42 protein-coding genes and 2 pseudogenes (1 of these 44 running past the window's edge) are annotated in these 57671 nt (G+C 71.0%); 31 read left to right on the top strand and 13 right to left on the bottom strand.

The features are described from left to right. Together FNH04_RS02300 and FNH04_RS02295 are read left to right on the top strand one after the other, a co-directional pair. Positions 1 to 328 carry the end of an FdhF/YdeP family oxidoreductase gene (locus FNH04_RS02300; RefSeq protein ID WP_152779766.1) on the top strand. The gene continues 1988 nt to the left of window position 1, outside the view, so the window shows 328 of its 2316 coding nt (coding positions 1989–2316); its start codon lies off the left edge, out of view; it ends in the stop codon at positions 326 to 328. Between the two features lie 27 nt (positions 329 to 355). Beyond that, the gene (locus tag FNH04_RS02295; RefSeq protein ID WP_322722459.1) at positions 356 to 1435 is read left to right on the top strand and encodes a chorismate-binding protein; all 1080 of its coding nucleotides are present in this window, start codon (positions 356 to 358) and stop codon (positions 1433 to 1435) included. Between the two features lie 84 nt (positions 1436 to 1519). Here the strand turns inward: FNH04_RS02295 and FNH04_RS02290 are convergent, their stop codons facing one another. Then, positions 1520 to 2341 carry an IclR family transcriptional regulator gene (locus tag FNH04_RS02290; protein ID WP_152779762.1) on the bottom strand — a complete coding sequence of 274 codons (822 nt, stop codon included), beginning with the start codon at positions 2339 to 2341 and terminating at the stop codon, positions 1520 to 1522. A gap of 812 nt (positions 2342 to 3153) precedes the next feature. Here FNH04_RS02290 and FNH04_RS02285 point away from each other — a divergent pair. From FNH04_RS02285 to FNH04_RS02265, 5 genes are all read left to right on the top strand, one after another. Beyond that, positions 3154 to 4239, top strand: coding sequence for an S-(hydroxymethyl)mycothiol dehydrogenase (locus tag FNH04_RS02285; protein WP_152779760.1), 1086 nt, complete (start codon positions 3154 to 3156; stop codon positions 4237 to 4239). Next, the gene (locus FNH04_RS02280; protein ID WP_322722457.1) at positions 4236 to 4865 is read left to right on the top strand and encodes an MBL fold metallo-hydrolase; all 630 of its coding nucleotides are present in this window, start codon (positions 4236 to 4238) and stop codon (positions 4863 to 4865) included. The genes FNH04_RS02285 and FNH04_RS02280 overlap by 4 nt, the downstream gene beginning before the upstream one ends. 225 nt (positions 4866 to 5090) lie before the next feature. Continuing rightward, entirely contained in the window at positions 5091 to 6239 is a 1149-nt protein-coding gene (gene solA / locus FNH04_RS02275) for an N-methyl-L-tryptophan oxidase (protein ID WP_152779802.1), read from the top strand. Positions 6240 to 6260: 21 nt separating this feature from the next. Continuing rightward, positions 6261 to 7382 (top strand): aromatic ring-hydroxylating oxygenase subunit alpha, encoded by a 1122-nt coding sequence (locus FNH04_RS02270; RefSeq protein ID WP_152779758.1) that lies wholly within the window; start codon positions 6261 to 6263, stop codon positions 7380 to 7382. A 160-nt stretch (positions 7383 to 7542) separates the two neighbouring features. Continuing rightward, entirely contained in the window at positions 7543 to 9279 is a 1737-nt protein-coding gene (locus FNH04_RS02265; protein WP_228030983.1) for a BCCT family transporter, read from the top strand. A gap of 91 nt (positions 9280 to 9370) precedes the next feature. On the opposite strand, the gene FNH04_RS02260 is transcribed toward FNH04_RS02265, so the two are convergent. Beyond that, positions 9371 to 10372 carry a glycoside hydrolase family 43 protein gene (locus FNH04_RS02260; RefSeq protein ID WP_152779798.1) on the bottom strand — a complete coding sequence of 334 codons (1002 nt, stop codon included), beginning with the start codon at positions 10370 to 10372 and terminating at the stop codon, positions 9371 to 9373. 207 nt (positions 10373 to 10579) lie between these two features. Continuing rightward, on the bottom strand, positions 10580 to 11605 hold the full coding sequence (locus FNH04_RS02255; RefSeq protein WP_152779756.1) for an Lrp/AsnC family transcriptional regulator: 1026 nt from the start codon (positions 11603 to 11605) through the stop codon (positions 10580 to 10582). A 115-nt stretch (positions 11606 to 11720) separates the two neighbouring features. Here FNH04_RS02255 and FNH04_RS02250 point away from each other — a divergent pair, with 115 nt between their 5' ends. The 4 genes from FNH04_RS02250 (at position 11721) to FNH04_RS02235 (ending at position 17762) form a co-directional block, all read left to right on the top strand. After that, on the top strand, positions 11721 to 13280 hold the full coding sequence (locus FNH04_RS02250; protein WP_152779754.1) for an AbgT family transporter: 1560 nt from the start codon (positions 11721 to 11723) through the stop codon (positions 13278 to 13280). 52 nt (positions 13281 to 13332) lie between these two features. Further along, entirely contained in the window at positions 13333 to 14514 is a 1182-nt protein-coding gene (locus tag FNH04_RS02245; protein WP_152779752.1) for a M20 family metallopeptidase, read from the top strand. A gap of 249 nt (positions 14515 to 14763) precedes the next feature. After that, on the top strand, positions 14764 to 17274 hold the full coding sequence (locus FNH04_RS02240) for a molybdopterin oxidoreductase family protein (protein ID WP_322722455.1): 2511 nt from the start codon (positions 14764 to 14766) through the stop codon (positions 17272 to 17274). Continuing rightward, a complete protein-coding gene (locus FNH04_RS02235; protein WP_152779750.1) occupies positions 17271 to 17762 on the top strand; it encodes a hypothetical protein in 492 nt (163 codons plus the stop codon). The genes FNH04_RS02240 and FNH04_RS02235 overlap by 4 nt, the downstream gene beginning before the upstream one ends. A gap of 82 nt (positions 17763 to 17844) precedes the next feature. On the opposite strand, the gene FNH04_RS02230 is transcribed toward FNH04_RS02235, so the two are convergent. After that, positions 17845 to 18534 (bottom strand): GAF and ANTAR domain-containing protein, encoded by a 690-nt coding sequence (locus FNH04_RS02230; protein WP_152779748.1) that lies wholly within the window; start codon positions 18532 to 18534, stop codon positions 17845 to 17847. A gap of 207 nt (positions 18535 to 18741) precedes the next feature. Here FNH04_RS02230 and FNH04_RS02225 point away from each other — a divergent pair, with 207 nt between their 5' ends. Further along, positions 18742 to 19230: a DUF5709 domain-containing protein gene (locus FNH04_RS02225; protein WP_152779746.1), complete on the top strand. Its 489-nt coding sequence runs from the start codon at positions 18742 to 18744 to the stop codon at positions 19228 to 19230. 381 nt (positions 19231 to 19611) lie between these two features. Here FNH04_RS02225 and FNH04_RS02215 read toward each other — a convergent pair whose 3' ends face one another. Together FNH04_RS02215 and FNH04_RS02205 are read right to left on the bottom strand one after the other, a co-directional pair. Next, entirely contained in the window at positions 19612 to 20292 is a 681-nt protein-coding gene (locus FNH04_RS02215; protein ID WP_152779744.1) for a GntR family transcriptional regulator, read from the bottom strand. Between the two features lie 132 nt (positions 20293 to 20424). Continuing rightward, positions 20425 to 20718: pseudogene (locus FNH04_RS02205) on the bottom strand (ester cyclase); the annotation flags it as partial. Between the two features lie 5 nt (positions 20719 to 20723). On the opposite strand from FNH04_RS02205, the gene FNH04_RS02200 reads away from it, so the two are divergent. Both FNH04_RS02200 and FNH04_RS02195 read left to right on the top strand, forming a co-directional pair. Next, positions 20724 to 21002 (top strand): RraA family protein, encoded by a 279-nt coding sequence (locus FNH04_RS02200; RefSeq protein ID WP_228030986.1) that lies wholly within the window; start codon positions 20724 to 20726, stop codon positions 21000 to 21002. Between the two features lie 6 nt (positions 21003 to 21008). After that, positions 21009 to 22325, top strand: coding sequence for an acyltransferase family protein (locus FNH04_RS02195; protein WP_152779742.1), 1317 nt, complete (start codon positions 21009 to 21011; stop codon positions 22323 to 22325). A 213-nt stretch (positions 22326 to 22538) separates the two neighbouring features. Here FNH04_RS02195 and FNH04_RS02190 read toward each other — a convergent pair whose 3' ends face one another. After that, on the bottom strand, positions 22539 to 23486 hold the full coding sequence (locus FNH04_RS02190; protein WP_152779740.1) for a methionyl-tRNA formyltransferase: 948 nt from the start codon (positions 23484 to 23486) through the stop codon (positions 22539 to 22541). A gap of 247 nt (positions 23487 to 23733) precedes the next feature. Between FNH04_RS02190 and FNH04_RS02185 the strand changes: the two genes are divergently transcribed. The 8 genes from FNH04_RS02185 to FNH04_RS02150 all read left to right on the top strand — a co-directional run bounded on the left by FNH04_RS02185 (position 23734) and on the right by FNH04_RS02150 (position 44086). After that, positions 23734 to 25089 carry a lysine N(6)-hydroxylase/L-ornithine N(5)-oxygenase family protein gene (locus FNH04_RS02185; protein WP_152779738.1) on the top strand — a complete coding sequence of 452 codons (1356 nt, stop codon included), beginning with the start codon at positions 23734 to 23736 and terminating at the stop codon, positions 25087 to 25089. Between the two features lie 204 nt (positions 25090 to 25293). Further along, positions 25294 to 26361 (top strand): FecCD family ABC transporter permease, encoded by a 1068-nt coding sequence (locus FNH04_RS02180; RefSeq protein ID WP_152779736.1) that lies wholly within the window; start codon positions 25294 to 25296, stop codon positions 26359 to 26361. Continuing rightward, the gene (locus FNH04_RS02175) at positions 26358 to 27440 is read left to right on the top strand and encodes a FecCD family ABC transporter permease (RefSeq protein ID WP_152779734.1); all 1083 of its coding nucleotides are present in this window, start codon (positions 26358 to 26360) and stop codon (positions 27438 to 27440) included. Before FNH04_RS02180 ends, FNH04_RS02175 begins: the two co-directional genes overlap by 4 nt. Before the next feature lie 40 nt (positions 27441 to 27480). Further along, on the top strand, positions 27481 to 28359 hold the full coding sequence (locus tag FNH04_RS02170) for an ABC transporter ATP-binding protein (RefSeq protein WP_322722447.1): 879 nt from the start codon (positions 27481 to 27483) through the stop codon (positions 28357 to 28359). A gap of 86 nt (positions 28360 to 28445) precedes the next feature. Next, positions 28446 to 29501, top strand: a complete 1056-nt coding sequence (locus FNH04_RS02165; RefSeq protein ID WP_152779732.1) for an ABC transporter substrate-binding protein — start codon at positions 28446 to 28448, stop codon at positions 29499 to 29501. A 3-nt stretch (positions 29502 to 29504) separates the two neighbouring features. Continuing rightward, positions 29505 to 31298 (top strand): ABC transporter ATP-binding protein, encoded by a 1794-nt coding sequence (locus tag FNH04_RS02160; RefSeq protein ID WP_322722445.1) that lies wholly within the window; start codon positions 29505 to 29507, stop codon positions 31296 to 31298. Positions 31299 to 31360: 62 nt separating this feature from the next. Beyond that, the gene (locus FNH04_RS02155; protein WP_152779730.1) at positions 31361 to 42379 is read left to right on the top strand and encodes a non-ribosomal peptide synthetase; all 11019 of its coding nucleotides are present in this window, start codon (positions 31361 to 31363) and stop codon (positions 42377 to 42379) included. A gap of 6 nt (positions 42380 to 42385) precedes the next feature. Next, on the top strand, positions 42386 to 44086 hold the full coding sequence (locus tag FNH04_RS02150; protein ID WP_152779728.1) for an ABC transporter ATP-binding protein: 1701 nt from the start codon (positions 42386 to 42388) through the stop codon (positions 44084 to 44086). A 66-nt stretch (positions 44087 to 44152) separates the two neighbouring features. Here the strand turns inward: FNH04_RS02150 and FNH04_RS02145 are convergent, their stop codons facing one another. Beyond that, complete coding sequence (locus FNH04_RS02145; protein WP_322722441.1) at positions 44153 to 45253, bottom strand: alpha/beta hydrolase-fold protein; 1101 nt, start codon at positions 45251 to 45253, stop codon at positions 44153 to 44155. A gap of 112 nt (positions 45254 to 45365) precedes the next feature. On the opposite strand from FNH04_RS02145, the gene FNH04_RS02140 reads away from it, so the two are divergent. The 4 genes from FNH04_RS02140 to FNH04_RS02125 all read left to right on the top strand — a co-directional run bounded on the left by FNH04_RS02140 (position 45366) and on the right by FNH04_RS02125 (position 48055). Then, the gene (locus FNH04_RS02140) at positions 45366 to 45578 is read left to right on the top strand and encodes an MbtH family protein (RefSeq protein ID WP_152779726.1); all 213 of its coding nucleotides are present in this window, start codon (positions 45366 to 45368) and stop codon (positions 45576 to 45578) included. A gap of 13 nt (positions 45579 to 45591) precedes the next feature. Continuing rightward, positions 45592 to 47169 carry an amidohydrolase gene (locus tag FNH04_RS02135; RefSeq protein WP_152779724.1) on the top strand — a complete coding sequence of 526 codons (1578 nt, stop codon included), beginning with the start codon at positions 45592 to 45594 and terminating at the stop codon, positions 47167 to 47169. Next, positions 47166 to 47396, top strand: a complete 231-nt coding sequence (locus FNH04_RS02130) for a hypothetical protein (RefSeq protein ID WP_152779722.1) — start codon at positions 47166 to 47168, stop codon at positions 47394 to 47396. Before FNH04_RS02135 ends, FNH04_RS02130 begins: the two co-directional genes overlap by 4 nt. Positions 47397 to 47533: 137 nt before the next feature. Next, positions 47534 to 48055, top strand: a complete 522-nt coding sequence (locus tag FNH04_RS02125) for a GNAT family N-acetyltransferase (RefSeq protein WP_152779720.1) — start codon at positions 47534 to 47536, stop codon at positions 48053 to 48055. 168 nt (positions 48056 to 48223) lie between these two features. On the opposite strand, the gene argB is transcribed toward FNH04_RS02125, so the two are convergent. The 5 genes and pseudogenes from argB to FNH04_RS02100 all read right to left on the bottom strand — a co-directional run bounded on the left by argB (position 48224) and on the right by FNH04_RS02100 (position 52046). Further along, positions 48224 to 49123: an acetylglutamate kinase gene (gene argB, locus FNH04_RS02120; protein WP_194236511.1), complete on the bottom strand. Its 900-nt coding sequence runs from the start codon at positions 49121 to 49123 to the stop codon at positions 48224 to 48226. A gap of 62 nt (positions 49124 to 49185) precedes the next feature. Further along, positions 49186 to 49299: pseudogene (locus FNH04_RS49265) on the bottom strand (N-acetyl-gamma-glutamyl-phosphate reductase); the annotation flags it as partial. A gap of 55 nt (positions 49300 to 49354) precedes the next feature. Next, positions 49355 to 50011: an isochorismatase family protein gene (locus FNH04_RS02110; RefSeq protein WP_194236510.1), complete on the bottom strand. Its 657-nt coding sequence runs from the start codon at positions 50009 to 50011 to the stop codon at positions 49355 to 49357. Positions 50012 to 50314: 303 nt separating this feature from the next. Next, positions 50315 to 50842: an NUDIX hydrolase family protein gene (locus FNH04_RS02105; protein WP_152779718.1), complete on the bottom strand. Its 528-nt coding sequence runs from the start codon at positions 50840 to 50842 to the stop codon at positions 50315 to 50317. A gap of 148 nt (positions 50843 to 50990) precedes the next feature. After that, on the bottom strand, positions 50991 to 52046 hold the full coding sequence (locus tag FNH04_RS02100; RefSeq protein WP_152779716.1) for a heme/hemin ABC transporter substrate-binding protein: 1056 nt from the start codon (positions 52044 to 52046) through the stop codon (positions 50991 to 50993). 92 nt (positions 52047 to 52138) lie between these two features. On the opposite strand from FNH04_RS02100, the gene FNH04_RS02095 reads away from it, so the two are divergent. The 5 genes from FNH04_RS02095 to FNH04_RS02075 all read left to right on the top strand — a co-directional run. After that, positions 52139 to 52882 carry a hypothetical protein gene (locus FNH04_RS02095; RefSeq protein WP_152779714.1) on the top strand — a complete coding sequence of 248 codons (744 nt, stop codon included), beginning with the start codon at positions 52139 to 52141 and terminating at the stop codon, positions 52880 to 52882. 51 nt (positions 52883 to 52933) lie between these two features. Next, positions 52934 to 53899: an HtaA domain-containing protein gene (locus FNH04_RS02090; RefSeq protein ID WP_152779712.1), complete on the top strand. Its 966-nt coding sequence runs from the start codon at positions 52934 to 52936 to the stop codon at positions 53897 to 53899. A 131-nt stretch (positions 53900 to 54030) separates the two neighbouring features. After that, complete coding sequence (locus FNH04_RS02085; protein WP_152779710.1) at positions 54031 to 54570, top strand: hypothetical protein; 540 nt, start codon at positions 54031 to 54033, stop codon at positions 54568 to 54570. A 94-nt stretch (positions 54571 to 54664) separates the two neighbouring features. Continuing rightward, the gene (locus tag FNH04_RS02080) at positions 54665 to 57259 is read left to right on the top strand and encodes an immunoglobulin I-set domain protein (protein WP_152779708.1); all 2595 of its coding nucleotides are present in this window, start codon (positions 54665 to 54667) and stop codon (positions 57257 to 57259) included. Positions 57260 to 57421: 162 nt separating this feature from the next. Beyond that, the coding region (locus FNH04_RS02075) for a helix-turn-helix domain-containing protein (RefSeq protein WP_322722435.1) at positions 57422 to 57671 on the top strand (250 nt) is incomplete at its 3' end.

The raw sequence follows: 57671 nt of genomic DNA, 5'->3' as shown, positions 1-57671 counted from the left end.
CATCTACGGCCTGGACGACCGCTACCGCGGCATCCACCAGGGGCGGCGGGTCCTCTTCCTGCACCCCGACGACCTCGCCGAACGAGGGCTGGCCGACGGGGACCTGGTCGACATCGTCAGCGAGTACGGGGACGGCGTGGAGCGCAGGGCACCGGCCTTCCGAACGGTCTCGTACCCGACGCCCCGAGGCTGCTGCGCCGCCTACTTTCCCGAGACCAACGTCCTGGTACCCGTGGACTCCACGGCAGCCATCAGCAACACCCCCACGTCGAAGTCCATCGTCGTCCGGTTGGAAGCGGCCTCCGTCGGCGCGTCCCCGAGTGCTTGACGCTCGGCGCGCCCGATGAGCGGAACCGTGCACGATCTCGCCCCTCTGGCCCGCTTCGGCGGACTCGTCGCCACCGACCTCCGGGACGTGACCAGCGATCCCGCGGCCCTCGACTCCGCCGGTTTCTGGGCCGTGGTCGCGGACTTCGAGGGGCGCCTGGTGTGCGCGCGTTTCGGTGACGTACGCCGTGCGCCCGTGCCCGCTCCGCAGCCCGGGGCGTGGCGCGGCCCGGCACCGGACACCTGGATGTCCTCTCTCGACCGGGCCGCCTACACAGCCGGGGTCCGGCGCATACGCGAGTACATCGCGGCCGGCGAGGTCTACCAGGCGAACCTGTGCCGGGTCCTGTCCGCGCCGCTGCCCGACCCGGAGCACGCGGACGTCGACGCCCTCGCCGCCCTGCTGGCGCGCGGCAATCCAGCCCCGTACGCAGGCACGGTCCGTCTCCCTGCGCACGGAATCGAGGTGGCCACGGCCTCGCCCGAGCTCTTCCTCCGCCGCGACGGCCGTACGGTGGAGTCCGGTCCCATCAAGGGCACGGGCCGGACCGCCGAGGACCTCCTCGACAAGGACCACGCCGAGAACGTGATGATCGTGGACCTGGTCCGCAACGACCTGGGACGCGTCTGCGCCACCGGCTCCGTGACCGTCCCCGCCCTGTGTGAGGTCGAGGAACACCCCGGCCTGGTGCACCTCGTGTCCACCGTCCGCGGCGAGCTCGCCGAACGCGCCGGATGGCCGGAGCTGTTCGCCGGAACGTTCCCGCCGGGGTCCGTCACGGGAGCCCCCAAGTCCAGCGCGCTGCGCGTCATCGCGGCGCTGGAGAGTGTGCCCCGCGGCCCGTACTGCGGTGGCATCGGCTGGGTCGACGCCGACCGCGGCACGGGCGGGCTCGCGGTGGGCATCCGGACCTTCTGGATCGACCGCGGCGCGCCGGGCGGGCCGGTACTGCGCTTCGGCACCGGTGCGGGGATCACCTGGGACTCCGACCCCGAGCGCGAGTGGGCCGAGACTCAGCTGAAGGCGTCCCGGCTGCTCGCGGTGGCGTCGGGGGCGTACCGGTTGAGCAGGCCGGTTGAGCAGGCGCGGTTGAGTAGGCGCGGTTGAGCGGATGCGGTTGAGTGGATGCGGTTGAGCTCCAACTCGCCGAGCCCGACCGGTGGGTGGCCCGCAGGCCCTGAGTTCCCGCACTCAGCCGGAGCGAAGATGGCCCAGCCGGGCGGAGATCTCCCCGGCCGCGGCCCGTACCACGGGGGAGATGTCGACCAGACGCTCCTCGGTCAGCCGGAACGAGGGCCCTGAGACGCTGAGGGCGGCCACCACCTGCCCATTGAAGGTGAAGATGGGTGCGGCCACGGCGTTGAGGCCTGTTTCGAGCTCCTCGAAGCTGTAGGCGCAGCCATCCCCGAGGGCGCGCCGCAACTGCGCCCGCAGGACGTCCGGCTGGGTGACGGTGCGCGGCGTGTGGCTCTCCAGAGGAGTGGCGAGCCTGCTTTCGAGCACGGACTCGGGGAGATGCGCCAGGAGTACCTTGCCGCTGGAGGTGGCGTGCAAGGGCGTACGCCGCCCCAACCAGTTGTGCGTGGTGATGGTGGAGGGGCCGAGCACCTGGTCGATGTTGACGGCGGCGTCCTCGTCCAGGACTGCGAGGTTGATGGTCTCCGCGACCTGCGAAGCCAACTGCTCGCAGACCGGGCGGCTCTGCTGGGACAGGTCCGGTCGGACTGCTGCGGCGCTCGCCAGGCGGACCAGACCGAGGCCCAGGCGGTACCTGCCTCGCTCGTCCGTTTGCTCGATGAGGCCACGCAGCTCCAGGGTGGCGGCGAGCCGGGACGCCGTCGACTTGTGCACTCCCAGTTCAGCGGCGATCTCGGTGACACCTGCCTGGCCCCGGCGCCCGAGGAGTTCGAGGATGCCCACAGCGCGGTCCACCGACTGCACCGGAGACTCTGCGTGGAAGGGAGCGTCCGACTTCTCCGGAAGCCCTTGCCGCCCCTGCGGATTGTTGCTCATGACGCAGCGCTATGCATGATGTGCCGTCCTTGGGTCTCTCTTCGGTCGGTTCCTGGTCGCGGACGGCCCGGGGAGCGCGGTCTCGGAGCGGCTCTCCACTGCCGGCGTTCCGCCGGCTCCCGGTGGTGGCCGACGGCGGCGCGGGAGGGTGGCCAACCTCGGCGGCACCTTCCGGCCGACTCGCGCTTGGGCGTGGTCCGTCTGCCGTTCACCGCGAACGGGCGGGACACGGTGACGTACCGCGAACGGGCGGGATGCGGCGATCTACTCGCGGCGTGGCCGTCGAGGAACGGATCCTTCCTGTCCTCGCACCCGTCGGCGCCCGGCGCGCGGCGATCCGGCGTTGAGGCTGATGGTCATGCTCATTTCCTTGTCTCCGTAAGGGGACGGGCCGCGGCAGCCGGAACCGCCGGGCGGCCGTCATGCGCCGCGCGTGTTGTGCAATGAGAAACAGGAATCGCTAGGCGCAACATGATGGGTGCGCGACGGGGGGCCGTCAAGGCTGTGGGCGGTGTCGCCGCGCTCTCGGCGGGGTGTCCCACCGGCCCGGCGGGCCTTGCCGCCGACTCGGATCGCGGTCGGGCAACTCCGCTCCTGCCGACCTCTTGACAGCCGTCCCTGCGGGGACAGAGATTGTTGTTGCTCATAGCGAGCGCCAGTGCATCATACGCAACATGCGAGGTCTCGGCGGCTATGCCGGGCTCACCCTCCCCTTCCCCCGCCGATCTCCCACCTGATCCGGCGCCCCGCCCGTCACAGAACGTCCGGCCGAATCACCTGCTCGGCCGCTTCCTCAGCGAGGAGCTCGACACATGACCCACGAGGTACGCGCCGTCGTCGCCCTGAAGAAAGGCGCTGCCGTCTCGGTGGAGAACATCCTGGTGCCGGACCCCGGCCCGGGTGAGGCGCTGGTGCAGGTCCGGGCGTGCGGTGTCTGCCACACCGACCTCCACTACCGGGAGGGCGGAATCAACGACGAGTTCCCCTTCCTGCTCGGTCACGAGGCCGCAGGGGTGGTCGAGGCGGTCGGCGAAGGCGTCACGGACGTCGCGCCCGGCGACTTCGTCGTCCTCAACTGGCGTGCGGTCTGCGGCCAGTGCCGCGCCTGCAGCAAGGGCAAGCCGTGGTACTGCTTCTCGACACACAACGCGACCCAGCCCATGACGCTGCTCGACGGTACGCCGCTCGCCCCCGCGCTCGGCATCGGCGCGTTCGCCGAGAAGACGCTCGTTGCCTCCGGACAGTGCACCAAGGTCGATAGGGCGGCATCAGCCGCCGCGGCGGGCCTGCTCGGCTGCGGCGTGATGGCCGGGTTCGGTGCCGCGGTCAACACCGGCGCTGTCGGCCGGGGCGACTCGATCGCCGTGATCGGCTGCGGAGGCGTGGGCATGGCCGCCATCGCCGGCGCCAAGGTGGCCGGCGCGAGCCGCATCATCGCCGTCGACGTCGACGAGCGGAAGCTGGAGCGGGCCGGGTCCTTCGGCGCCACCGACACCGTCAACTCCTCCCGGACCGACGCCGTCGAGGCCATCCGCGCCCTGACGGGCGGATTCGGCGCCGACGTCGTCGTGGACGCGGTGGGCCGTCCCGAGACCTACGAGCAGGCCTTCTACACCCGCGACCTGGCCGGCACGGTCGTCCTCGTGGGCGTACCCACGCCCGAGACGAAGCTGGAGCTGCCGCTGCTGGACGTCTTCGGCCGCGGCGGGGCACTGAAGTCCTCCTGGTACGGCGACTGCCTGCCCTCCCGGGACTTCCCCGCCCTGATCGACCTCTACCTGCAGGGACGCCTCGACCTGGACGCCTTCGTCAGCGAGGAGATCGCGCTGGACCAGGTGGAGACGGCGTTCGAGAAGATGCACCGCGGCGAGGTCCTGCGCTCGGTGGTGATCCTGTGACCGCGCGGATCGAGCACCTGGTCACCTCCGGCACCTTCCAACTGGACGGCGGCAGCTGGGAGGTGGAGAACAACGTCTGGCTGGTCGGCGACGACCGGGAGGTCATCGTCATCGACGCCGCGCACGACGCCGCGGCGATCGCCGCGGCGGTCGGCACCCGGCGCCTGGTCGCCATCGTGTGCACCCACGCCCACAACGACCACATCAACGCAGCCCCGGAGCTCGCCGCCCGCTTCGGCGCACCCGTCCTGCTCCATCCCGCCGACACGGTGCTGTGGAAGGCCGTCCACCCGGAGCGGGAACCCGACTGGGAGCTGGTCGACGGCGAGCTGCTGGCCGTCGCCGGCACGGAACTGTACGTGCTGCACACCCCCGGGCACTCTCCCGGAGCGGTCTGCCTCCACGCGCCGGAGCTGGAGGCCCTGTTCTCCGGCGACACCCTCTTCCAGGGCGGCCCGGGCGCCACCGGGCGCTCGTACTCCGACTTCGGCACCATCATCGCCTCGATCCGAGACCGGCTGCTCACCCTCCCCGCCGAGACCACCGTCCACACCGGACACGGCAGTACGACATCCATCGGAGCCGAAGCACCCGACCTCGACGCCTGGGTCGCCCGCGGACACTGATCCGCCCCTCACGCACACCATCTGGAGGAAGACCATGGCGGCACGGCCGGAGGTGGTCGTCATCGGTGCCGGCACCGTCGGCTGCGCGCCCAGCGACGAACCGACAGCGCGCGGCTGGACGGACGTCACCGCCCGGGGACCCCGGGATGTCCCGTATCCGGCGCCGAACCGCCCCGAGGCACCCCGCACCACCACCGCATCGTCAGCAAGATCCAGGAGATGGACATGCCCGCTTCGTACGACGTGATCGTCGTCGGTCTGGGCGGGATGGGCAGCGCGGCCGCCTACCACCTCGCCGCCCGCGGCCGGCGAGTGCTCGGCCTGGAGCGCTTCGGCCCGGCCCACAACCTCGGCTCCAGCCACGGTGGATCCCGCATCTACCGGCAGGCCTACTTCGAGGACTCCGCCTACGTTCCCCTGCTGCTCCGTGCCCACGAACTGTGGGAGAAGCTCGCGGTCGACTCGGGACGGGAGGTCTTCATCGAAACCGGCGGCCTGATGATCGGCCGCGAGAGCAGCGCGGCATTCGCCGGCACCCTGGACAGCGCCCGGCGATGGGACCTGGACCACGAGGTCCTCACCGCCGCCGACATCAGGCGGCGCTTCCCGACGTTCCGCCCCGCCGCCGAGGACGTCGGCTTCCACGAGCGCAGAGCGGGCGTGGCCCTGCCGGAGGCGACCGTCACCGCCCACCTGGAACTGGCCCAGGCCCATGGCGCCGAGCTTCACTTCGCGGAGGGCGTGCTCGGCTGGGAGGCCGACGGACCCGGCCGCAAGGCCTGGGTGGTCACCGACCGCGGCGCGTACACCGCCGACCGGCTGGTCATCGCCCCCGGGGCGTGGGCTTCCAAGCTCCTCCCCGACCTGGGCGTGAACGTGACAGTGGAACGGCAGGTCATGTACTGGTTCCAGCCCGAGAGCGGTGTCGGCCCGTTCTCCGCCGACCGGCACCCCGTCTACATCTGGGAGGACCCGGACGGCACCCGGATCTACGGCTTCCCCGCCCTCGACGGAGCCGAAGGCGGCGCCAAGGTCGCCTTCTTCCGCAAGGGCGTCCCCAGCGACCCGGACAGCCTCGACCGACGGATCCACCCGGACGAGATCACGGCCATGTCCGAGTACCTGCGCACGCGTATCCCCACCCTGCCCGGCAGCTTCCTCAAGGCCGCGGCCTGCATGTATGCCAACACCGCCGACGAGCACTTCGTCGTCTCCCAGCACCCCGACCACCCCCGGGTGACCGTGGCGTGCGGGTTCTCCGGCCATGGCTTCAAGTTCGTACCCGTGGTCGGCGAGATCCTCGCCGACCTGGCCACCGAAGGCACCACCAAGCACTCCATCGCCCTGTTCGACCCCCGCCGTGTGCGCGTCTGACGTCTTCCCGAAGGTGACACGATGACCCTGACGAACCTGCCCTCCAGCCTGATCTCCACGCTGTCCGGGGAGCACTACACCGACCCGGAGATCTTCGCCCTGGAGCAGGAGCGGATCTTCGAGGCCATGTGGTTCTGCGCGGCCCGCGCCTCCGACCTGGCCAAGCCCGGTCAGTTCCGCACCTACCAGGTCGGGCGGGAGAGCGTGCTGGTCTCCCGCTCCCGGGACGGCTCGATCAAGGCCTTTCTGAACGTTTGCCGGCACCGCGGTGCCAAGCTGTGCACGGAGGAGTCGGGCGAGGTCAAGCGCGCCTTCCAGTGCCCCTACCACGCCTGGACCTACGGTCTGGACGGCAAGCTGGTCGCCGCGCCCAACCTGACGTCGATGCCGGACATCGACAGGGTCGAGTACGGCCTGATCAACGTCCACGTCCGGGAATGGCTCGGTTTTGTTTGGGTGTGCCTCGCCGACACCCCGCCGTCCTTCGAGGACGACGTGCTCGGCGCGATCATCGAGCGGCTCGGCGACGTCGAGTCGATCGAGCGCTACGGGATCGATGACCTCCAGGTGGGCCGGAGGATCACCTACGACGTCAAGGCCAACTGGAAGCTCATCATCGAGAACTTCATGGAGTGCTACCACTGCGCGACCATCCACCCGGAACTGACGGAGGTCCTGCCCGAGTTCGCGGACGGCTACGCGGCTCAGTACTACGTCGGCCACGGCGCCGAGTTCGGTGAGGAGGTCCAGGGCTTCACCGTCGACGGCTCCGAGGGCCTGGACCGCATCCCCGGCGTCGCCGAGGAGCAGGACCGTCGCTACTACGCGATCACGGTCAAGCCCCAGGTCTTCATCAACCTCGTGCCCGACCACGTGATCTTCCACCGTATGTACCCGGTGGCGCACGACCGCACGGTCGTGGAGTGCGACTGGCTCTACCTCCCCCATGTCGTGGAGAGCGGCAAGGACGTGGACCGGTCGGTGGAGCTCTTTCACCGCGTCAACCTGCAGGACTTCGATGCCTGCGAGCGCACCCAGCCGGGGATGAGCTCCCGCGCCTACGCCAGGGGCGGTGTCCTCGTCCCCAGCGAGCACCACATCGGCGGCTTCCACACGTGGCTGCAGAAGATGCTCAGCGCCTGAGGCCACCCCCTGTCCCTCTGTACGACTTTCCCTCTGCACGCCCCGGGCCGGACTGCCGCGCGGGCAGTCCGACTCCGTCCGACACGGCCGGCAGGCCGCCGACGTGAACTGCTGACCGACCCCCGATAAAGCCCCCACTGCCGCCTGTGAAAGGACGAGCATGACAAAAACAACACCCGCAGCGGACGGGAGCCGAAGCCATCCCGTCGAGGCAGATCTGCCGGGAAGCCCGGCGACCACCTCCAGCCCTCGGACGGACCCCGTCGTCTTCGGCGTCGCCGCGGCCCTCACCCTCGCCTTCGTCATATGGGGAGCAACGGCGACCGACACGCTGGAGAGCGTGTCCGGGACGCTGCTGGACGGGACCATCCGAAACGGCGGCTGGGCGTTCGTCCTCGCCGCCTCGGGCTTCGTCGTCTTCGCCCTCTGGCTGGCGATGAGCCGCTACGGGCGGATCACCCTCGGCAAGGAGGGTGAGCAGCCGGAGTTCCGTACGGTCTCGTGGATCGCGATGATGTTCAGCGCGGGTATGGGCATCGGCCTGATGTTCTACGGCGTGAGCGAACCGCTGTCGCACTTCATCACGCCACCGCCGGGCACCGACCCGGCCGACGCCGCCCAGGCCATGGAGACCGCCATGGCCACGACCCTCTTCCACTGGACGCTGCACCCGTGGGCGATGTACGCGGTCGTGGGTCTGGCCATCGCCTACAGCACCTTCCGGCGTGGACGCCGGCAGCTGATCAGTGCCGTCTTCACCCCGCTGATCGGTGAGAAGCGGGCGAACGGCTGGGGCGGCCGGGTCATCGACATCCTGGCCATCTTCGCCACCCTCTTCGGCTCTGCGGCCTCCCTGGGGCTCGGCGCCCTGCAGATCGGCAGCGGCTTCACCGGACTGGGCTGGCTGGGATCGGTCGGCACGGGACTGCTGGTCGTCGTGATCGCGGTGCTGACGGTGGCGTTCGTCGCCTCGGCGGTGTCCGGGATCGAGAAGGGCATCCAGTGGCTGTCCAACATCAACATGGTGCTGGCGGTGACCCTGGCGGTCTTCGTGTTCCTCGTCGGCCCGACCATCTTCATCCTCGACCTGCTGCCCACCTCCATCGGTGCGTTCCTGGGTGATCTGACCGAGATGGCCGGGCGTACCGAGGCGTCCAGCGGTGAGGGAGTCGCCGACTGGCTGGCCGGCTGGACGGTCTTCTACTGGGCCTGGTGGATCTCCTGGACGCCCTTCGTCGGCATGTTCATCGCGCGTATCAGCCGTGGCCGGACCATCCGGCAGTTCGTGGGCGGGGTCATCCTGGTGCCCAGCACGGTCAGCCTGCTGTGGTTCGCGATCTTCGGCGGCTCGGCGATGCACCTGCAGGACGAAAAGCGCCTCAGCGACGCCGCGACGGCCCAGGGCCAGCTCTTCGACGTGCTCCAGCAGTACCCGATCGCCACCGTGACGAGCATCGTGGTGATGATCCTCGTCGGGATCTTCTTCGTCTCCGGCGCCGACGCCGCCTCGATCGTGATGGGGACGCTCTCGCAGCGCGGGTCCCTGGAACCGACCCGGCCCGTCGTGGTGTTCTGGGGCGTGCTGACCGGGGCGGTCGCCGCGATCATGCTGCTCATCGGCGGCGGCAAGGGCGACGCGCTCACCGGGCTGCAGAACCTCACCATCCTCGCGGCGGCCCCCTTCACCCTGGTGATGGTCGGGTTGTGCCTCGCACTCACCCGCGATCTGCGCCAGGACCCGCTCATCATCCGTGGGCGGATGGGCAAGGAAGCCATCGAGACAGCCGTCATCGCCGGCCACGAGAAGTACGACGGCGACTTCGAGATCCGTATCGGTCCCTCCGAGTCCTCGGACAGGACCGTCTCCACCGAATCGACATCCTCCTCCGCGCTCTGAGACCGGAGGACCGACACCAGCGGGGCCGTGGAACCGACGCGTTCGGCCACGGCCCCGCCCTCCGTCGCCGCTCCGGTCATCGCCGAGCGCGTCATCCGCCACCGTCGAGGTCGGTGCGGTGGCGGAGCACCCGTAGCTCGTGTCCGAGGAGCTCCATCTCGTACAGCTTCCCCCGAGCGTTGTCGAAGGGGCGGTGGAGGACCATCATCAGCCGGCCGTCGAAGGTGTGGAACAGCATGCCGTGACCGCTGTCGTCGCGGACCAACGGCCGGTGCTGCTGCCACGGCCCCTCGATGGTGCCGGATGCCGAGACGGCATAGGTCTGTACATAGCCGCCGCCGACGGTGCCGTCCTGGCCGGCCACGTTCTTCTCGTACGTCGACCACAGCATGAGCAAGGATCCGTCAGGGGTGCGGTAGAGCTGCGGGCCGTCCGTGACATAGGGCGGGATCTGGTGGGGTGCGCCGCTGGGGATCTGCTCGCCGATCCAGAACGCGTCCGAGGCCTTGAACAGGAAGACCGGATCTCCGATCGTCCCGGACAGGTCCGGAGCCAGCCGGATCGCTTCCATGGTTCCGTCGATGGTCTGCAGCCACTCGTGCGCGTACACCATCCAGGGCTGTCCGGACGGGTCGACGTGGAGTGTGCCGTCGAGGGTCATGAGGTTCTCGGGCGGGGTGGGGCGTGACGGGTCGATGACCGTGAAGGGACCCAGCAGCGAGTCGGACACGGCGGTGACCGTGCCGCGCATGTGGTTCGGGACCCGGAACGGTGTGCCCCATTGGTTGGGTGGTGGTACCGGAAGTGGCCTGTCCCGGTTGTGCAGTGTGGTGAACAGGTAGTACTTGCCGCGCCATTCGTGCACCTCCGGCGCCCATCCGCCGTCGGTCGCCCACATTCCCTTCTGCGCGGCGGCCAGGAAGACCACGGCGGGCCGCGTCCAGTCGCGCAGATCGTGGCTGCGGTAGACCATCGTGCCGGTGCCGTCCACGCCCGATACGGACGGGTCGTTGGACGTGTAGAGGTAGTAGGTGAGGGTCTTCCTGTCGGCGACGACGTACGGATCGTGCAGCGGCATGTCGGGAAGCCGCATCGGTTCGGTGTCAGCCACGGTCGAAGCGTACGCCGACGTGGTGTCGGCGGACGCCGGCGGGCTGTCGCCACCAAGCGGCGCGCACGCTGCTGCTCGCAGGGAGCCGCCATGCAGCCGCGGGTATGGCGGTGCTCGCCGACCTGACGGTGGCTTCAGGTGGCCCGGCCCGCCGACGTTTTCTCGTCGGCGCTTCCTCGCTATGGGGGCTCACAGCAGCCTCGGCGCGTGGAATGCGCCGAGGCCCGAGGCCAGGTCCCGGTCCAGCCAGTAGCGGCGCGGCTCGGCGAGCATGACGTCGACGCTGACGGTGATGATGCCGGGGATCCTGGCCAGTTCGTCGTCGATGAAGCGCGCCAGGGCCGAGCGGTCGGTGACCAGGCCGGTGGCGAGGACGGACATGTCACTGGCGACGTGGGCGGCGAGCCGGGTCTGGGGGAGCTGGTCGATGCGGCGCATGACGTCGGGGGTCTCGCCCGGGGCCACGCGCAGGCGCAGTATGAACGGGGTCTGGAAGCCCAGCCATTCCGACACGACCTCCAGGCGCGGTTTGACCCATCCCTCGTCGAGGACCCGGCGGACGACGCGGTGTGCGGTGGAGGTGGCCAGTCCGGCGGCCCGGGCGATGCTCGCGGCGGAGGCCCGGCTGTCCTGGATGAGTCGGGCGACGACCGTGCGCTCGGCCTCGCTCAGGGGTTTGGCGGGGGGCTTCGCCGTCGCGGTGCCTTCCGGCCGCGCGCCGGCCAGCTTGAGCAGCTCGGCCCGTTCCGTGCCGGTCAGGAACTGGGGGTCCCAGGTGATGCCCCGGCGCAGCGTGCTGAGCGCGGGCAGCGCGTTGACGCGGCGGACGCCGGGGATGGAGAACATCCGGTCGATCGCCTCGCTGGTGGCCGCCTCTGAGGGGGCGTGGACGACGGCGTACAGGGGGTAGTCGCCGGAGATCTGCGCCAGGAGCTGGAGGTGGGGCAGGTCGCGGAGCCGGTGGAGGACGGCGAGCGGGGTCTCGCCGGTGATGTCGAGGAAGACGTGGACCGGCATCGCCGTGGAGTGCATGCCCCAGTCGGCCTGCCCGATCACACGGACCATCCGGGCCTCGTACAGCCGGTCGTAACGGCGTTTGAGCGTGCCGGCGTCGGCGGACAGGATCCCGCCGATGTCGTCCCAGGTGGCCCGGGGCGCCAGGTGCAGCGCGCCGATGAGGCGCCGGTCGAGCTCGTCGAGGAGAGGACGGGTCATGGTGCCCCACCTTAGACTGCCGATTCATCCCGCCGTTACGTCCAGGGGCTAGAGAATCTCTCACTCTGATGCCATCGTATGCAGGAACATCCCTCGCATGCAGGAAGAGGTACCGATGAGTGCCACCTCCGCCCAGCCTCAGCCCCAGCCGGCCGAGCCACAGTCGAGAGTCCTGCGCACCGCGTTCCGGAGCTTCGCGGCCATCGAGAAGGTCGGTAACAAACTCCCCAACCCCTTCTGGCTGTTCTGGATACTCGCGGGGGTCGTCGCCGTCCTCAGTGCCGTACTGGCGGCGGTCGGCGTCAGCGCCGAGCACCCCGGCACCCACGAGACCATCAGGGTGCTGAGCCTGCTCAGCAAGGACGGCCTGACGATGGCCGTCGAGGGGGCCGTCGACAACTTCGCGGCCTTCCCGCCCCTGGCCACCATCCTCACCGTGATGTTCGGCATCGCCGTCGCCGAGAAGAGCGGACTGTTCTCGGCCCTGCTGCGCCGTATGGTCGCTCGGGTGCCGGGCAGGTACCTCACCTTCGCCCTGTCGATGACGGCCATGGTCAGCCACGTTGCCGGTGACGCCGCCTACGTCACCCTCATCCCGCTCGGCGCACTCGTCTACCGTGCGGCGGGCCGCAGTCCGGTGCTCGGCTGCATCGTCGCGTACGTCTCGATCTCCGCCGGATACGACGCCTCGCCGTCGCTCACCACCACCGACGTACTGCTGTCGTCGATCTCCACCGCCGCCGCCCACACCGTCGACGCCGACCACGTGGTCACCCCGGTCGCGAACTACTTCTTCGGGCTCGGCTCGTCGGTCGTCGTGGCCTTGGTGATCACCCTCGTCGTCGACAAGGTCATCGCCCGCCGCTCGGACCTGGAGCCCGATGAGCCGGTCGCCGAACTGAGCGCCACCGAACGGGAGGCGATCGAGGTCACCGGGCGGCAGCGCCGAGCCCTGCGCGTCACCGGGCTGGTCGCCCTCGGCTTCGCCGCGTTCCTCGCGGCGGCGACGATCCCCGCGTCCTCACCTCTGCGCGGCGAGGGCGGCGGCATCGTCGACTCCCCGCTGATCGGCGGGATGGCGCTCGTCCTGGGTGTGTTCTTCGCCCTGCTCGGCACCGTCCACGGCCGGATGACCGGCACCTTCTCGGCCGCTCGCGACATCATCGCCGCGATGGTCGACGGCACCCGGTCGATGGCGCCGATCCTCGTCCTCTTCTTCGCGATCTCGCAGTTCCTCGCCTACTTCAAGTGGACGAACATCGGCAACATCCTCGCCGTCAAGGGCGCGGAGACCCTGCGCGACCTGGACCTGCACGGCTGGACCGTGCTCGTCGGCGTCGCCGTGCTGATCACGTTCATGAACCTCCTCATCACCAGCGGCTCCGCGCTGTGGGCGCTGGCCGCACCGGTGCTCGTGCCCATGCTGATGCTCATCGGCATCGAGCCCGAGACCACCCAGGCCGTCTACCGCGTCGCCGACTCCGTCACCAACTGCGTCACCCCGATGAGCCCGTACTTCGTGATGGCGCTGGGCTTCGTCCAGCAGTACCGCAAGTCCGCCGGCATCGGCACCCTGGCCTCCTTCACGATCCCGATCGCCGCCGTCGTCTGGGTCGTCTGGATCGCGTTCTTCGTGGCCTGGTACCTGCTGGGCATCCCCTTCGGCATCGGCTGACCCCGCACCACCAGGAATCGCACCCCCACACCGTCCTATGAGAAAGCAGACCATGACCGCATCGCATGCTGCCGCCCTCACCGCCCGCGCCCAGGACGCCTCGTCGGAGATCGTCACCGACATCCTGACCCTCGTCCGCCACGAGACCAGCAGCTACGACCTGTCCGCCCTCGCGGCGGGCCTGGACCTCCTGCGCGAGCTGGCCGTCCACCGGCTCGGGCAGCCCGACCACGAACAGCGCCATCCCGGCGGCGCGTACGGCGACACCCTCACCCTGACCTACACCGGTACCAGTGCCGGGCATGTCGCCCTCGTCGGCCACTACGACACCGTATGGCCGACGGGCACCCTCGCCGGATGGGAGCAGCCGGAGGCGTCCGGCGACGGTCGGGAGAAGCTCAGCGGGCCGGGCATCTTCGACATGAAGACCGGCCTGGCCCAGGGCATCTGGGCCCTGAAGCTGGCCCGGGAGAACGGCGCGCCCGTGCCCACCGTCACCTTCCTCTTCAACGGCGACGAGGAGATCGGCTCCCTTTCCTCGCGCCCGGTGATCGAGGAGGTCGCGCAGAAGGTGGACGTCACGCTGGTGCTGGAGCCGAGCGCCCACGGCGCGGTCAAGACCGCCCGCAAGGGCTCCGGGATCTTCCGGGTCACGGCCACCGGCGTCGAGGCGCATGCCGGACTCGCGCCTCAGGACGGGGCGAGCGCGATCACCGCGCTGTCCGAGTTCGTGGTCGCCGCCGCGGCCGTCGCCGCGCCCGACAAGGGGACCACGATCAACACCGGACTCATCAAGGGCGGTTCCGCCACCAACGTCGTTGCCGGGCAGGCCACCGCCAGCGTCGACATCCGGGTCGGCAGCGAGGCCGAACAGGACCGCGTGGACGCCGAGTTCGACGCCATCGAGGTCAGCGACCCCCGTGTCCGTATCCACATCGACCACGCCTGGAACCGGCCGCCGATGACCCTCAACGCCGCATCCGCCCCCGTACTCGACCTCGCCCGCGAGGTCGCCCGCGAGCAGGGCCGCGACGGCTTGCCCGACGCAGCCGTCGGCGGCGCCAGCGACGCCAACTTCGTCGCCGCCCTGGGCCTGCCGGTGCTGTGCGGCATGGGCGCGGTCGGCGACGGCGCCCACGCCCAGGGCGAGTTCATCCACCCCGACACGGTGCCCGCCCAGACCGCCCTGGTCGCGGGACTGCTGGGACGACTGGCGGAACCGCTGCGGGGCTGAGCCGGGCGGGCCGGCCCCTCCCGCTCGCTCCCCGGCGGCAGCGGCCTGGTCTCGCCTCGCGGCCACCGTCGCCGGGGACCACGGCGGCCGCCTAGAACTCGAGACGGCACCCGGCGAGGGCCGCATCTCCCGTCTCGTACGGCCCGCCCGGCAGTCGGAGTGGTGCCCCGGGGCTGTTAGACGGCTGCGGCAAGGGGTACCGATGACGCGCGGCGCGTCCGGTGCCGTCGGTGTCGCTGGGAGGTAGGCGTGGACGCTTCGGTGGACCGGATCGCCCGGCCATGGGGCAGCCGTACTCCGTATGGTCGCCATGAGCCGTGGCCTGTGCGCGTGGACACATATCTGGACGCGGGTGTCGAGCCGGAGCAGGTGCGGCGGTGGGTGCAGACCGCGTCGGTTCTTCATTCCGACGGGGACGCCATGGACATCGCGGTCGTGGACGGGCGCATGGCCGGTGTGCGGGGCCGGGCGGACGATCGTGTCAATCGTGGCCGGCTGGGGCCGAAGGACCTGTTCGGCTGGCAGGCCAACGCCTCACCGGACCGGCTGACCAGGCCCCTGGTCCGCCGGGACGGCCGTCTGGTGGAGTGCGACTGGGGCACCGCGATGGAACGGATCGTCGCCCGCTCCCGGGAGTTGCTGGACGAACGCGGTCCGGGGTCGATCGGTTTCTACACCACCGGCCAGCTGTTCCTGGAGGAGTACTACACGCTCACGGTGCTGGCCCGGGCCGGTATCGGCACCAACCACCTGGACGGCAACACCCGCCTGTGCACGTCCACGGCCGCCGAGGCGCTGAAGGAGTCCTTCGGCTGCGACGGGCAGCCCGGCAGTTACGACGACATCGACCACGCCGATGTGATCGCGCTGTTCGGGCACAACATCGCCGAGACGCAGCCCGTGCAGTGGATGCGGATCCTCGACAGGCTGGAGGGCGGCGATCCGCCCCGTCTGGTGTGTGTCGACCCGCGGCCGACGCCGGTGGCCCGCGAGGCGACCGTGCATCTGGCTCCGCGGGGCGGTACGAACGTGGCCCTGCTCAACGCGCTGCTGCACGAGATCATTCGTACGGATCGCGTCGACCACGACTACGTCGCGACCCACACGGTCGGGTTCGAGGAGCTGGCGTCCCGGGTGAAGGAGTGCACCCCCGAGTGGGCGGCCGGGATCTGCGACGTACCGGCCGCCCGGATCGGCGAGGCCGCGGAACTCCTCGGTACGGCCGACGGGCTCCTGTCCACGGTGCTGCAGGGGGTCTACCAGTCCCACCAGGCCACAGCCGCGGCCGTGCAGATCAACAACCTGCATCTGATCCGTGGCATGCTCGGGCGGCCCGGCGCCGGCGTCCTGCAGATGAACGGACAGCCCACCGCCCAGAACACGCGCGAGTGCGGAGCGGACGGGGACCTGCCGGGATTCCGCAACTGGCAGAACGACAGCCATGTCGCCGACCTGGCGCGCGTGTGGAACGTCGATCCGAAGACCATTCCGCACTACGCCCCGCCCACACACGCGATGCAGATGTTCCGCTACGCGGAGCAGGGCTCGGTCCGGATGCTGTGGATCAGCGGTACCAACCCGGCGGTGTCGCTGCCGGAGCTGTCCCGCATCCGCTCGATCCTGGCGCAGGACCGCCTCTTCGTGGTCGTACAGGATCTGTTCCTCACCGAGACCGCTCAGCTGGCCGACGTGGTCCTGCCCGCGGCGACGTGGGGCGAGAAGACCGGTACGTTCACCAACGCCGACCGTACGGTGCATCTGTCGGACAAGGCCGTCGAACCGCCCGGCGAGGCCAGGCCCGACCTCGACATCTTCCTCGACTACGCGGCCCGGATGGGCTTCCGCGACAAGGACGGCGGGCCCTTGGTCACCTGGCACGATCCGGAGTCCGCGTTCGAGGCGTGGAAACGGTGCAGCGCCGGCCGGCCGTGCGACTACACGGGCCTGACCTACGACAGGCTGCGCGGTGGGAGCGGCATCCAGTGGCCGTGCAACGAACAGGCCCCGGACGGTACGGAACGCCTCTACACCGACACGATCAGCTGGGCCCATCCCGACGTCTGCGAGTCCTACGGCAAGGACCTGGTGACCGGAGCGTCGGACGACGCCGTGGAATACCGCTCCCTCAACCCCGACGGCAAGGCCATGATCAAGGCCGCCGCGTACCTGCCGCCGCACGAGGCACCCGACCACGACCACCCGTTCCAGCTGACCACGGGCCGGACCATCTACCACTTCCACACGCGCACGAAGACCGCGCGGGCGCCCCAGCTGAACGAGGCCGCTCCCGACGTGTGGGTGGAGGCGTCCGCGACGGACGCGGCCGGGCTCGGACTCGACGAGGGCGATCTGGTCGAGGTCACCACGCCGCGCGGCGCCCTGCGAGGGAGACTGCGGGTGACCGGCATCCGTCCGGGACTGCTGTTCGTCCCCTTCCACTACGGCTACTGGGACACCGAGGCCGGACACGGCCCGGACGGCGACACCCCCGGGCGCGCCGCGAACGAGACGACCGTCACCGACTGGGATCCCGCCTCCAAACAGCCACTGTTCAAGACCGCCGCAGCCGCGCTGCGCCTCGTGGAACGCGGCGGCGGTCGCAGTGCCCCCGCCCCGACCACCGCCGCGTCCGCCCCCTCCGGAGCCCACGCCGTCCCGGCGACCACCGGTGGACCGTCCGCCCTCGTCAGGCAGTCGGCCGACGCCCACCGGGACGGCCGTGAGGATGCCCGGCCCAGCCGTCAGGAGGACGCCGGATGAACGGCACCACCCTCGTTCTGCGCGCTCTCCACCATGGCGAGAGGCACCTCGCGCGGGAGCTGACGACCGTGGCCGAGCGCCATCGCACCGACCATGAGGTCCACCACGTGGCCACCGACCTCGCCCGCTGGTCCCGGGAACACGTCGGGCGCCTGGCCGACACCGCCCAGGAGCACGGCCTCGACCTGGGCGACTCCGCGGGGGCACCGTCCGGGGGAGTGCTGTCGACGCTCAGGGAGAAGGCCGTCCAGGCGGTGGGCCATCGCCCCGAGCCCGGTCTGCTGCTTCTGCGCGATCTGCGGGAACTGCACCTGGGCGCCACGGAGAACTCCCTGCACTGGGAGATGCTCGCCCAGATCGCGCAGGCCACCGGGGACGACGGGCTCCTCGCCGTGGCGTCGGCGTGTCATCCGCGGACCCTGCGGCAGATGCGCTGGACCAACACCATGATCAAGAATCTGTCCCCCCAGGTACTGACGAGTCCGTGACGAGCGGGCGCATCGGCGGGTGCGGGGCGTCCTGGGCCCGCGGACCACGGCCCGCGCGGGCGGGGGAGCAGCCCGCGCGAGGTCAGGAGAGGCTGCCCTGTTCGCAGACCCGGCGGGCGACCTCACGGAGTTTGACGTTGTTCTCCTGCGAGAAACGGCGCAGGACGTCGAAGGCTTCCTCCTCGGTGAGGTGGTGGCTGCCCATGAGAATGCCCATGGCCTCGCCGATGACATGACGGGTGGCGACGGCCTGTTCCAGCTGGGCCTGGGTGCGGGCACTGGAGAACGCGACCGCGGCGTGGGAGGCCAGCAGCCAGCCGGCCAGCTCACTGGCCTCGGTGAAGACACCGGGATGGTGGGAGTAGAGGTTCAGCGCGCCGAGGGCTTCGTCCTCGGTGAACAGCAGAAAGCCCATCATGCTGCCGACGCCCAGGGCGCGCGCCTGCGGGGCGTACGCGGGCCAGCGCGGCTGCTCCCGGGTGAAGTCGGTGATGCGGAAGACCCGCTCGCTCACCGAACCGCGGGCGGCGTCGAAGCACGGCCCTTGTCCCAGGCGCTCCTGCAGCTGGTCACTGTCGATGACCAGCCTGTCCGTCGGGGCGAGCGTCTCCACTTCCCCGCCGCTCAGCGTGAGGATGCCGGCCGCGTCACAGCCCTCCACGAGCTCGGTGGCCGAGCCGGTGATCCGTCGCAGGGTGGCATCGACCGATTCCTGGGCCAAGAGGTCCCGCGCCATCGACGCCATCTGCTGTGCGAACACACCCCAGTCCATACCGTCCTCCGCGTCTCGCCACTGCCGGACAGACCGCCTACCCAGCCTTCCCCGCAAGCCTCGCGGAGGCGCCTCCAGCGTTCCGCCGCGCAGGCGACCGTCCTGCCCGAGTGTGACCGTCGTCGTGCGGAAGGGGTGCATCACGCGGCGGGTACTCGGTACTCCCCAGGGGAAGCGGCAAACCGATCACCGGCCCGGGAGGCGGACATGAGCGACGAGAACATGGCGGACGACGTCTACCAGCCCACTGGCGGCAACGAGGAGCAGGAGGACGCCGCTCCGCTGGATCTCCAGGACGCGGTGGACGAGCGCACGTACGACGACATGCTGGATGAGGGCTACTCCCCGCCGGAGAAGCCGCTGGGCGTCACCAAAACGGGTATCACGGCGGCCGAGCAGCATGAGGGTGAGTCCCTCGACGAGAGACTGCGACAGGAGGTTCCCGACGTGGAGGAGCCGGCCGGAGACGGTATCGGCGACCTGCCCGACGGCGAGGGCGAACCACGCGACCCGGAGGCCGGTACGGGCCGCGCCGGCCGCCTTGTGGCGCCGGACGAGGGCGCGCACACGGACACCACCAGGGAACTCGTCGCCGAGGACCAGGGCATCGACGGCGGAGCGGCGGGTGCCGAGGAGGCCGCGGTCCATGTCGTGCCGGACGACCAGTTGCCACCGGCGGACGAGCGCGGGGAATGACACGTCCCGCGCCAGGCGCGTGGGTGTGGTGTGGGTGTGGGTGTGCTCAGGCTCCTGTGGCAGGCAGGCAGGCAGGCAGGCAGGCAGGCAGGCAGGCAGGCAGGCAGGCAGGCAGGCAGGCAGGCAGGCAGGCAGGCAGGCAGGCAGGCAGGCAGCGGTGATGGTGGGACGGCGGTCGTCGGTACCGTGGCACGTGTCGGCCGTGCCAGGCCGAGGAGAGTGCCGGCTTCGCGGTGCCGCCTCGAAGACGGCTCCCTGACACCCGACGCCTGACACCCCGTGCCGCCCGGGGTCCGGCCGTCACAGCCGGACCCCGCTGGAAGCTCCCGCGGGTGCCTGCGCGTCGGGTGGTACCCGGCACGGTGGTGGCCGGGCCGGACGTCAGGCGTTGCCCAGGGCGGCGAGGCCGGCCATCAGGGCCAGTCGGCTCGCGCGGACGTGGTCCCGCATCACCCGCTCCGCGCTGTCTCCGTCCTTGGCGATGATCAGTTCGACGACGTTGTGGTGCTCGCGGTCGGACTGCAGGGCGCGGCCGGGCTGGCTGAGCGAGGTCATCACGAGCCGGGAGTAGGCCAGCTGGTTCATGAGGATGCGGTAGTGCGCTTCGAGCTTGGCGTTGTCGGCGCCGGTGATCAGCAGGTCGTGGAACTCCTCGACGAGTTCGGCGTAGCGCGCCTTGTCGTCGGCCGCGACGGCGGCGTCGGCCTCGACGAGGTTCTCCTCCAGGCGGTCGAGCTCGGGTACCCGCCCCCGCCGCGCCAGCAGCCTCGCGGCCGCGCCTTCGAGCAGCTCCTTCATCTCGAACAACTCGGTTATCTCGCGGCGCGAGGGCGCGGTGACGAACGTCCCCACACGGGGCCGGATCTCGACGAGCCCCTCGGTCTGCAGCTGTTTGAGCGCCTCGCGCACGGGAGTGCGGCTGACACCGAAGGACTCGGCCAGTGCGATCTCCGACAGGCTGCCCCCCGCCGGGAGTTCACCGCTGATGATGCGGCGACGCATCTCAGTGATCACCCGGCCCTGCGCACTCCCGTTGTCGGCCGCCTGCTTCGCCTTACTCATCTGGCCTTCCCTCGATCGGCTCGATGCATGGGATCAACGTAGAGCGGTGAGCGCACCGCCGTCGAAGAAACCCCGGGCGCTGTAGACCAGCGGTGTGCGGTCACTGACTTCCGCGTCCACGACACGTCATGGTCATCGATGCTCCCCTACAGAGATGATGCCGAGTGCGGCGAGGAGCGTACGAGGGTCCCAGGTGACGTACTCCTCGGCCACCAGGCCGTCTTCGAAGCGGGCGAAGGCGGCCCCGTCGACCTGGACGGACCGCTTGGTCGGCGGTACGCCGAGGAAGGAATTCTCGTGCCGACCGGAGCTGTGCCAGCGCACCGCCGGGCGGTCGCCCTCCGCCACGATCTCGTCGATGGTCGTGACGAGATCGGGGAACGCCGAGCGCGCGGCGAGGATCGACGCAGTGCGACCGGCCCGACCCGGCGCTGGTCGAGCAGTTCGAGCAGGTACTCCGCCACGCGCGGCCCGGCGACGTCATCGTGGTGTCCGCCGGCGAGTACGCCGAGGTGGGCTCCTTCGGCGACGTCCTGGCCAACGCGTGTGTGGCCGCGGGACTCGGCGGCCTCGTCACCGACACGGGGGTACGGGACACCCGGGAACTTCGCGAACTCGGCTTCCCGGTCGGCGGAGGGTGTCGTGCCGGGCACGAGTTGGTTGCGGCACGGTCTTCCCGCCCGGATACCGCGGACACCGGGGCAGTATGACGACGTATGAGCAGAGACCGCTACGTCGACTTCCTGCGCGCCTGGGCGATCGTCCTCGTGGTGCTCGGCCACTGGCTGATCACCGCCTTGGTGCGCGGACCCGGCGGTGAGATCACCGCGCCGGAGCTGCTGGCGGTCGTTCCCTGGACCCAGTGGCTGACCCTGGGCTTCCAGATCATGCCGTTGTTCTTCCTGGCCGGCGGGCACGCGGCGGGCGGTTCCTGGCCACGCGCCCGCGCCGCGGGCGGTACGCCGGCCGGATGGGTGGCGCGGCGGGCGGTACGGCTGCTGCTTCCGGCGGGTGTGTACAGCGCTCTGGTGCTGCTCGCCGTCGGGATCTGCGCGGCGGTCGGCGTGGATCCGGGCGTGCTCGCGATGGTGGGCTGGGCCATGGCCATGCAGTTCTGGTTCCTTCCGGTGTACCTGCTCCTCAGCGCCCTGACACCGGCGCTGTACGCGGCGCACCGGCGCTGGGGGCCGGCCGTCCCCCTGGGTCTGGGCGTGACCGCCCTGGTGGTCGGAGCGCTCGTGGTGGCGGTGCACGCGCCGTACGTCGGGCTGCTCAACTACGTGCTCGTGTGGGGCGTGGCCTACCAGCTGGGCTTCTGCTGGCGGGACGGCCTGCTGACCGGACGCCGGGCGGTGGCGCCCGCGATGGCGGCGTGCGGAGGGCTGGCCTTCGCGGCACTGGTCGGCCCCGGACCCTTCCCGGTCAGCCTGATCCTGGTGACCGGGCAGGACCCGAGCAACACCGATCCACCGTCCGCGGCGATGCTGGCATGGGCGGTGGCCCAGGTGGGCCTGTGCCTCCTCGCCGCACCGGCCGTCCGGCGGCTGCTGGAACGGGAGCGGGTGTGGCGTGTGGTGCGCCCTGTGGGCGGCGCCAGTATGACGCTGTATCTGTGGCACATGCTGCCGGTGCTGGTCGTCGCAGCCGCGTTCTACCTGACGGGGCTGGCGCCTCAGCCCGCCTTCGGATCCGGGGCGTGGTGGGCGCTGCGGGTGCCCTGGCTGCTGGTGCTGGGCGTCGTCCTGGCCGGTGTCGTGGGAGCGTTGCGGCCCCTGGAGCGCGGGCTGGGGGCGCTGTACGACCGGATCAGTCCGCCCGCCGACCTGCGCCGCTCCTGGCCGCTGTGGCTGGGCCTCACCGCGTGCGTCGCCGCTCTGGCCCGATTCGCCGTACAGGGCTTCGCACCCGACGGCCGGTTCCCCGTCCTGCCCGCACTGGGTCTGGTGCTGGGCACGCTCCTGGTGGTGCTTCCCGGGCATACGGAGCCACACCGCGCCGAGAAGCCCGAGGACGCCCTGGAGGAAGCGGCCTGACAGCCGGTCGGCCACCGCGGGGGACGGAAGACGATCGCCGCCGTACGGACCGGTGATCCGTACGGCGGCGATGCCCTGTCGGCCCCGGGACCGTACCGGGGCCGACATGCCGAGGGGCCGAGGCCGAGGAGGTGCCGTCGCCGTGCGGAAGACGGGAGGATCCGCACGGCGACGGCGTCCGGCCGGCCCAGGGGACCGGGTGGGGCCGACGTGTCAGGGGCGGCTGGTCAGATAACCGCCCATGGAGGTGAAGTACTCCGCCGCGGGCAACTCCCGGCCGTCCTCGGTCCGTACGCGTGTGATGGCCAGACCGTGGTTGCGGCCCGTACGGGCGTCGGCTCCGGCGACGATCACCACGCCCTCGCCCTCGCGGTAGAAGATCCGGCCGGGGGTGCCGCCGTACCGGCCCTCGGAGACGACCGCCGCCAGGACTTCGAGGCGCTTTCCCTTGTGGAAGGTGTAGGTGCTCGGGTACGGCTCGGACTGGGCGCGGACCAGGCGTTCGAGGTCCGCTGCCGGCCAGGTCCAGTCGATACGGCTGTCCTCCAGGGACCGCTTGTGGAAGAAGCTCGCCTGCGACCGGTCCTGCCGGGTGAACTCCGTCTGCCCGGAGGCGATGAGGTCGAGCGCGCCGATCGTGACCGGGGCGATGAGGTCGACGGTCTTGTGGAAGAGGTCGGTGGCGGTGTCCGTGGGTCCGACCGCGACCGCCTCCTGCCGGACGATGTCGCCGGCGTCGAGCTCGTCGTTCATCATGTGCGCGGTGACGCCCACTTCGGGCTCGCCGTTGATCAGGGCCCAGATCAGCGGGGAGAAGCCGGCGTACTTCGGCAGCAGCGAGTCGTGGACGTTCAGCGTGCCGTGGCGCGGCAGGTCGAAGATGCGCGGGGGGATCCACGTGCGCCAGTTGTTCGCCACGATGATGTCCGGGTCGGCCTCCTTGAGACGCTCGAACAGCTCGTCGTCGTCAGGGCGGTTGCGGATCAGCACCGGGACGCCGTGCTCCTCGGCGAGGTCGGCGACGGAGTCGCTCCAGATCTTCTCGTACGCGTGCTCGCTCTTGGGGTGCGTCACGACCAGGACCACGTCGTGTTCGGAGTCCAGGAGGGCTTGCAGGGTGCGGTGCCCCCAGGTCTGGTAACCGAACATGACGACCCGCATGGGGTTCCTCCTCAAGGCAGGGATTGACCAGGGGCAAGTAAAGCAAGGCTTACCTTAGTTTGCAATGGGGGTCTCTGATACCCCAGTTGGGGGGCGCTGGTGCCCTGTTGGGCGTTTCGGCCTATCGACAGCCTTGCGGATTTAGCTTAGGCTCACCTAAGTTGTCGGCTGCCGCTCCGTCGGCGTGCCCACCTTTCGTACCTGCCCCACGCCTGACAGGCGACTGCCCCCGCACGATGGGAGTGACATGTCACAGGTTCTTCCTGGTGACGCGAGCCCGGTCCACGACCTCATTGGTATCGGCTTCGGACCGTCCAATGTGGCCATGGCGATCGCACTCAGCGAGCACAACGCACGTGCCGACAGGCAGGAGGCGATCACCGCTCACTTCTTCGAGCAGCAGCCGAGCTTCGGCTGGCACCGCGGCATGCTGATCGACGACGCGACCATGCAGGTGTCCTTCCTCAAGGACCTGGTGACGCTGCGGAACCCGGCGAGTGAGTTCAGCTTCCTCTGCTACCTGCAGAGCAAGGACCGGCTGATCGACTTCATCAACCACAAGAACCTCTTCCCGCTGCGGGTGGAGTTCCACGAGTACTTCGAGTGGGCCGCGGCCAAGGTCGAGGACATGGTCTCCTACGGCCACGAGGTCGTCGGTGTCGCGCCTGTCGTCCGTGACGGAACCGTGGACCACCTGGAGGTGACGGTCCGTTCGGGCGAGGGCCTCGAGGTCCACCGGGCCCGCAACCTCGTCATCGGTACCGGGCTGCGTCCCCTCATGCCGGAGGGCGTGGAGCGCGGCGACCGCGTCTGGCACAACTCCGAACTGCTGGCGAAGGTCGACGGGTTGGAGGGCACCTCACCCTCCCGGTTCGTCGTCGTGGGCGCCGGGCAGAGTGCCGCCGAGAACGTCGCCTACCTGCACCGCCGCTTCCCCGATGCCGAGGTCTGCGCGGTCTTCTCCCGCTACGGCTACAGCCCCGCCGACGACAGCAGCTTCGCCAACCGGATCTTCGACCCCCAGGCGGTCGACGAGTACTTCGCCGCGCCCGAGGACGTCAAGCGCCGGCTGATGGACTACCACGGCAACACCAACTACTCCGTGGTGGACATCGACCTGATCGACGACCTGTACCGGCAGATGTACCAGGAGAAGGTCCTCGGCACCGAGCGGCTGCGCTTCCTCAACGTCTCCCGGCTCGTCGACGTCAAGGAGACGCCCGACAAGGCCCGTGCCACCGTGAGGTCCCTCGTCACCGGCGAGGAGACGCTCCTGGACGCGGATGTCGTGGTCTTGGCCACCGGCTACGCCCCCGCCGACCCCATCGGACTCCTCGGCGAGGTCGCGGACCGCTGCCTCCGCGACGACGAGGGCCGCGTCCGCGTCGAGCGCGACTACCGCATCGCGACGGATCCCGACCTGCACTGCGGCATCTACCTGCAGGGCGGCACGGAGCACACGCACGGCATCACGTCGTCCCTGCTGTCCAACACCGCCATCAGAGTCGGCGAGATCCTGGACTCGCTCCTCGACCGGGGCGCCAAGTCCGCCTCCGGTCAGGCCCGGCAGGTCGCCGACGAAATCGGCAGCACGGCCCGTTAGTCCGCCCACCTGATCTCCCACACACCGCCGCGCCCCGCCTGGTGCACCGCCCCCGGCAGGCGTGGCGGCCCTGTGCAGGGAACGTCCGTGTCCGCTCTGCCAAGGGACCAGAGCGGAGGCGGAGTTGTGGGCACACCCCTGCCTGAGCTCGGGTGGCCCCACCGACCCGCGTCCCAGTGGATCAAAGGGATAACGTACGTCGACATGGGCACGACTGCAGTTGAGCGCCCCGTGGCCAGGGGGGCAACGGAGGCCCGTCGGCGACGGGTTGTGGGTTTGGTCACGCTTGTGGTGATCCTCGTGACCGCGGGGGCGGTGTCGTTGGCCGTCGGTGCGCGCGCGTTGAGCCCCGCCGAGGTGTGGCACGGGTTGTTCCCGGCGCCGGACACCGACCAAGCCGACCAGCGGCTCACCGAGATCAGGCTCATCGTGCAGACCGTGAGGGTGCCCCGGACGGTGCTCGCGGTCGTGGCGGGCATCGCCCTGGGGGTCGGCGGGGCGCTGATCCAGGGGTACACGCGCAACCCGATCGCCGACACGGGCCTGCTGGGGGTGAACTCCGGCGCCTCGTTCGCCGTGGTGACGGTGATCGCCGTGTTCGGGTTCTCCAACCCGTTCCAGTACGTCTGGTTCGCCTTCCTGGGGGCCGCCGTCGCCGGTGTCGTCGTGTTCGGGCTGGCGAGCATCGGCCGCGGGGCCGGCAACCCGTTGACGCTCGCCCTGGCCGGGCAGGGGGTCACGGTGTTCCTCGCGGCGATGACCACGGCGGTCGCGCTGACGGACAACGCGTCGCTGAACGCGCTGCGGTTCTGGAACGCGGGCTCCGTGGCCGGTGTCGGATTCGACGTCATCTGGCCGGTGGCCGTGTTCGTCGCGGTCGGGCTGGTGCTGGCACTGACCACGCTGCCCGCCCTCAACCTGCTCAACCTGGGTGACGACGTGGCGCGCGGGCTGGGAGTGAACATCGCCCTCAGCCGGACCGTCGGCATCGTCGCCATCACCCTGCTGGCCGGCGCGGCGACGGCGGCGTGCGGCCCCATCGCGTTTCTCGGGCTCATGGTGGCCCATGTGGCCCGGTATCTGACCGGGCCCGACTACCGCTGGCTGGTGCCGTACGCGGGTCTGCTCGGAGCACTCGTCCTCCTGGTCTGTGACATGGTGGGGCGCCTGGTGGTGCGGCCGGGCGAGTTGGACGCGGGAATCGTCGTCGCGCTCCTCGGCGCCCCGTTCTTCGCGGTTCTGGTGTGGCGCGGAAAGTTCAAGAACGCATGAACGGGACAGACGTGAAGCCGGACGGGGCAGACGTGAAGCCATCGGTGGCGCCGGGCGTTCGGCTCGGCCATGTGTCGTTCGTGTGGCGGCCCTGGATCGTCCTCGTCACGCTGCTGCTGGCGGCGGCGACCTTCGTGGTGTTCTGTCTGTCCATCGGTGTCGGGGACTTCCCCATCGGCCTGCCCCAGGTGATCGCCACGATCCTCGGCCGGGGCGAGCAGGTCGACGAGTTCGTGATCATGGACCTGCGTATGCCGCGGGCCCTGGCCGGGCTCGTCGTGGGGATCGCGCTGGGGATCTCGGGGGCGATCACGCAGTCCATCGCGCGCAACCCGCTGGCCAGCCCGGACATTCTGGGGATCACCACGGGCGCCGGCGCGGTCGCGGTGTTCCTGGTGACCGTGTCGGGCGGGACCGCCGCGGCGATCGTCAGCTCAGTGGGCCTGTCCGCGGCGGCGCTCGCGGGCGGTCTCGGTACGGGTCTGCTCGTGTATTTCCTGGCGTGGCGACGCGGGATCGACGGCTTCCGGCTCATCCTCATCGGTATCTCGGTGAGCGCCGTGATGCAGGCGATCACGACCTGGCTGCTAGTCAAGGCCGACATCAGGGACGTGGCCCGGGCCCAGGTGTGGTTGGTCGGCTCGCTGGACAACCGGTCGTGGGACGAGGTCCGGGTGGCGCTCTGGGGCACGGTCGCGCTCATGGTCGTCGTGGCGGCGGTCGCGTTCCAGTTCAAGCCGATGCACCTCGGCGACGAGGTCGCCGCGGGCCTGGGTGTCCGGTACTCGACGGTGCGGGCGATCCTGCTGCTGTGTGCGGTCCTGCTGGCCGGTGTGGCGGTGAGCGCGGCGGGCCCGGTCCCGTTCGTCGCGCTGGTGGCGCCTCAGGTCGCGATGCGTCTGGCGCGGTGCCCGACACCGCCGATGGTGGCCTCCGGGCTGGTGGGGGCGCTGCTGCTGATCGGCGCGGACCTGGTCGCGCGCACGGCGCTGCCGGTCAGTCTGCCGGTCGGTGTGGTCACCGCCGTGATCGGCGGCCCCTTCCTCGTGTACCTGCTGGTGCGGGCCAACCTCCGATAACTGATACAAAGGTTAGGCGAACCTAAATAAAGGGGGGCTTGTGGCCGCTCAGTCCATCACCGAGGTCAAGTCCGGGGCCGGGTCCGGGGTTGACGACGCCTCGCGGCTGGCAGCCAGGGGTGTCACGGTCGGGTACGGCGGACGGACCGTCATCGACGACCTCGACGTGGCGATCCCGCCAGGAGTGATCACCACGATCATCGGCCCCAACGGCTGCGGGAAGTCGACCCTGTTGCGGACCCTGTCGCGGCTGCTCAAGCCGGCCAGGGGAACGGTCGTGCTGGACGGCGAGGACATCGCCGGGCTCAGGACCAGGGACGTGGCGAAGAAGCTCGGCCTGCTGCCGCAGGCCCCGGTCGCGCCGGAGGGGCTGACGGTGTCCGACCTGGTCGCCAGGGGCCGCCATCCGCACCAGAGTTGGCTGCGGCAGTGGTCGTCGGACGACGCCGCCGTCGTGGAGCGCGCGCTGGCCATGACCGGGGTGTCCGACCTGGCCGACCGCCCGGTCGACTCGCTGTCCGGCGGGCAGCGCCAGCGTGTCTGGATCTCGATGACGCTGGCTCAGGGCACCGATCTGCTGCTGCTGGACGAGCCGACCACGTATCTCGACCTGGCGCACGCCATCGACGTGCTCGACCTGGTGGACGACCTGCACGAGTCGGGGTGCGCCGTGGTCATGGTGCTGCACGACCTCAACCTGGCCACGCGCTACAGCGACAACCTCATTGTGATGAGGGAGGGTTCGATCCTGGCGCAGGGTCACCCGCGTGACGTGATCACCGCCGAGTTGCTGCAGGATGCGTTCGGACTGCGCGCCAAGGTGATCGACGACCCGGTGGGCGACCGGCCGCTCATCGTGCCGATCGGCCGCGCTCATGTGCAACTCGACCCAGCCACGTCAAAAATGAGCCAAAGTTAGGCTAGGCTAACCTCATCTCCGCAAGGTAAGGTTTGCCTGCCCTTATACAGGGGTGCAGCGGATGGCGCGAAAGTAAGGGATCTCGGATGTTCCTCCATCGAACGACGCTTATGAAGCCTTGGCGGCGGTTTGCGGCGATAGTGTCCGCCGCGACTCTCGGCGTCGGTCTCCTCGCGGGATGCGGTTCCGACTCGGCGGACAAGCAGAGCGAGAGCGACAACACCCAGGCCGCCTCGGCCGGCGCGTTCCCGGTCACCGTGGAGCACTTCTTCGGGTCCACCAAGATCACCGAGGCCCCGAAGCGCGTCGTCACCGTCGGCTACACGGACGACCAGACCGTCCTGGCCTTCGGCATCAAGCCGGTCGGCATGACCGACCAGTACCCGAACCCGGAGGGCCAGAGCCCCGACATCAACACCCAGTGGCCTTGGGTGAAGGACGCGTGGGGCGACACGAAGCCCGAGGTCATCATGAAGAACGGTGACTCCGGCCCCAACTTCGAGAAGATCGCGGCCCTGCGCCCCGACCTGATCATCGCGGTCTACTCCGAGGTCGACCAGGCCGCCTACGACAAGCTCTCCAAGATCGCTCCGACGGTGGGCCGCACCAAGGCCGAGAAGGAGCCCTTCAGCGCGCCGTGGCAGGACAACGCGCTGCAGATCGCCAAGGCCGTCGGCAAGGCCGAAGAGGGCCAGAAGATGGTGGAGGCCGTCCAGGCCCAGCTCGACGCGGCCAAGAAGGAGCACCCCGAGTTCGGGGACGAGACCGCCGTCGCGCTGTCCTGGTACGAGGGCAAGGTGTCGCCGTTCACCTCCACCGACGTACGCGGACGCCTGGTGACGGGCATCGGCTTCAAGTACCAGACCGAGATCGACAAGGTCGCGGACGGCAGCTTCTACACCCAGCTCTCCCCTGAGCGCATCGACCTGGTCGACGTCGACCGCATCTTCGTCATCAATGACAAGGCGGACACGGAGGCGCTGAAGAAGTTCAAGCTCTTCGGCAACCTGGACGCCGTGAAGAAGGGCAAGGTGTCGTACCTGCTGGACAGCGAGGGCCCGGCGGTCGGCGCGGCCATCTCCCAGGGCACCCTGCTGTCCATGCCGTACGCGATCGACGAGCTCGTCAAGTCGGCCGGCTAGGTGGTGAGCGCCACTGACACGCGCGTCGCCCCGGCGACCCTGCGCACGGCGACCGGACGCGAGGCCACCCGATGGGTCGCGGCGCACTGCCGCGAGGTGCCATGGCTGACGGTCGCCACCGTGGTCACCACGGTGGCCGGGGCGGCGCTCCAGGTGCTCCCGGTGCTTCTGCTCGGCAGGGTGGTCGACGGAGTGGTCGAGGGCGAGTCGCGGTCGGTCCTGGTCACGATCGGGGCCCTGATGGTGGCCGCCGCGCTTCTCGGCGCGGCGGCCACCGCGGTGTCGACCTACCTGATCGGGCGACTGGGCGCCGACCTGCTCGCGACGCTGCGGGAAGGCGCCGTACGGGCGGTGCTCGGGATGCCGAGCGCGCGGATCGAGCAGGTCGGCCGGGGAGACGTGCTCTCCCGGGTCGGTGACGATGTCGCCGTCATCTCCAAGGGCGTCCGCACGGCCATCCCCACGGTGTTCTCGGCGGGGGTACTGGTCGTCATCGCCACGGTCGGCATGTTCGGCCTCGACTGGCGGCTCGGCCTGGCGGGCGCCGGCGCGCTGCCCGCGTACGCACTGGCCCTGCGCTGGTATCTCCCCCGGTCCGCCCCGCTCTACCAGAAGCAGCGGGTGGCCCAGGCCGACCGTGCGCAGGCGCTGATCAGCGGCCTGAACGGGATCGACACGGTCCGGGCGTACCGCCTCGAGGACGCGTTCCGCGAGAAGGTCACCAGTGAGTCGTGGCGGGTGCGCGAACTCGGTATCGAGGTGTTCCGGTTCTTCGGCCGGTTCGTCGGCCGGGAGAACCGCGCCGAGTTCATCGGGCTGGTCCTGATCCTCGTGGTGGGATACGCCCTGCTGGAGACCGATGCCGCCACGCTGGGCGAGGTGTCGGCGGCCCCGCTGCTGTTCCACCGGCTGTTCACCCCGCTGGGCTCGATCATGTTCACCTTCGACGAGGCGCAGAAGTCGGGCGCGAGCCTGACCCGGCTGGTCGGGGTGCTGGGGGAGTCCTCGGAGGACCGTCTGGTGGGTGACGCGACCGTGGTGCCCGCGCATGTCGAGCCGTGCTCGGTGACGGTGGAGGGGGTGACGTTCCGTTATCCCGGTACCGAGGAGCCGGTCCTCCGGGACGTCAGCCTGACGATCCCGGCCGGTGGTTCGCTCGCACTGGTGGGGGCGACGGGTGCGGGCAAGACGACCCTGGCCGCGCTGATCGCGGGCATCGGGACCCCGGAGGCCGGGTCGGTGCGCGTCGGGTCGACCGACCTCGCCGGTCTGGACGAGGCCGGGGCGCGGGCCCTGGTGAGCATCCTGACGCAGGAGACCCATGTGTTCTCCGGTCCGCTCGCCGAGGACCTGCGGCTGGCCGCGCCGAAGGCGACCGACGTCGAGCTGATGGACGCGATGCGCACGGTCGGCGCCGACGGATGGGTCGACGCGCTGCCCGACGGGCTGGACACCATGGTCGGCGAGGGCGGTGAGCGCCTCGACGTCACGAAGGTGGCTCAGATCGCCCTGGCGCGGCTGGTGCTGGGCCGGGCACCGGTGGTGGTGCTCGACGAGTCGACCGCGGAGGCGGGCAGCGAGGGCGCCGCGGAGCTGGAGCGGGCCGTACTGGCCGCGTGCTCGGGCCGTACCACGCTGTTCGTGGCGCACCGGCTGACCCAGGCGATGGCGGCGGACCGGATCGCCGTGCTGGACGCGGGACGCGTCGTGGAGCAGGGGACCCACGAGGAACTGGTGGCTCTGGGCGGCCGGTACGCGCGCCTGTGGCGGGCCTGGCGAGAGGGCAGCCAGGGGTAGTTAGGTAAACCTAATTTAGGTTAGGCTAACTTTCATACTCTGGAAGGGACGCTGTGTCTTCGATGATGGAACCGAGCACTCGCCTCGTACTGCTTTCCCCGACGCGCCTGACCGACGTACGGCGGCGAACCGGCGACTACTCCGACAGGACCATCGCCGAAGCGTGCGCCATCGGGCTGTCGTACTGGGCGACGGGCCTGAGCCCCGACGGCATCGACCTCACCCCCGGCACCCTGTTCGCCGACGTCCTCGGGTGGGTCGACAACGGTGGGACCGCCCCCGGCGGTTGGGAGGTCGGCGCGGACGGCCGGAGCATCTCCGTACCGGAAGGCGTCGAGCCGGCCGAGGCACAGCTCGCGCTGGACGACCTGGCCGACTTCCCGGACCGGCCCCTCGGAACCATCGTCCCGTCCGGCGTGACGGAGAGGCTCGCCGCCCTTGCCGAGTGGAACGACACCGGGGCCGACCGGGTCCGCCCGACCATCGTGGAGATGTTCCGCGAGCAGGCGCGGACCCGGCCGGAGGCCGTCGCCATCGTCGACGAGCACCGGTCGCTGACCTACCGTGAGGCGGCCGAGCTCTCCAGCCAGTTGGCCCACCACCTGATCGAACGCGGGCTCACCGCCGAACAGGTCGTCGGCATCTCGCTGGGCCGCTCCGCCGAGATGGTGATCGGGCTGCTCGCCGTGCTCCAGGCCGGGTGCGCGTTCGTGCCGCTCGATCCGCAGTGGCCCGCCGCGCGCCGGGCCGTCGTCATCGACGACGCCCGGGTCGTGGTGCAGCTGGGCGCCTCGGGCGAGCACGACCCGGCCGAACCGGAGGCCGTGGCCGTCGACCTCGGCGACTGGCGGTACGGCTCCTACCCCACCGAGGGGACCGGCATCACCGTCCACGGCAACGCCCTCGCCTACGTGATCTTCACGTCCGGTTCGACCGGGCGGCCCAAGGGCGCGATGATCCGTCACGAGGCGATCAGCGAGCGCCTGCTGTGGCAGGTGGGCGAGATCCTGGGCTTCGGCCACGACGACGCGTCACTGTTCAAGGCGCCGCTGTCCTTCGACATCTCCATCAACGAGATCTTCCTGCCGCTGGTGTCCGGCGGCAGGCTGGTGGTCCTGCGGCCCGGCGGCGAACGCGACCCGCACCACCTGCTGAGCGTGATCGCCGAACAGCGCGTCACCTTCACCTACCTCGTGTCGTCCATGCTGGACGTGCTCCTGGAGATCGCGGGCGACTCCGACCGCCTCGACAGCCTGCGCCACGTGTGGTGCGGCGGCGAGGTGCTGACCCCGGAGCTCTACGAGCGGTTCCGCACGAAGCTCGACATCCCCATGTACCACGGCTACGGCCCGGCCGAGACGACCATCGGCGTCTCGCACGTCATCTACCGGGGCCAGGCGGAACGCCTGTCGACGTCGATCGGCAAGGCCAACCCCAACACCCAGCTGTACGTCCTGGACGACGAGCTGCGCCCGGTGCCGGTCGGGGTCGGCGGCGAACTGTACGTGGGCGGGTTCCTCCTGGGCCGCGGGTACGTGGGCGCGCCCGGCCTGACGGCGTCCCGGTTCGTCGCGAACCCCTTCGCCGACGACGGGTCCCGGCTGTACCGGACCGGTGACCTCGCGCGGTTCGCCCCGGACGGGTCGCTGGACTTCCTCGGCCGGGCCGACAACCAGATCAAGATCCGCGGTATGCGGCTGGAGATCGAGGACGTCGAGGTCGGCCTCGCGGAGCACCCTCGGGTACGGCACACCTGCGTCGTCGCGAAGAAGAACACGGCGGGCGGCACCTACCTGGTCGGGTACGTGATCCCGGCCGCCGGGAGCGAGGACCTGCGGGCGGACCAGGTCAAGGAGTGGGCCACCGCGCACATGGTGGAGTACATGGTGCCCGCCCACATCGTCGTGATGACCCAGTTCCCGCTCACCGCGAACGGCAAGCTCGACCGGAACGCGCTGCCGGAGCCCACCATCGCGACGGGCTCGCTCATACAGCCCACCACCGAGAACGAGCGCGCCGTGTGCGCGGCGGTCGCGGCGGTGCTGCGGCTCGAAGAGGTCGGTGTCGACCAGGACTTCTTCCAGCTCGGCGGAGACAGCATCCTGGCGATCTCGCTGCTGAGCGCGCTGCGTGACGCGGGGCTCTACGTCACGGCACGGCAGATCTTCAGCAACAGCACCGTGGGCGCGCTGGCGGCGGTGGCGAGCCGTGAGGACGTCTCCACCGTGGACCACGGCGACGTCGCGACCGGTTCCGTCGTGGGATCGCCCATCGTGCAGTGGCTCGGCGAGACCACCGACGCGATCGACGGCTTCGTCCAGTCGGTCGTACTGAACACCCCGGCGGACCTGGCCGCCGACGCCCTCGACGCGATCCTCGCCGCCGTGGTCGAGCGGCACGACATGCTCCGCGCCAGGCTGGTGCGCGGCGACCGCTGGAGCTTCGACATCCCGGAGACGGACCGGGCCGCAGACCGGGCCGCAGACCGGGCCGCGGGCCGGTCCGTCGCGTCGTGGCAGGAGAGCGACCGGCCGCTCGACGAGTGCGTCGCGCTCGCCACCGAGGGGCTGGACCCGGCGGGCGGCGTGATGCTGCGTGCCGTCTGGCGCCGCGAGGCACGGCAGCTGGTCCTGGTCGCCCACCACGTGGTGATCGACGGCGTGTCCTGGCGGGTCCTGATGGAGGACCTGGCCACCGCCTGGCGGCAGTTCGCCTCGGGTACGCCGGTCGAGCTGCCCCCGGTGGGCACGTCGTTCCGGCGCTGGACGCAGCTGCTGGAGCGCGCCGCCTTCGACGCGGACAGCTCCTACTACTGGCGCCCCCTGCCGGGAGAGGACCAACTGCTGGGCAGGCGCGCCCTGTCCGCGGCCGACACCGTCGCACAGGAGCGACTGCGGATCGTCTCGGTCGGCCCCGAGATCACGGCCGCGCTGCTGGGCGAGATCCCCGCGAAGTTCCACGCGGGCGTCAACGACGTACTGCTGACCGGGCTCGCCGTCGCCCTTGCCCGGTGGCGCCGCGACCTCGGACAGGACCAGACGTTCGCGCACATCGAACTCGAGGGCCACGGCCGCGAAGGACAGTTCGTGGCGGGCTCCGCCGGCTTCGAGCCGGAGCTGTCGCGGACCGTGGGCTGGTTCACCACCCTGTTCCCGGTGACCGTGGACCCCGGCGCCGCGTCCGACCCCACCGCGCCCGAGTACCTGGCCGCCGCGCTCAAGGCGGTCAAGGAGGACCTCGCGCAGGTGCCGGACAACGGCGTCTCCTACGGTGCCCTGCGCTACCTGGCCCAGACCGAGTTCGACGCGCCCGCACCGCAGGTGCTGTTCAACTACCTGGGCCGCTTCGACGCGGGCTCGTCCGGTGACTGGCAACTCGCGGGCACCACCGGCCAGTTGGGCGAGAAGCGCGACCCGAGGATGCGCCTGCCGCGCGCTCTGGAGTTCAACGCGATCGCCGAACCCGCCGCGACCGGCGAGTACGAACTGGTCACCACCGTCTCCTGGCCCGACGGGATGTTCACCGACGAGGACATCACGGCCATCGGCGACTACTTCCGGGTGGCTCTGGCCGGACTGGCCGCACTCGACGAGGGCGGCCACTCTCCCAGCGACTTCGGCCTGGTGCCGCTGACGCAGGCCGATGTCGACGTCCTGGACGGCCCGGCGCTGCGGGACATCCTGCCGCTGACCCCGTTGCAGGAGGGCCTGTACTTCCACTCCGTCTTCGACGACGACTCGGCGGGCGCCTACGTCGAGCAGCAGCTGTTGACGCTGGACGGCGAGGTGGACCCCGACCGGCTCGCGGCGGCGGCCACCCGGCTGCTCACGCTCTACCCGAACCTGGCCGCGCGGTTCACGGCCCTCGCCGACGGCCGTGTGGTCTCCGTACTGGAGAGCGGTGTCGAGGCGCCCTTCACCACGCTGGACCGCCCCGGCGTCACCGACGACGAGATACGCGACCTGGCCGAGCGGGACCGCCGCGCCGGGTTCGACCTGGCCACCGGCCCGCTGATGCGGTACACCCTCATCCGCCGGGGCATCGGCCGGAACGTCCTGGTGCAGACCGTGCACCACATCATCGCCGACGGCTGGTCGGTGCCGCCGATGCTCCGCGCGCTGCTGGCCGAGTACCACGCGCCGGGGACCGTGTACCCGCTCGGCGGCTTCTCCGACTACGTGAGCTGGCTCGCCGGACGCGACGACGACGAGAGCGACCGGGTGTGGCGCGATGAACTCGCCGAGCTGCCCGGCGCCTCGCTGGTCGCCGAGGGGCACACCCCGTCCGACCGGTTCGCCGACACCGCCGTGGAGCCGGAGGGCGACATCGACGCGGCCGTCCGCTCGGCCGGCGTGCCGCTGAGCGTGGCGGTGCACAGTGCCTGGGCGGTGACGCTGGGCTCCCTCCTGCACGGCAGGGACGTCGTGTTCGGTTCCACGGTGTCCGGGCGCGACGCGGAGGTGCCCGGTATCGAGGACATGGTGGGTCTGTTCATCAACACGATCCCCGTACGCGCCCGGTGGGCCGGTACCACCACGGCGCGGGACCTGCTCGCCTCGGTGCGGGAACACCAGAGCGCGGTGCTGCCGCACCAGCATGTCTCGCTCGCGCGGATCGGCCGCCAGGCCGGCGCCGGCTCCCTGTTCGACACCCTCGTGGTGTTCGACGTCGCGACCGATGTCGACGGTCTGCGGCGGCCCGGCGACACGCTGGTCATCACCGACATCGTCAACGAGGGCGCCCCGCACTACCCGTTGACGCTGGTGGTGGAGCGCGCGCTCGACGGCCGTCCGCGCTTCAACCTGATCTACGACGGTGAGCTGCTGAGGGAGGCGAGCGCCCAGGAGATCCTGCGCACGTTCACCTCGACCCTCACCGGCCTGCTCACCCGGCCGGACGCCCTGGTCGACGACCTGGCACACGAGGACACCGGCGGCGACCGGCGTCCCGCGCTTCGTGGGGGTCCGGGGGGCCGCCCCCCGGTAACACGCAGCACCCCGACCACCCTGGGCGGACTGTTCGACGCCGCCGCACACCGCGACCCGGCCGCCACCGCCGTCACCCAGTGCGGTCTCGACGGCGGTACCCGGTCACTGACGTACGGCGAACTGGCGGACGCGAAGAACCAGTCGGCCTCGGCCCTGCGCGCGGCCGGTGTCGGCCCGGGCCGGCGGGTCGCCGTCGCCGTCCCGCGCTCCCTCGAACAGGTCGTCGCCCTGGTCGCGATCGTCAGCGCGGGCGGCGCGTACGTACCGCTGGACCTGGCGTACCCGGACGAACGGCTGGAGTACATACTCGCCGACGCCGCACCGCAGGTCGTCCTCGTCGAGCGTGAGCAGCGGGACCGCTTCACGCGGCTGCTGGCCCGGGCGGGGGTGTCGGCCCGCGTGCTGGTGCAGGGAGACGAGCTGCCGCAGGGCGAAGGACCGTCGCAGGCCACCACCGAGCCTGTTCGTGCGGCCGGTTGGCATGACCCCGCGTACGTGATCTACACATCCGGATCGACCGGCAGGCCCAAGGGTGTCGTCGTCCCGCACTCCAGCGTGGTGTCGCTGCTCGCCAACACCCAGCCCGACATGGACTTCGGCCCGAACGACGTGTGGGTCCAGTTCCACTCCTTCTCCTTCGACTTCGCGGTCTGGGAGCTGTGGGGCGCGCTGGCGTACGGCGGTGAGCTGCTGGTGCCGGAGTACGGGCTGACCCGCTCCCCGGTCGACTTCCACCGACTGGTCCGCGAGCGCGGGGTGACGGTGCTCAACCAGACCCCGTCGGCGTTCTACCAGTTCATCGAGGCCGACCGGCATGCCCGCGAGCCGCTGCCCGCACTGCGCCGGATCATCTTCGGAGGCGAGGCGCTGGATCTCGGGCGGCTGCGCGGCTGGGTCGAGCGGCACGGCACCGGTTCGCCCGAGCTGGTCAACATGTACGGCATCACCGAGACCACCGTCCACGTCACCCACCGGGTGCTGACCGACGAGGACTTCCGTCCCGGCGACGACGTCAGCCCGATCGGCGGTCCGATCCCCGGCCTGGTCACCTATCTGCTCGACGACCGGCTCCGGCCGGTGCCGCCGGGCCGGGTGGGCGCCATCTACGTCGCCGGCGACCAGGTGTCGCTCGGCTATCTGGGCAGGCCGGGGCTCACCGCGGGCCGGTTCGTGGCGAACCCGTTCACGGGCGACGGCTCCCGCATGTACCACACGGGCGACCTCGCCATCCGCACCCTCGACGGCGAGCTGGAGTTCACCGGCCGCGCCGACGACCAGGTCCAGCTCAAGGGCTTCCGGATCGAGCTCGGTGAGGTGGAGTCCGCGGTCAGGGAACTCGACGGCGTGGTCGACGTGGCCGTCACCGTGGCGGACAGCGGCGACCACCTGGTCGCGCACGTCGTGGGCCGGGTGCCCGGTGACTTCGTCGAGTCGCTGTCCACGAAGCTGCCCGTGCACATGGTGCCGGGCCGCGTGCTGCCGGTCGACGCGCTGCCGTTGACGGTCAACGGCAAGCTGGACCGCAAGGCCCTGATCCAGCGGGCCGCGCAGGACGACACCCCGGTGGCCGGCTCCTCGGGCACCGGTGACTCCGCGCTCACCGCCCTGGTCGGCATCTTCGCCGAGACGCTGCCCGGCTCCGCCGTGGACGCCGACACCGACTTCTTCCGGGCCGGCGGCGACAGCATCGTCGCCATCACCGTGATCAACCGGGCCAGGGCGCTCGGCCTGCCGATCGCGCCACGGGACGTGTTCCTGTACAGGACCCCCAGCGCGCTCGCCGAGCACCTGGGAACGCGCGCACCGCGGACCGCGGCGCCATCCGCGCCCGCCCGCCGCGAGGACGGCCCGCTGACGCCGACGCCGATCATCCTGCGCCAGCGCGAACTGGGCGGATCCCTCGCCCGGTTCGCCCAGGCCAGGACGCTGGTGGCCCCCGAGGGCACCGGATTCGCCGACGCCGAGCGCGCCGCGAACGCCGTGGTGGCCGCGCACCCGGCCCTCCGGCTGCGGCTGCGCGTCGAGCACGGGGTGTGGGCACCGCGCACCGAGCCCGCCCGCGAGATCACCGTCGTACGGCCGGACACGACCGACGCGACGACCGCGGCGAACGAGGCCGCCGGACGGCTCGACCCCGAGTCCGGGGACGTCATCGCGTTCTCGTGGCTGGAGGCGAGCCGGACCCTGGTGGTCACCGTGCACCACCTCGCCGTCGACTCGGTGTCCTGGCTGGTCCTGCTGGACGACCTGGCCACCGCCCTGCGCGGGGAGAGCCTGGCGGCGCCGACCACGTCGTACGCCGAGTACGCCGAAGCGCTGACCCTCCGGTCCGCTCAGGTGATCGACAGCCTCGGGCACTGGGTCACGACACTTGAGGCGCCCGAACTCCTCCCGGAAGCCGGGGAGTTGCGCGAGACGACCATCGTGCTCGCGCCCGAGGTGAGCGACCGCGTGACGCGTACCGCTCCCGCCGCACTCGGTCTCGGTCTCACCGAGTTGCTGTGCGGCGCGCTGCGCACCGCGCTGACCCGTATCCAGCCCTCGCCCACCGATCTCGCGATCGAGCTGGAGCGGCACGGCCGGGTCCCGGTCCTCGAACACCACGACTACACCCGTACGGTCGGCTGGTTCACCGCCATCGCGCCCGTACGGCTCACGGCGCACACCGACCCCGTCGCCGCGGCGCGTGAGATCGCCGAACGCCAGCCGGACGAGCGCGCACACGTCGCGTACGGGCAGCTCAGATACCTCAACCCGCAGACGGCCCCGCTGCTGACCGCCCGCCCGCAGGTGCTCTTCAACTACCTGGGCCGGGGCAGCGAGTCGCAGGCGGTGCACCTCACCGGCGGCGACCAGGGCAGCCCGTACGCCGTCGAGGTCAACGCGTGGATCGACGAGGCCACCGGAAGCCTGCACACGGCCTTCACCCTCGCCGAGGGCATCCCCGACGAGATCACCGAGCACTGGCGCGGCGCACTGGAACGGATCGCGGACGCCTCCACGACGGCCGAGCGCACGGCACCGGTCACGCCGCTCCAGAGGGGCCTGTTCTTCCAGGCCGAGATGGCGGGCTCGGCCGGACACTACGTCGCACAGAACTGGTTCACGTTCGACCGGCGCCTGGACACCGACGCGCTGGCCGAGGCGATGGCGTACGTGATCGCGCGGCACCCGGTCGTGGGCGCGGGCTTCACCACCGACGACGACGGAAACCCGGTCCAGGTCCTCAAGGCGGGCCGGCGGGTCGATGTCCGCACCGTCCGGCTGTCGACGGAGGCGGAGGTCGACGACCTGCGCGCCCGGGACCGCGACACCGGCTTCGACCCGGGGGAGCCGCCGCTGATCCGGATGACCGTGGTGCGTCTGCCCGACGACCGCGACGGCCTGCTGCTGAGCTACCACCTGCTGCTGTGGGACGGCTGGTCCCGCGAGATCATGCTGCGGGACCTGTTCGACGCCTACCGGGCCGCCGTCGCGGGCGAGCCGCTCGACGCGGTCCCGGCCACGCCGAGCTTCGAGGACTACGCCCGGGCGCTCGACGCCAAGGACTCCGCCGTATCCGAGCGGTTCTGGGCGGAGCACCTGGCCGGCCTCCCCGGGCCGACACTGCTCGCCGGACCGGCGCCGTCCTTTTCCGACGACCTGCCGCGCGCGCTCGTGCACACGCTGTCCGCCGAACAGTCGGACCTGCTGCGGGACGCGGCCAGGACGCACGGCGTCACGCTGAACTCGGTGCTGACCGGCGCGTTCGGCCTCCTCCTCGGCGCCCACACGGGCCGCAGTGACGCCGTGTTCGGCGTGACCGTCTCGGGCCGGGAGGGCGAGGGGCTGTCCGACATCGTCGGCGTGCTGCTCAACACCGTGCCCATGTGGACACGGGCCCGGCCGGACGACACGGTCCGCGACTACCTGTCGGCCGTGCAGGCGGCCAGGGTCGAGGCGATGGAGCACGAGCACCTGGGGCTGGGCGAGATCCAGCGGGCCAGCGGGCACGACACCCTGTTCGACAACCTGTTCGTGCTCCAGAACTTCCTGGACATGGACGCGTTCGCCGAGATGAACGCCCGGCACGGCATCACCTCGGTGAAGGCCGACGACTCCACCCACTATCCGTTCACCTGGGTCGTCACGCCCGGCGACCGGCTCACGGTCAAGCTGGAGCACCGCGACGGCGACACCGAGGGCGCCCGTCGTCTCCTCGACGACTACCTGCGGGTGCTGGAGGACCTGGCCCGGTCGACCGGGCCGGTGGGCGCGCTGCGGGGCCTGGGGCAGGAGCCCGAGCCCGCCGAACGCACGGACGTCGGCACGGACACCGTCGTCGACCGGTTCGACCGGGCGGCCGACCGCGACCCGCAGCGGGTGGCGCTCGTCGCCCACGGCGCGACCATGACCTTCGCGGAGCTCCGGGACCGCAGCCGCGCGGTGGCCGGTGTGCTCGCCGGGCGGGGTATCGGCCCCGAGACGACCGTGGGTCTCGCGATCCCGCGCTCCCTCGACTCGATCGTGGCGCTGTTCGCCGTACTGCGCGCCGGCGCCGCGTACGTGCCGTTGGAGCTGGACCACCCGGACGAGCGGATCGCCGCGATCGTCGCGGACGCCCGCCCGCAGGTGATCCTCACCGTGAGCGCCGTGTCGCCGCGGCTGACCGGCGATCTGTACGACCCGATCGACCTGATCGAGCTGGACCGCCCGCTGCCCGAGGCCGAACCGTTCGTCACGTTCTCGCCGGACGAGCCCGACCGCCTGCGGCACCCGGCCTACACGATCTACACCTCCGGGTCGACCGGGAAGCCGAAGGGCGTGGTGACCGAGTACGCAGGGCTCACCAACATGCTGATCAACCATCAGCGCCGGATCTTCGAGCCGGTCCTTGCGGAGCACGGCCACCGGGTCTTCCGGATCGCCCACACCGTGTCGTTCGCGTTCGACATGTCGTGGGAGGAGCTGCTGTGGCTCGCCGACGGGCATGAAGTGCACGTCTGCGACGAGGAGTTGCGCCGTGACGCGCCCCGTCTGGTCGAGTACTGCCTCGACCACGGGATCGACGTCATCAACGTGACCCCGACCTACGCGCAGCAACTGGTGGCCGAGGGCCTGCTCGACAACCCGGAACGGCGGCCGGCGCTGGTGCTCCTTGGCGGCGAGGCCGTCACCCCGACGCTGTGGCAGCGGCTCGCGGAGACCGAGGGGACGGTCGGCTACAACCTGTACGGACCCACCGAGTACACCATCAACACCCTCGGCGTCGGCACCTTCGAGTGCCAGGACCCGGTGGTGGGCGTCGCGATCGACAACACCGACGTGTACGTCCTGGACCCGTGGCTGCGGCCGCTGCCGGACGGGGTCCCCGGTGAGCTGTACGTGTCGGGCATCGGCATCGCGCGCGGCTATCTCGGGCAGCCCGCCCAGACCGCTCACCGCTTCGTCGCCTGCCCGTTCGGCGAACCCGGCGAGCGCATGTACCGCACCGGGGACCTGGTGGTGCGGCGGCCCGACGGCAACCTGATGTACCTGGGCCGCACCGACCAGCAGGTCAAGATACGGGGCCACCGGGTCGAACTCGGCGAGGTCGAGGCCGCGTTCGCGGCGCACCCGGCGGTGCGGTTCGCCGCCGCGGTCGCCCAGCCCGACCCGCAGGTCGACGGCGCGTACCGGCTTGCCGCCTATCTCGTGCTGGACGGCGCGGACCTGGCGGCGGTCGCCGCCGAAGTAGGCGCCGGGCTGCCGGACTTCCTGCGCCCGACGCACTACGCCCAGGTCGACAGCATCCCGCTGACGGTGAACGGGAAGGCCGACACCAAGGCGCTGCCGGAGGCCAAGCCGCTGGGCGCGCTGACCACGGCGGGGGAGCGGGGACCCGAGACCGAGACCGAGACCGTGGTGTGCGAGTTCTTCGCCGAGGCACTGGACCTGGACGACGACGAGGTGAGCGCGGTGAGCGACTTCGTGTCCCTCGGGGGACACTCCATGCTGGCGGTGCGGCTGATCGGGCTGCTCCGCCGGGAGTACGGTCCTGTGATCACGATTCGTGAACTGCTCACCCTGCGAACCCCGGAAGCGATTGCCCGCCACCTCGATGACAACTCCTGACAGGCGATGACAACTCCTGACACGAAGCGGCCCCGCCCGGGGTCCGACATCCTGCGGACCGCACTGCGCCGCAACACCGGCGCCATGGCCTGGGGCACCGTCCTCATGGGCATGTACCAGGCGGGCGAGACCGCGTTCCCCATCGCGCTCGGCATGATCGTCGAGCACACGATGCGGGACCGGAGCCTCGGCTCGCTCGCCCTCTCGATCGCCGCGCTCGCCGTGATCATCACGACCGTGTCGCTGTCGTGGCGGTTCGGGATGCGCATCCTGCAGAAGGCCAACACGACCGAGGCACACCGCTGGAGGGTGAAGGTCGCGGCCTGCGGCCTCCAGCCGGTGGCCAGGGACGTCGACCTCAAGTCCGGCGAGGTGCTGACCATCGCCACCGAGGACGCCGACCAGACCGCCGACATCATCGAGGTGGTGCCGCTGCTGATCAGCTCGCTGGTCGCGGTGCTGGTCGCGGCGGTCGCGCTGGGCCTGGCCGACATCCGGCTCGGCCTGCTGGTGATCGTGGGCACCGTCGCGATCCTGTCGATCCTGAGCGTGATGTCCAAGCGGATCGGTGCCAGTACCCAGGAACAGCAGGCCCGGGTGGCGCGGGCGGGCGCGAAGGTCGCCGACCTGATCATCGGCCTGCGTCCGCTGCACGGCTTCGGCGGCAACCACGCGGCGTTCGGCTCCTACCGGAAGGTCAGCACGGAGGCGAAGCGCCAGGCGATCACCGTCGCCAAGGTGAACGGGGCGTACGCGGGCATCGCACTGGCCCTCAACGCGGTCCTCGCCGCCGCCGTGACCCTGACGGCGGGCTGGCTGGCGTTCGACGGCCAGGTCACCATCGGGGAGCTCGTCATGGCCGTCGGCCTGGCGCAGTTCATCATGGAACCGCTCCGCCTGTTCTCGGAGATGCCGAAGTACGTGATGATCGCGCGCGCGTCGGCCGCACGGATGGCGCTGGTGCTGTCCGCGCCGCCGGTGACGACCCCGGGACCGGAGCGCCCGGCCGCGGGCGGCGACCTGGAGATCGACTGCGTCCGGTACGGGGCGCTGCGCAAGCTGAAACTCCGGGTGGGCGCCGGCGAGTTCGTGGCGATCGCCGTCTACCAGCCGCGCGCGGCGGCCGACCTCGCGGCGGTCCTGGCCGTGAACGTCCCGCCCGACGCGTACGAGGGGGTGGTGCGGGTCAGCGGGCAGGCACTCGCGGACCTGTCGGTCGAGGCGGTCCGCGAGCACATGCTGGTGAACCCGTACGACGGGGAGATCTTCGCGGGCAGCCTCCGTACGAACATCGACCCGTCGGGCACCAGCCGGACGGTCCCCGAGGCCGTCGAGGCGTCCATGCTGACCGATGTCGTGGCGCTCCACCGCGAGGGACTCGACTACGGCGTCCGCGACCGCGGCGCGAACCTCTCCGGAGGGCAGCGCCAACGGCTGTCCCTGGCCCGCGCCCTGGCCGCCGACACCGACGTCCTCGTCCTGCACGACCCGACCACAGCCGTCGACGCGGTCACGGAACAGCTCATCGCGCGCAACATCGCGAAGCTGCGCCGGGGCCGTACGACCGTCGTGATCACCAGCAGCCCGGCGCTCCTGGACGCCGCCGACCGTGTGCTCGTCCTGGACGACGGCGCCATCACGGCCGAGGACACCCACCGGAACCTGCTCGCCACGGACGAGGACTACTGCCTGGCGGTGGCCCGGTGACCTGCTGAGCGGCCTGGAGCGAGAGGGGGAGCCCGATCCGGGCTCCCCCTCTCTCGTTCGGAGTTCTCAGGCGAGAGCCCAGGCGACATCCCTCAGCAGGGCGTGCCGCCAGCCCGCCCGGTCGTGGCCGGATGCCGACCGCGAGACCCGTACGGTCGCGCCGGCCTGCCGGGCCAGGGACTCGGTCAGTTCGCAGTGGGGCAGCATTTGCTTCTCGTGTTCCCCCACGTCGAACGCGATCCGCAGACCGGACAGGTCCGGGCGCTCCCGCAGGCGCGCGGCCATGGTGCCGCCGACCGGGCCGCCCAAGGGGTCGGGCCGGCCCGTGGCGTCGGGCGTCCACCAGAACGACCCCGACTGGCAGGCGACGCGCGACACCAGGTCCGGGAACTCCAACGCCGCGTACAGCGCGCTCAGCCCGCCGAGACTCTGCCCGGCGACCACCAGCCGGTCCCGGTCGGCGGGGACGCCCGTCTGCGCCACCAGCGGCAGCAGTTCGTCCCGGACCGCCTCCCACAGCTCGGGCCCGCACGCGAACTCGGCCTCCCTGTCCTTGGCCGGAAGGAAGACGAGGGTGACGGGGGGCAGCTCGCCACCTGCGACGGCCGAGTCGAACGCGGCCATGGCCGGGTGCAGATACAGCCAGTCGTCCCCGTCGAGCAGCAGGACCACCGGCCCGCCGCCGCCCGCCGGATGGACTCGTACGGTACGGCGCCCGCCGAGCCGTTCACTGGCCCAGCGGATCCGGGTGCGGGGGAGGGGCAGGACGTCCGCGGCGCCGACGACGGGCCAGTGCGGCTGGGCCGGGGCGTCGGGGGTCGCGGCGATGGACCGGTCACCGCCGGCGCCCACCGGGTTGAACGGGTCGGCGAACGCCTCGTCGCCCGCGAGGAACTGGTAGGTCACCCGCAGCCGCGCGGGCACGCGCACCCTGGCGTACCAGCAGTCCGTGTCGCCCCAGCGGCGCAGCGGCACCGGCTCCGACCAGCTCTCGAAGTCGATGGTCGCCGGAGAGCCACGCCACAGGAACAGGGTCGTCCAGCCGCCGTCGTCGGCGGGGACCGACGCGGGTGCCCCCGCCGCCGCCCAGAACTCGTCGGTGCCGGGCTTGCCGGGCAGTCCGAACGCGACGAAGTCGTTCTCCGTGTCGAGGAAGGCGTTCTCCACGTCGGAGGTCTCCTTGATGAGGGGGAAGGGGAGAGGCTAAGCTCAGCTTTAATTAGGCGAGCCTAACCTAATCGTGACGTTCCCTTCCATCCCCGCTCGGAGGCACCGCACCATGAGCACCAACCCTTTCGACGATGCCGAAGGCCGTTTCCTGGTCCTGGTGAACGACGAGGGCCAGCACTCGCTCTGGCCGTCCTTCGCCGAGGTGCCCGGGGGGTGGACGACCGTCTTCGAGGAGAACACCCGAGAGGCGTGCCTGGAGTACGTCGAGACCCACTGGACGGATCTGCGCCCCCGGTCCCTCGCGGCGTCCACGGACGTCTGACGAGACATCGCCGATGCTCTGCACCAGACTGACGAACGCCCGCTTCCTCACCATGGACCCGGACCATCCCGTCGCCCATGACCTGGGCGTCTGGCGGGGCCGGATCGTCGGCCTGGACGAGGCCGTGACCTCCCTGCCCGCACGCGAGGTGATCGACCTCCAGGGCGCCACCGTGCTGCCCGGGTTCATCGACGCCCATGTGCACCTGGCCTGGACCGGGTTCAAGGAGAACACCCCCAGCATCGCGGGCCGCACACGGATCGACGACGTGCTCGCCGTCGTGGAGCAAGCCGTCGTCCGCAAGGGCTCGCCCGGCACCTGGGTGAGCATCGCCGGCTACGACCAGCGGGCCCTGGGCCGTCATCTGACCGCCGCCGAACTGGACCGGGTCAGCCACGGGCACAAGCTGTTCGTGATGCACGACTCCGGGCACGGCTGCGTCGTCAACTCCGCCGTGCTCGACCTGCTCCCCGCCGGCATCCCGCACGACAACGGCTTCCTCGCCGAGGGGGCCATGGGCGCCGCCCGCGCGCTGCGGCTTCCGCACTCCCAGGAGGAGTTGGCCGAGGTCATCGGGCGCGCCGCCCGGACCTGCCTGTCCGAGGGCGTCACCGCCTGTGCGGAGGCGGGCATCGGCGGCACCCTCTTCGGCCACAGCCCCGTCGAGCTGGGTGCCTACCAACTCGCCCGCGAGAAGGGTCTGCTGCCGCTGCGTACGCAGCTCATGGTGTCCGCGGACCGGCTGCGCCAGGTCGCCGCGCACGAGGCCGACGGCATTCCCCGGGCCCTCGATCTCGGGCTGCGCACCGGGTTCGGCGACGACTGGCTCTCCGTGGGCGCGCTGAAGATCTACACGGACGGCGGCATGATGGCCCGCACCGCCGCGCTCAGCGGTCCCTACGAGGGGCTGGACCACGCGGGCCAGTTGCAGGACGACCCGGAGGTGCTCGCCGACACGATCGTGGACGGCCACCTCGCCGGATGGCAGCTCGCCGTCCACGCGATCGGCGACCGCGCGGCCGATGTCGCCCTGGACGCCCTGGAGCGGGCCCAGCGCCTCCGGCCGCGCCCCGGGGCCCGGCACCGTATCGAGCACGCCGGACTGATCCGCCCCGACCAGCTCCCGCGCCTCGGGCGGCTCGGTGTCAGCGCGGTCGTCCAGCCCAACTTCCTGCGCTACTTCGGCGACGACTACGCGGCGATCATGGGCGAGGAGCGGGCCCCGTGGCTCTACCGCGGCAAGGCGTTCCTGGACCACGGCATCACGCTGGTCGGCAGCTCCGACCGCCCCGTCACGGACGGGTCCCCGCTGCGGGCCGTTCAGTTCATGGTCGAGCGCGCCTCCGGGTCCGGCCGGGTGATCGGCCCGGACGAGGGCATCACCGTCGACGAGGCCCTGCGTGCCTACACCGTCGCGGGCGCGTTCGCCTGCCACTGGGGGGACCGCCTGGGGAGCCTCACGCCGGGCAAGCTCGCCGACCTGGTCGTGCTCGGCGACGACCCACGGCGCGTCGACACGTCGCGCATCGGGGACATCGAGGTGGTGGCGACGTACGTCGACGGCCGCGAGACCGGGAAGTCGGCGTCGTGAACAGGGAGATGGTGGTTGTGGAGAGCCGTACGGACCTCTGGGCGGACGACGTGATCCCGTATCGCTGGGTCCTCTGGAACACGGCCGGGGAGACCTTGCTCTTCGACCGGGAGACCAACTGCCCCGCGGACATCGGCGACGAGACGGCCCTGCCCGAGGTTCTGCGCAGGATGCGCGAGGCGGGCGTACCCGAGACCGACGACTATCCGGGCCGCCCCTGCGCGTAGGCGCGACCTCCGTGATCGGTGATAGGTGATCGGCCGCTGGACTTGGGGATTAGGCAAGGCTAGCCTTACTTCATTGTCTCGTTGGGGTGACACGGCGACGAGCCGTTCTCCGACCGTGGAACCGAGGAAGGAAAGCCTTGATCACGGCTACGCCGCGCCCTGCCCCGCTGCCGCACGCGCTACTCGTACCGACGTCCTCCGTGCGTACGGCCCGTCAGGAGGACGCCGCCGCGCTCGCGGAGCTGTCCCGGCCCTTCGTGCGCTCGGGCGCGCTGCGGGAGCGGCCCGTCTCGCTCTACGCCGCCCGCGCGGCCGACTTCCTCGTGGCGGAGGCCCCCGACGGCACCCTCGACGGCTGTGTGGGCCTGCGTGTGCACCCGGCCGGGCCGGGGGAGGGCGGCGGACCCGCGGGCGTTGTGTACAACTTCTGTGTGGCCGGGCACCGGCAGGGAAGCGGCAGGGGAGCCACGCTCCTGCGCGCCGTGCTGGCCAGGGCGAGCGCCCCGTCGCTCGGCGCCCTGTTCACGGCGACGACCGGCGGTGGCGGCCTGTTCCTCCAGTACGGGTTCGCGCCCACGACCGCGCGTCTGGCGCCTCGGGCCTGGGCGGAGTCCCTGGACCCCCGGCGCAACGCGCGGATCCTCGCGAGGGGCATATGACCGCCGGGCCGCGTGTGCCCCCCGGTGCCGGACAGCGGTAGACCCGAGGCCCCTGAGCCCCTGAGCCCCTGAGCCCCTGACCGCCGGGCCGTCCGCGGCGGCCAGGCGATGCTTCTGCCGTGGTCCCGGCGTGGTCCTGGCGTTGGCCTGCCGTGGTCCTGGCTCTGGTCAGGAGGCGCGGTCCGGGCCGGCGTCGGGAAACACGGTGGTGCCCGGGGCTGTCTCGCCGAGGACGCCTCGCAGCACCGAGTGCGGCACGCGGCCGTCGAGCACGTGTGCCCTGCGCACACCGCCGCGGACGGCCCGCAGACAGCCCTCCATCTTCGGCAGCATCCCGCTCGCCAGCCCCGGGAGCAGTTCGTCCAGCGCGTCGACCGTCAGGCGCTCGATGACCTCCGTGCTGTGCGGCCAGTCCGCGTACAGCCCCTCCACGTCGGTGAGCATCACCAGCCGCTCGGCGTCGAGCGCCACGGCCAGGGCCGACGCCGCGAGATCGGCGTTGACGTTGTAGACCTGCCCGTCCTCACCGCGGGCCACGGGGGAGACCACCGGGATGTGCCCCTGTTCCAGGAGTGTGCGCACCATGCCCGGGTTCACGTCCACGATGTCGCCGACGAGACCGATGTCCACCGGCCGCCCGTCCACCCAGGCCGGTCGCCGCACGGCCGTCATCGTGTGCGCGTCCTCGCCCGTCATGCCGACGGCGAAGGGTCCGTGGGCGTTGATATGGCCGACCAGCTCCCGCTGGACCCGGCCGGTCAGCACCATGCGTACCACCTCCATGGCCTCCGGAGTGGTCACCCGGAGGCCCGCCTCGAAGCGGCTCTCCAGGCCGAGGCGGTCGAGCATCGCGCTGATCTGCGGCCCGCCCCCGTGTACGACGACCGGACGCAGGCCCGCGTGCCACAGCTCCACGATGTCCTGGGCGAACGTCCGCTGGAGGCTCGCGTCCACCATGGCGTTGCCGCCGAACTTGACGACGACCGCGCTGCCCCGCAGTTCCTCGGGCCAGAGGAGTGACCCGGTGGACGGATCCGCGTCCGTGAGGTCCGTGACGACCGGTCTCATGTCTGCTCCCGCCCCGTTCGTGAACTGTGCGCGCTGTTCCCGCGGAGGTGTGCGGCGGTCGTGCTCACGTGCGCGGTCACCGCGCCGGTCTCCACCTCCGGATGCGACAGCGGCAGGCGGAGGATCTCCCCGCCGGCACAGCCACTCGCTCCGGCCACCGTGGCCCGTAGGGTCATGTTCTCCAACTCTCGTGGTATCCGTGCGGCTGTCCGTCCGCCACGCGTGAAGCGGTCACGCGTTCTTCGGCTCCCTGCGCAGGAGAAGGCCGCGCAGCAGACCGTCCGTCATGCAGACCACACCACTGCGTGCTGCCCACCGGAGTGCCAAGGTGTGCTCCTCGGCGGAGAAGTCGGCCACCGCGTCGGCGACGACGAACGGCTGGATGTCGTTCATGAAGGCGTCCGCCGCCGTCAGCAGGACGCCGAGATGTGCGTACACCCCGCAGATGATCAGCTGGTCGCGGCCCTTCGAGCGCAGCAGCCTGCCGAGATGGCTGCGTAAGAAGGCGTTGTGGCGCACGTTCGGCAGCAGGTGCTCTCCGGGGCGAGGGGTGAGAGGCGCGACGATCGCCGCGGCATCCGGCTCGTCCCCGATGCCCGGACCCCACATGTCGGCGACGAGCCCGCGCTGCCCCGGCGCCTGTCCGGCCGGCTCCGCACTGAAGACGACCGGCATGTCCAGCGTTCCCGCGAGTTCCCGGAGTGCCGCGATGTTGTCGACTAGCTCCACCACGGGGGAACGGTTCGCCGGGAACGTGCCGACGAAGTGGTTCTGCATGTCGTGGACCAGCAGCGCGGCGCGTACCGGGTCGATCCTCCAGGAGACATGCGACCGGGGGAGGGCGGAGCGGTCCGGCATCGGGTACGAGTCGATGGCGGGCAAGCCCATGGGTGTTTTCCCTCCCCTGACGACGCGCGCTCCGCTGGTGACGAACGGTTCCGGACTGCCAAGATTGCCTTAGCTTAGCCTAACCTAATTAACGCTCTCCCTGCCCTTGCCGCCAGGCGAAAGGCCTTTGCCACCACACCGCTGAGGCGGGCGGGCCGACGCGCCGCCCCCCTCGGGAAACCAGGCACCGGGGAAACGGAAACCAGGCACCGGGAATCAGGGACCGGGAATCAGGCACCGGGAATCCAGGCGCCGGGAAACCGGGCCGTACCCGCGCCCGCGAACCGGCACCCGGTCCCCGGTTCAGGGCAGGCAGCCCACATGGGCGAGGGCCTGCTTGAGAAGGACCCCCTGGCCGCCCGGCATCTCGTTCTGCACCAGCGGGTCCGCGGCCTCCTGAGGGCTGAACCAGACCAGGTCCAGGGCGTCCTGGCGCGGGCGGCAGTCGCCGCTCACCGGGACGATATAGGCGAGGGACACCGCGTGCTGTCGGGGATCGTGGAAGGGCGTGATCCCCAGCGTCGGGAAGTACTCGGCGACGGTGAAGGGCTGGAGAGAGGGCGGGACGCGGGGCAGGGCCACCGGTCCGAGGTCCTTCTCCAGATGGCGCAGGAGGGCGTCCCGGACCCGTTCGTGGTGCAGCACCCGGCCCGAGACCAGGGTGCGGCTGACGGTCCCGTCCGGCCCGATCCGGAGCAGCAGTCCGATGCTGGTGACTTCGCCGCTTTCGTCGACTCGTACGGGCACGGCCTCGACGTACAGGATCGGCATCCGGGCACGGGCCTGTTCGAGATCGTCGGCGCTGAGCCAACCGGGCGTGGTTTCGGTCATGTCAGACATTGAATGATCGTACTTTCACCGAGTCCTGTTTCGCGCATGCCGCTCCAGGTCACACACGACCCGCACGGGCCGGGCGCTCACTGTTCGTCCTCGTGGCCGGTGTCGGCGGGGGCGTCACTTCGTGTCGATGCGGAGTGCGTCACTTCGCGTGGATCCGGTCGACGAGGATGTCGATGACGAGCGGGGTACGCGGGCCGAAACTCAGCAGTACGCCGTCCTCCAGGTCGACCACGCGGCGGTCCAGGCCGGCCGGGGTCTCGCGGATTCCCGGAACGTCCATGAGGCCGTCGACACCGCCGACCGAGTCCAGGCCCTTGGACATCATCAGGATCACGTCCGGCTGCGCCTTGACCAGGGCCTCGCTCGTGATGGGCGTGAAGGGTCTGCCGAGGCCGGAGGCGGTGCCCGCGTCCACCGCGCCCGCGGCCTTCACGAGCGAGTCCGCGCCGGAGCCCTTGCCGCCGATCAGATAGACGGCCGCGCTGCCGCGCATGTAGAGGAAGGCGACCTTGGGACGGCTGCCCTCCGGCACGCCGGCGCGGGCCGCGGCGAGTTCGTCGCCGATACGACGGTTGAGGGCCTTGCCCGCCGCGGGCACCCCCAGGGCTTCGGCGATACGGGTCGTGCGGGTGGCGACATCGGCCAGTTCCGTCGCCGGGTCCAGGACGACCACGGGAATGCCCGCGTCGCGGATCTGGTCGATGGCCTCGGCGGGACCGGTGTCCGTGTCGGCGAGCACCACCGTGGGCTCCAGCGAGAGCACGCTCTCCGCGCTCACGTCATGGGCCTTGGTAGCCAGCGGCAGCTTCTTCGCCTCCTTGAAGGTGGCGGTGATGTCACGGCCGACGACACGGTCGCCGAGGCCCAGCGTGAACACGATCTCCGCCACACCGCCGTTGAGCGGAAGGATGCGCGACGCGTCCTCGACGGTGACCTTCCTGCCGTCGGAGGAGTCCACGGTCACGGGCAGCTTCGGCGCGGGCGTCCCGCCCTTCAGCGGGACGAGGGAGTTCGTCGCGAGCTGCTTCCTGGCCGCCGCGGCGCGCGCACTCGCGTCGGCCGGGGACGGCGTGGACCCGCTCGCGGTGGTGCCGCCGCCGTCCGCGCACCCGGTGACCAACACCGACAGGGCGACGGCGAGTACGGCAACACATCGGCGCAGTAAGGGTAGTTGGGCTTTCGCGGAAGTGCGCATCGGTCGGCCGCTCCCTCTCGTGATCTGGACACGTCATCGGGTACTTTAGGTTAGCCTTACCTGAGTTGCCTATGGTGGGGGTGCTGACACGCATGCACAGAAGTGCCGTACGGGCTCTGCGAGTCGGGCCGGCGACGCTGGCCCTCGCGAGCGTCCTGGTCCTCTCGGCGACGCCCGGGGCGATGGCCGCCGACGGCTCGGCGACCGGCCCCGAGGGGCAGAAACTGACCGTCTCGAAGGCGTCGGGCCTCGACCCGGCGGGCGAGACGGTGACCGTAACCGGCTCCGGCTACAACACGGAGAAGGGCATCTACGTCGCGTTCTGCGTGGACAACGGCGCGGGCAGGACGCCCACGCCGTGCGTCGGCGGGGTCGACATGTCGGGGGAGTCGGGTGCCTCGGTGTGGGTCTCCTCCAATCCGCCGTCGTACGGGGAGGGCCTGGCCGAGCCGTACGAGGGGAGCGGGCACAAGGGCTCCTTCTCGGTGAAGATCAAGGTGCGTGCCAAGGACGCGAACACCGACTGCGCCAAGTCCGGGGTGACCTGCGCGGTGATCACCCGCAACGACCACACCCGGGGCGGCGACCAGAGCCAGACCGTCCGTGTCCCGGTGACCTTCGCAGGGAGCGGGGACGGCGAGTCGTCGCCGACCGCGACGGAGAGCGCCGACTCGGACTCGACCGGCGGCACCGGCGGGGACGCCTCGGACGGCCCGCTGGCCAGTACCGGGACCGCGGCCCTGTCCCTCGGGCTCGCCGCGGCGGGCCTCGTGACGGCCGGAGGCCTCACCTGGCTGTGGGCGCGCCGGCGCCGAGGCGGAACAGCGGCCGACTGACCGCGCGGAAGCGGAAGCCAACCGATCACGCGTCATGAACCAGGGGGCGAGATGAACAGAAGACCGGTCGCCGCCGTCCTGGCCGGAGGGGTCCTGACGGCCCTCCTCTGCCAGGCGTCGGCGGAAGCGGAGGGTGGGGCGCGGGCCCCGCGCGAGGTGTCGGGAGGGTATGCGAGCTGGGCGGTCGCCGAGGACGTGTCGGTGCGTGCCGGGAAACCCGCCGTCGGCGGTGCGGGAGGCCGCAGCTGGCTGCCGGTGACCGGCGGCAGCGCCGACCCGGTGGCCGGAGACGCAGCCGTGGACCTGGCGGGTGAACTCGAACTGTCCACGGCCGGGCCGTCCACGGCCGGCAGTGCGTCGGCGGCCCTGACTCTCGGCGAGCTGCGGCTGCGCCTGGACGACGGCGACGGAACACTCCACGCACGCGCGGAGGTTGACGGACGGACCCGTCGACTCGCCCTGGCCGACGTGCGACGGGGTGCCGCCTCGCCGGTCGTGCGCAGCGCCGGAGCCACCTGGACCGGACTGCGGGTCTCCCTGACGGCCGAGGGTGCCGAGCTGTTCTCCTCCTGGACCGGGGAGCCGTACGAGGAAGGCGGCGAACTCGCGCCCCTCGACATCACCGTGGGCATGCCGGGTGACACCGGCGAGCCGCCCCCGGTGCCACCGGGCTCACCCGAGCCGAAGCCGGAGACGGAACCGGAGCAGGAGCCGGAGCAGGAGCCGGAGTCGCGGCCACAGGCGGGGAAAGCGCCCCTCGCGGCGACCGTGGCTCACTCCACGGTCGGGACGGGCGGCGAACAACTGGTCACGGGTGCCGGATTCGAACCCGGAGAGGTGGTGCTCGTCGCGATCGACGACGACACCCGGTACGACGTGGTGGCGGACGGGTCGGGACGCGTGTCCCAGGCGTTCCCGGTGTACGCCACGGCGGCCGAGGGGGTCCACGCGGTGGAGCTGCGCACCGTGTCCGGCGACCGGACGACCGGTGCGGAGTTCGCCGTACGGCGTCTCTAGGCGAATCAACTCCCGTGACAGTCAAGGAAGTTGATGTCTTTGCCTGCTGTTGACAAACCCTCCGTACTCATATTTAGGTTTGCCTTACCTAAGTTCGCGTGCTCCGCATCGAGAAAGGTGTCCCCCCGACCATGAGACCTCTGCCGACCGCCCGTACCGCCGCCCGCGCGGGCCTCGCCGTGGCCGCCTCCGCCGCGCTCACGCTGGGCATGGCCACCTCGGCCTCCGCCGCCACCTCGACCCGTACGGTCACCGACGGGGGCGCCGCCTACAACCTGTCGCTGACCGCGCCCGACACGGCCGCCGCGGCGGGCCAGGTCATCACCGTCACCGGCTCCGGCTACAACACGAGCCAGGGCATCTACGTGGGCCTGTGCGTGGTCGACGGTGAGCAGGGCGCGGCCAAGCCCACCCCCTGTCTCGGCGGTCAGGACGAGTCCGGCTCGACCGGGGCCTCGCACTGGGTCAACAACGTGTTCGGCGGCATGTTCGCCAACAGCTCCAAGTTCGGCTCGGGCGGCACCTTCAGCGTGCAGATCTACGTCCAGGCCACCCTGGAGGACGGCAGCGTCTGCGGCGAGGACGTCACCTGCGCCGTCGTCACCCGCGCCGACCACTTCGACAGCAGCGACCGCAAGTACGACGTCCACGCGCCGATCAGCTTCCAGTAACCGCCCGTCAGGCCGGGCCCCGCAGCACCGTCGGGGCCCGGCTTCCGGCATCCCGGGGCGCGCCGGGCCCATCCGACAAGTGAGGAACCCCCCCATGGCAGTTGACAGGGCGGTCCGGCGCCGGCCGGGCCGCGCGGCCACCCCGCGCACCGGACCGAGACGCCCGGCGGCGCTCCTCGGTGCCGCCGCGCTCGTGCTCACCGCCGTCGCCGTCGGCCCGTCCGCGCGGGCCGCCGACACCCCGAAGACGGCGTTCGGCAAGGACGGCCAGAAACTCACCGTCTCCGCCTCCGCGAACCTCGACCCCGACGGCGAGACGCTCCGGGTCACCGGCGAGGGCTACGACGCGACCAAGGGCATCTACGTCGCCCTCTGCAAGGACAACGGCGACAACCGCATCCCCACCCCCTGCCTCGGCGGCGCCGACCAGACCGGCAGCGGCAGCGCCTCGAAGTGGATCGTGCCCAAGGGCGACCCCAACGAGGGCGACCTCGCCACCCCCTACGGCGACGGCGGCACCTTCGACGTCGAGCTCGCCGTCAAGGCCCAGGACGGCGGCCTCGACTGCACCGAGGTGACCTGCTCGGTCGTCACCCGGGTCGACCACCGCGCCGCGGGCGACCGCTCCCAGGACGTCCGTATCCCCGTCACCTTCGAGGGCCAGGACCCCGGTGACGGCGACGACGGCGGTGACGGCGTGGAGGTGCCGCCCGGCACCGTCAGCTATGTGCGGTCGGCCGACTTCAGGGACTCCGGCAAGCCGCTGGACGTCCTGGTGCACCCCGGCTCCGGGAAGCTGTACGTCGGCGCCGACAACATCGCCGACACCGCGGACGTGAACGAGCAGGGCCTGTACGTCCTCGACGCCGGCGACGGCAAGGTCCGCAGCCATGTCTCCCAGGCGCCCGGCTCCAACGGCACCCTGGGCGGCCGCAGGATCCCCCAGGTCATCGCACCGCTCTCCGGCGACGGCGTGGTCTTCCACTACCCGGTGCGCGGTATCGGCACCGCCAAGGACGGCGACACGGTGGCCAAGGGCGTGTGGCTGGCCGGTGGCACGGTCACCGCGTCGGGACCGGGCACCGACGCCTCCACCGTCCTGGTCCAGCAGGGCGCCGCCCTCTCCGAGATCGAGACCGCGACCGGTGCCGTCAAGCGCACGCTCACGCTCGACGGCGGCGCCCGGCTCGGCGTCGACACCGCGCACAAGGCCGCCTGGTCCGGCTACGCGGGAGGGAAGCTGAGTCGTGTCGACACCGGCTCCTTCACGGTGACCGCCTCGGCCGGACTCCCGGCCGGGCACCTCTGGTTCATCGCCCCCGACCCCGCCACCGGCAACGTCTGGGTGGGCAGCGAGAACTCCGTCCTCGTCTACGACAGGGACGCGAAGCCGGTGAAGACCATCACCGGGCAGGACCGGGCCGCCGACATCGCCTTCGACACCGCCACCGGCCGCGCCTTCGTCGTCTGGCAGGACAGCGGCGACACCGGCGACGGCGGCGACAACAACGGCTCCCTCGCGGTGTACGACACCCGGACGTACGAGCCGGCCGCCGAGCCGGTCAAGCTGTCCGGCAACCAGGGCCAGAACGGTCAGGCGTCCATCGCCGTCACCCCCGGCGGCACCGCGGTGTACGTCGCGAGCCCGGCCGAGGGCAAGGTCACCAAGCTCGACCGCCGGATGTCGCCGAAGATCACCCAGGCGCCCACGGACCAGACCGTCGCCCCCGGTGACAAGGTCACGTTCGTGGCCGCCGCCGAGGGCGCCCCGGAACCCACCGTGCGCTGGCAGGCCAGCCCCGACGGAGGCCAGACCTGGTCCACGATCGAGGGCGCGACGAAGAACGCGTACTCCTTCACCGCGAAGGCGGCCCACGACGGCTACGAGTACCGTGCCGCGTTCACCAACACCTCCGGCACCACCCGCACCACACCGGTCACCCTCACGGTCACCGAGTCCGGCGACGACGGCGGTGACGGCGGAGGCGACGGGGACGGCGACGAGGACACCGAGCCCTCCGGAACGAAGACCGTCACCGGCCCCGAGGGCCAGAAGCTCACCGTCACCCCGGTCAACCACCTCGCCACCAAGGACCAGACCCTCAAGATCAAGGGCTCCGGCTACGACGAGGACAAGGGCGTCTACGTCGCCCTCTGCGTCGACAACGGCGACGGTGAACTGCCCACCCCGTGCATCGGCGGCGTCGACATGACCGGCACCTCCCACTCCTCCGCGTGGATCTCCTCCGACCCGCCCGACTACGGCGAGGACCTGGCGATCCCGTACGGCGACGGCGGCACCTTCGAGGTGGAGCTGACGATCGACGCGAAGGACGAGTTCACCGACTGCTTCAAGGTCACCTGTGTCCTGGCGACCCGCGCCGACCACACCCTCTCCGGTGACCGCTCGCAGGACGTCAAGGTGCCCGTGAGCTTCGTCGGCCAGGCCCCCGTCGACACCGACGACGGCGACGGAGGCACGGGTGGAGGCGACAGCGGCGGCACGACCGGCGGCTCGGGCTCCACCCCGGGGTCGGGCGGCACCTCGGGCACGACCGTCACCGGCGGCGGCAGCCTCGCCTCCACCGGCGTCACCGTGCTGACCCTGGCCACGGTCGCCGCCCTGCTCACCGCGGCGGGCTGGTTCGCCTACCGGCGCGGACGCGCGGGCGGAACCGGGAGCGCGTAGGCCGCGTGCCAGGCCCCGCGACGCCGGGATGATCCAAACGACAGGGCCTGGCTCCCGTGGGGCTCCCCGCACACAGCGGGGAGCCCCGTCCGCACGGGCCGGAGTACGCACCTCTCCTGTTCAATGGAGCTGCACAGCAGTCGTCCGTCGAGAGGAGCCGCCGTGTCCCCTGCGGTCGTGCCGCCCGTCGGGGCGCGTATCCGCCAGGCGCGTCTGGAGCGCGGGATGAGCCTGCGGGCGCTGGCCCGTGAGATCGGAGTGTCGGCGAGCCTCGTGTCGCAGATCGAGACCGGCAAGAGCCAGCCGTCGGTCAGCACCCTGTACGCGATCACCACCGCGCTCTCCATCTCCGTCGAGGCGCTCTTCGACGCCCGCGACGCCACCCCCGCGTCCCCGGCGGTCTCCTCCGGGG

It is taken from the genome of Streptomyces phyllanthi, from assembly GCF_009377205.1.
Taxonomy (GTDB): Bacteria; Actinomycetota; Actinomycetes; order Streptomycetales; family Streptomycetaceae; genus Streptomyces; species Streptomyces phyllanthi.
This window is presented reverse-complemented; position numbering and strand designations above follow the sequence as displayed.

Bases quoted from the DNA above. Each gene is read 5' to 3' on its own strand.
- FNH04_RS02290 (WP_152779762.1), bottom strand. From the start codon at position 2,341: ATGAGCAACAATCCGCAGGGGCGGCAAGGGCTTCCGGAGAAGTCGGAC.
- FNH04_RS02285 (WP_152779760.1), top strand. From the start codon at position 3,154: ATGACCCACGAGGTACGCGCCGTCGTCGCCCTGAAGAAAGGCGCTGCC.
- solA (WP_152779802.1), top strand. From the start codon at position 5,091: ATGCCCGCTTCGTACGACGTGATCGTCGTCGGTCTGGGCGGGATGGGC.
- FNH04_RS02270 (WP_152779758.1), top strand. From the start codon at position 6,261: ATGACCCTGACGAACCTGCCCTCCAGCCTGATCTCCACGCTGTCCGGG.
- FNH04_RS02265 (WP_228030983.1), top strand. From the start codon at position 7,543: ATGACAAAAACAACACCCGCAGCGGACGGGAGCCGAAGCCATCCCGTC.
- FNH04_RS02260 (WP_152779798.1), bottom strand. From the start codon at position 10,372: ATGCGGCTTCCCGACATGCCGCTGCACGATCCGTACGTCGTCGCCGAC.
- FNH04_RS02255 (WP_152779756.1), bottom strand. From the start codon at position 11,605: ATGACCCGTCCTCTCCTCGACGAGCTCGACCGGCGCCTCATCGGCGCG.
- FNH04_RS02250 (WP_152779754.1), top strand. From the start codon at position 11,721: ATGAGTGCCACCTCCGCCCAGCCTCAGCCCCAGCCGGCCGAGCCACAG.
- FNH04_RS02245 (WP_152779752.1), top strand. From the start codon at position 13,333: ATGACCGCATCGCATGCTGCCGCCCTCACCGCCCGCGCCCAGGACGCC.
- FNH04_RS02235 (WP_152779750.1), top strand. From the start codon at position 17,271: ATGAACGGCACCACCCTCGTTCTGCGCGCTCTCCACCATGGCGAGAGG.
- FNH04_RS02230 (WP_152779748.1), bottom strand. From the start codon at position 18,534: ATGGACTGGGGTGTGTTCGCACAGCAGATGGCGTCGATGGCGCGGGAC.
- FNH04_RS02225 (WP_152779746.1), top strand. From the start codon at position 18,742: ATGAGCGACGAGAACATGGCGGACGACGTCTACCAGCCCACTGGCGGC.
- FNH04_RS02215 (WP_152779744.1), bottom strand. From the start codon at position 20,292: ATGAGTAAGGCGAAGCAGGCGGCCGACAACGGGAGTGCGCAGGGCCGG.
- FNH04_RS02195 (WP_152779742.1), top strand. From the start codon at position 21,009: ATGAGCAGAGACCGCTACGTCGACTTCCTGCGCGCCTGGGCGATCGTC.
- FNH04_RS02190 (WP_152779740.1), bottom strand. From the start codon at position 23,486: ATGCGGGTCGTCATGTTCGGTTACCAGACCTGGGGGCACCGCACCCTG.
- FNH04_RS02185 (WP_152779738.1), top strand. From the start codon at position 23,734: ATGTCACAGGTTCTTCCTGGTGACGCGAGCCCGGTCCACGACCTCATT.
- FNH04_RS02180 (WP_152779736.1), top strand. From the start codon at position 25,294: ATGGGCACGACTGCAGTTGAGCGCCCCGTGGCCAGGGGGGCAACGGAG.
- FNH04_RS02175 (WP_152779734.1), top strand. From the start codon at position 26,358: ATGAACGGGACAGACGTGAAGCCGGACGGGGCAGACGTGAAGCCATCG.
- FNH04_RS02165 (WP_152779732.1), top strand. From the start codon at position 28,446: ATGTTCCTCCATCGAACGACGCTTATGAAGCCTTGGCGGCGGTTTGCG.
- FNH04_RS02155 (WP_152779730.1), top strand. From the start codon at position 31,361: ATGATGGAACCGAGCACTCGCCTCGTACTGCTTTCCCCGACGCGCCTG.
- FNH04_RS02150 (WP_152779728.1), top strand. From the start codon at position 42,386: ATGACAACTCCTGACACGAAGCGGCCCCGCCCGGGGTCCGACATCCTG.
- FNH04_RS02140 (WP_152779726.1), top strand. From the start codon at position 45,366: ATGAGCACCAACCCTTTCGACGATGCCGAAGGCCGTTTCCTGGTCCTG.
- FNH04_RS02135 (WP_152779724.1), top strand. From the start codon at position 45,592: ATGCTCTGCACCAGACTGACGAACGCCCGCTTCCTCACCATGGACCCG.
- argB (WP_194236511.1), bottom strand. From the start codon at position 49,123: ATGAGACCGGTCGTCACGGACCTCACGGACGCGGATCCGTCCACCGGG.
- FNH04_RS02110 (WP_194236510.1), bottom strand. From the start codon at position 50,011: ATGGGCTTGCCCGCCATCGACTCGTACCCGATGCCGGACCGCTCCGCC.
- FNH04_RS02105 (WP_152779718.1), bottom strand. From the start codon at position 50,842: ATGACCGAAACCACGCCCGGTTGGCTCAGCGCCGACGATCTCGAACAG.
- FNH04_RS02100 (WP_152779716.1), bottom strand. From the start codon at position 52,046: ATGCGCACTTCCGCGAAAGCCCAACTACCCTTACTGCGCCGATGTGTT.
- FNH04_RS02095 (WP_152779714.1), top strand. From the start codon at position 52,139: ATGCACAGAAGTGCCGTACGGGCTCTGCGAGTCGGGCCGGCGACGCTG.
- FNH04_RS02090 (WP_152779712.1), top strand. From the start codon at position 52,934: ATGAACAGAAGACCGGTCGCCGCCGTCCTGGCCGGAGGGGTCCTGACG.
- FNH04_RS02085 (WP_152779710.1), top strand. From the start codon at position 54,031: ATGAGACCTCTGCCGACCGCCCGTACCGCCGCCCGCGCGGGCCTCGCC.
- FNH04_RS02080 (WP_152779708.1), top strand. From the start codon at position 54,665: ATGGCAGTTGACAGGGCGGTCCGGCGCCGGCCGGGCCGCGCGGCCACC.